52 protein-coding genes and 2 tRNA genes are annotated in these 57,367 nt (G+C 63.5%); 37 read left to right on the top strand and 17 right to left on the bottom strand.

All coding sequences use genetic code 11. From position 1 onward, the window contains the following. Positions 1-18 precede the first annotated feature (18 nt). Positions 19-417 carry a DUF2802 domain-containing protein gene (locus tag RO069_RS02135; protein WP_328185090.1) on the top strand — a complete coding sequence of 133 codons (399 nt, stop codon included), beginning with the start codon at positions 19-21 and terminating at the stop codon, positions 415-417. A 22-nt stretch (positions 418-439) separates the two neighbouring features. On the opposite strand, the gene RO069_RS02130 is transcribed toward RO069_RS02135, so the two are convergent. Both RO069_RS02130 and fliK read right to left on the bottom strand, forming a co-directional pair. Then, positions 440-745, bottom strand: a complete 306-nt coding sequence (locus RO069_RS02130; protein ID WP_328185014.1) for an EscU/YscU/HrcU family type III secretion system export apparatus switch protein — start codon at positions 743-745, stop codon at positions 440-442. Between the two features lie 13 nt (positions 746-758). Further along, entirely contained in the window at positions 759-2,147 is a 1,389-nt protein-coding gene (fliK, locus tag RO069_RS02125; RefSeq protein ID WP_328185012.1) for a flagellar hook-length control protein FliK, read from the bottom strand. 169 nt (positions 2,148-2,316) lie between these two features. Between fliK and ccmA the strand changes: the two genes are divergently transcribed. The 9 genes from ccmA to ccmI all read left to right on the top strand — a co-directional run bounded on the left by ccmA (position 2,317) and on the right by ccmI (position 9,734). Next, positions 2,317-3,015, top strand: a complete 699-nt coding sequence (gene ccmA / locus RO069_RS02120) for a cytochrome c biogenesis heme-transporting ATPase CcmA (protein WP_328185010.1) — start codon at positions 2,317-2,319, stop codon at positions 3,013-3,015. 64 nt (positions 3,016-3,079) lie between these two features. Next, a complete protein-coding gene (ccmB, locus tag RO069_RS02115; protein ID WP_328185088.1) occupies positions 3,080-3,742 on the top strand; it encodes a heme exporter protein CcmB in 663 nt (220 codons plus the stop codon). 35 nt (positions 3,743-3,777) lie between these two features. After that, entirely contained in the window at positions 3,778-4,545 is a 768-nt protein-coding gene (locus RO069_RS02110; protein ID WP_328185008.1) for a heme ABC transporter permease, read from the top strand. 4 nt (positions 4,546-4,549) lie between these two features. Continuing rightward, on the top strand, positions 4,550-4,813 hold the full coding sequence (gene ccmD, locus RO069_RS02105) for a heme exporter protein CcmD (protein ID WP_328185006.1): 264 nt from the start codon (positions 4,550-4,552) through the stop codon (positions 4,811-4,813). Then, positions 4,810-5,274, top strand: coding sequence for a cytochrome c maturation protein CcmE (ccmE, locus tag RO069_RS02100; RefSeq protein ID WP_328185005.1), 465 nt, complete (start codon positions 4,810-4,812; stop codon positions 5,272-5,274). The genes ccmD and ccmE overlap by 4 nt, the downstream gene beginning before the upstream one ends. A 41-nt stretch (positions 5,275-5,315) precedes the next feature. Next, on the top strand, positions 5,316-7,352 hold the full coding sequence (locus RO069_RS02095) for a heme lyase CcmF/NrfE family subunit (RefSeq protein ID WP_328185003.1): 2,037 nt from the start codon (positions 5,316-5,318) through the stop codon (positions 7,350-7,352). After that, a complete protein-coding gene (locus tag RO069_RS02090) occupies positions 7,349-7,888 on the top strand; it encodes a DsbE family thiol:disulfide interchange protein (protein WP_328185002.1) in 540 nt (179 codons plus the stop codon). Before RO069_RS02095 ends, RO069_RS02090 begins: the two co-directional genes overlap by 4 nt. Further along, positions 7,885-8,373, top strand: a complete 489-nt coding sequence (locus tag RO069_RS02085; protein ID WP_328185001.1) for a cytochrome c-type biogenesis protein — start codon at positions 7,885-7,887, stop codon at positions 8,371-8,373. Before RO069_RS02090 ends, RO069_RS02085 begins: the two co-directional genes overlap by 4 nt. A 44-nt stretch (positions 8,374-8,417) precedes the next feature. After that, entirely contained in the window at positions 8,418-9,734 is a 1,317-nt protein-coding gene (gene ccmI / locus RO069_RS02080) for a c-type cytochrome biogenesis protein CcmI (protein WP_328185000.1), read from the top strand. Between the two features lie 13 nt (positions 9,735-9,747). Here ccmI and RO069_RS02075 read toward each other — a convergent pair whose 3' ends face one another. The 6 genes from RO069_RS02075 to RO069_RS02050 are packed head-to-tail and all read right to left on the bottom strand — an operon-like array spanning position 9,748 to position 16,363. Further along, a complete protein-coding gene (locus RO069_RS02075) occupies positions 9,748-11,139 on the bottom strand; it encodes a protein BatD (protein WP_328184998.1) in 1,392 nt (463 codons plus the stop codon). Beyond that, a complete protein-coding gene (locus RO069_RS02070) occupies positions 11,133-12,956 on the bottom strand; it encodes a VWA domain-containing protein (RefSeq protein ID WP_328184997.1) in 1,824 nt (607 codons plus the stop codon). The genes RO069_RS02075 and RO069_RS02070 overlap by 7 nt, the downstream gene beginning before the upstream one ends. Continuing rightward, positions 12,953-13,987, bottom strand: coding sequence for a VWA domain-containing protein (locus RO069_RS02065; protein ID WP_328184995.1), 1,035 nt, complete (start codon positions 13,985-13,987; stop codon positions 12,953-12,955). Before RO069_RS02065 ends, RO069_RS02070 begins: the two co-directional genes overlap by 4 nt. Further along, the gene (locus RO069_RS02060) at positions 13,981-14,439 is read right to left on the bottom strand and encodes a DUF4381 domain-containing protein (protein WP_328184993.1); all 459 of its coding nucleotides are present in this window, start codon (positions 14,437-14,439) and stop codon (positions 13,981-13,983) included. The genes RO069_RS02065 and RO069_RS02060 overlap by 7 nt, the downstream gene beginning before the upstream one ends. Continuing rightward, positions 14,436-15,383, bottom strand: coding sequence for a DUF58 domain-containing protein (locus tag RO069_RS02055; RefSeq protein WP_328184992.1), 948 nt, complete (start codon positions 15,381-15,383; stop codon positions 14,436-14,438). Before RO069_RS02055 ends, RO069_RS02060 begins: the two co-directional genes overlap by 4 nt. A 14-nt stretch (positions 15,384-15,397) precedes the next feature. Beyond that, complete coding sequence (locus RO069_RS02050) at positions 15,398-16,363, bottom strand: AAA family ATPase (RefSeq protein WP_328184990.1); 966 nt, start codon at positions 16,361-16,363, stop codon at positions 15,398-15,400. Positions 16,364-16,522: 159 nt separating this feature from the next. Here RO069_RS02050 and RO069_RS02045 point away from each other — a divergent pair, with 159 nt between their 5' ends. The 4 genes from RO069_RS02045 (at position 16,523) to RO069_RS02030 (ending at position 24,442) form a co-directional block, all read left to right on the top strand. Next, positions 16,523-21,400 (top strand): NAD-glutamate dehydrogenase, encoded by a 4,878-nt coding sequence (locus tag RO069_RS02045; RefSeq protein ID WP_328184988.1) that lies wholly within the window; start codon positions 16,523-16,525, stop codon positions 21,398-21,400. 128 nt (positions 21,401-21,528) lie between these two features. After that, positions 21,529-22,209 carry a carbonate dehydratase gene (can, locus tag RO069_RS02040; RefSeq protein WP_328184987.1) on the top strand — a complete coding sequence of 227 codons (681 nt, stop codon included), beginning with the start codon at positions 21,529-21,531 and terminating at the stop codon, positions 22,207-22,209. Beyond that, positions 22,206-23,258 (top strand): class I SAM-dependent methyltransferase, encoded by a 1,053-nt coding sequence (locus tag RO069_RS02035; protein WP_328184985.1) that lies wholly within the window; start codon positions 22,206-22,208, stop codon positions 23,256-23,258. Before can ends, RO069_RS02035 begins: the two co-directional genes overlap by 4 nt. Continuing rightward, complete coding sequence (locus RO069_RS02030; protein ID WP_328184983.1) at positions 23,255-24,442, top strand: class I SAM-dependent methyltransferase; 1,188 nt, start codon at positions 23,255-23,257, stop codon at positions 24,440-24,442. The genes RO069_RS02035 and RO069_RS02030 overlap by 4 nt, the downstream gene beginning before the upstream one ends. On the opposite strand, the gene RO069_RS02025 is transcribed toward RO069_RS02030, so the two are convergent. Beyond that, the gene (locus RO069_RS02025; protein ID WP_328184982.1) at positions 24,439-25,050 is read right to left on the bottom strand and encodes a riboflavin synthase subunit alpha; all 612 of its coding nucleotides are present in this window, start codon (positions 25,048-25,050) and stop codon (positions 24,439-24,441) included. The genes RO069_RS02030 and RO069_RS02025 overlap by 4 nt on opposite strands. Before the next feature lie 195 nt (positions 25,051-25,245). On the opposite strand from RO069_RS02025, the gene RO069_RS02020 reads away from it, so the two are divergent. From RO069_RS02020 to RO069_RS02000, 5 genes are all read left to right on the top strand, one after another. Then, positions 25,246-26,256 carry a hypothetical protein gene (locus RO069_RS02020; protein ID WP_328184981.1) on the top strand — a complete coding sequence of 337 codons (1,011 nt, stop codon included), beginning with the start codon at positions 25,246-25,248 and terminating at the stop codon, positions 26,254-26,256. Between the two features lie 55 nt (positions 26,257-26,311). Next, a complete protein-coding gene (locus RO069_RS02015; protein WP_328184979.1) occupies positions 26,312-26,989 on the top strand; it encodes a TetR/AcrR family transcriptional regulator in 678 nt (225 codons plus the stop codon). Between the two features lie 220 nt (positions 26,990-27,209). Then, positions 27,210-27,680: a L,D-transpeptidase gene (locus tag RO069_RS02010; RefSeq protein WP_328185087.1), complete on the top strand. Its 471-nt coding sequence runs from the start codon at positions 27,210-27,212 to the stop codon at positions 27,678-27,680. 34 nt (positions 27,681-27,714) lie between these two features. Next, positions 27,715-28,971, top strand: coding sequence for a mechanosensitive ion channel family protein (locus RO069_RS02005; protein WP_328184977.1), 1,257 nt, complete (start codon positions 27,715-27,717; stop codon positions 28,969-28,971). After that, complete coding sequence (locus RO069_RS02000; protein ID WP_328184975.1) at positions 28,968-29,756, top strand: S-methyl-5'-thioinosine phosphorylase; 789 nt, start codon at positions 28,968-28,970, stop codon at positions 29,754-29,756. The genes RO069_RS02005 and RO069_RS02000 overlap by 4 nt, the downstream gene beginning before the upstream one ends. Before the next feature lie 43 nt (positions 29,757-29,799). Here the strand turns inward: RO069_RS02000 and RO069_RS01995 are convergent, their stop codons facing one another. Both RO069_RS01995 and mfd read right to left on the bottom strand, forming a co-directional pair. Further along, a complete protein-coding gene (locus tag RO069_RS01995; RefSeq protein ID WP_328184974.1) occupies positions 29,800-30,537 on the bottom strand; it encodes a CsiV family protein in 738 nt (245 codons plus the stop codon). Positions 30,538-30,676: 139 nt separating this feature from the next. Next, positions 30,677-34,183 carry a transcription-repair coupling factor gene (gene mfd, locus RO069_RS01990; protein WP_328184973.1) on the bottom strand — a complete coding sequence of 1,169 codons (3,507 nt, stop codon included), beginning with the start codon at positions 34,181-34,183 and terminating at the stop codon, positions 30,677-30,679. A gap of 274 nt (positions 34,184-34,457) precedes the next feature. On the opposite strand from mfd, the gene RO069_RS01985 reads away from it, so the two are divergent. The 10 genes from RO069_RS01985 to sthA all read left to right on the top strand — a co-directional run bounded on the left by RO069_RS01985 (position 34,458) and on the right by sthA (position 45,030). Then, the gene (locus RO069_RS01985) at positions 34,458-35,954 is read left to right on the top strand and encodes a glyceraldehyde-3-phosphate dehydrogenase (protein ID WP_328184972.1); all 1,497 of its coding nucleotides are present in this window, start codon (positions 34,458-34,460) and stop codon (positions 35,952-35,954) included. 357 nt (positions 35,955-36,311) lie between these two features. Next, positions 36,312-37,658 carry a Na(+)-translocating NADH-quinone reductase subunit A gene (locus tag RO069_RS01980; protein ID WP_328184970.1) on the top strand — a complete coding sequence of 449 codons (1,347 nt, stop codon included), beginning with the start codon at positions 36,312-36,314 and terminating at the stop codon, positions 37,656-37,658. Positions 37,659-37,661: 3 nt separating this feature from the next. Beyond that, positions 37,662-38,870 carry an NADH:ubiquinone reductase (Na(+)-transporting) subunit B gene (locus tag RO069_RS01975; protein ID WP_328184968.1) on the top strand — a complete coding sequence of 403 codons (1,209 nt, stop codon included), beginning with the start codon at positions 37,662-37,664 and terminating at the stop codon, positions 38,868-38,870. Next, a complete protein-coding gene (locus RO069_RS01970) occupies positions 38,863-39,666 on the top strand; it encodes a Na(+)-translocating NADH-quinone reductase subunit C (protein ID WP_328184967.1) in 804 nt (267 codons plus the stop codon). The genes RO069_RS01975 and RO069_RS01970 overlap by 8 nt, the downstream gene beginning before the upstream one ends. 2 nt (positions 39,667-39,668) lie before the next feature. Further along, positions 39,669-40,334 (top strand): NADH:ubiquinone reductase (Na(+)-transporting) subunit D, encoded by a 666-nt coding sequence (locus tag RO069_RS01965; protein ID WP_328184965.1) that lies wholly within the window; start codon positions 39,669-39,671, stop codon positions 40,332-40,334. Further along, entirely contained in the window at positions 40,334-40,942 is a 609-nt protein-coding gene (gene nqrE, locus RO069_RS01960) for an NADH:ubiquinone reductase (Na(+)-transporting) subunit E (protein ID WP_328184964.1), read from the top strand. Before RO069_RS01965 ends, nqrE begins: the two co-directional genes overlap by 1 nt. 37 nt (positions 40,943-40,979) lie before the next feature. After that, on the top strand, positions 40,980-42,206 hold the full coding sequence (gene nqrF / locus RO069_RS01955; protein ID WP_328184962.1) for an NADH:ubiquinone reductase (Na(+)-transporting) subunit F: 1,227 nt from the start codon (positions 40,980-40,982) through the stop codon (positions 42,204-42,206). 21 nt (positions 42,207-42,227) lie between these two features. After that, on the top strand, positions 42,228-43,265 hold the full coding sequence (locus RO069_RS01950; RefSeq protein ID WP_328184961.1) for an FAD:protein FMN transferase: 1,038 nt from the start codon (positions 42,228-42,230) through the stop codon (positions 43,263-43,265). A gap of 12 nt (positions 43,266-43,277) precedes the next feature. Further along, on the top strand, positions 43,278-43,532 hold the full coding sequence (gene nqrM / locus RO069_RS01945; protein ID WP_328184959.1) for a (Na+)-NQR maturation NqrM: 255 nt from the start codon (positions 43,278-43,280) through the stop codon (positions 43,530-43,532). Between the two features lie 106 nt (positions 43,533-43,638). After that, the gene (gene sthA, locus RO069_RS01940; RefSeq protein ID WP_328184957.1) at positions 43,639-45,030 is read left to right on the top strand and encodes a Si-specific NAD(P)(+) transhydrogenase; all 1,392 of its coding nucleotides are present in this window, start codon (positions 43,639-43,641) and stop codon (positions 45,028-45,030) included. Positions 45,031-45,090: 60 nt separating this feature from the next. Here the strand turns inward: sthA and RO069_RS01935 are convergent, their stop codons facing one another. The 5 genes from RO069_RS01935 to dusA form a co-directional block, all read right to left on the bottom strand. Next, a complete protein-coding gene (locus tag RO069_RS01935; RefSeq protein WP_328184956.1) occupies positions 45,091-45,882 on the bottom strand; it encodes a glycerophosphodiester phosphodiesterase in 792 nt (263 codons plus the stop codon). Beyond that, on the bottom strand, positions 45,879-47,006 hold the full coding sequence (locus tag RO069_RS01930; RefSeq protein WP_328184955.1) for a 3-deoxy-7-phosphoheptulonate synthase: 1,128 nt from the start codon (positions 47,004-47,006) through the stop codon (positions 45,879-45,881). Before RO069_RS01930 ends, RO069_RS01935 begins: the two co-directional genes overlap by 4 nt. Before the next feature lie 21 nt (positions 47,007-47,027). Further along, positions 47,028-47,483 (bottom strand): tellurite resistance TerB family protein, encoded by a 456-nt coding sequence (locus tag RO069_RS01925; RefSeq protein ID WP_328184953.1) that lies wholly within the window; start codon positions 47,481-47,483, stop codon positions 47,028-47,030. A gap of 18 nt (positions 47,484-47,501) precedes the next feature. After that, on the bottom strand, positions 47,502-48,467 hold the full coding sequence (gene tal, locus RO069_RS01920; protein WP_328184951.1) for a transaldolase: 966 nt from the start codon (positions 48,465-48,467) through the stop codon (positions 47,502-47,504). Positions 48,468-48,579: 112 nt separating this feature from the next. Continuing rightward, entirely contained in the window at positions 48,580-49,596 is a 1,017-nt protein-coding gene (gene dusA / locus RO069_RS01915; protein WP_328184949.1) for a tRNA dihydrouridine(20/20a) synthase DusA, read from the bottom strand. Positions 49,597-49,771: 175 nt separating this feature from the next. Between dusA and potA the strand changes: the two genes are divergently transcribed. Genes potA through RO069_RS01890 form a run of 5 tightly spaced genes read left to right on the top strand, consistent with a single transcriptional unit; the run spans position 49,772 to position 54,533 of the window. After that, positions 49,772-50,893, top strand: a complete 1,122-nt coding sequence (gene potA, locus RO069_RS01910) for a spermidine/putrescine ABC transporter ATP-binding protein PotA (RefSeq protein WP_328184948.1) — start codon at positions 49,772-49,774, stop codon at positions 50,891-50,893. After that, the gene (potB, locus tag RO069_RS01905) at positions 50,886-51,746 is read left to right on the top strand and encodes a spermidine/putrescine ABC transporter permease PotB (RefSeq protein ID WP_328184947.1); all 861 of its coding nucleotides are present in this window, start codon (positions 50,886-50,888) and stop codon (positions 51,744-51,746) included. Before potA ends, potB begins: the two co-directional genes overlap by 8 nt. Further along, on the top strand, positions 51,743-52,513 hold the full coding sequence (potC, locus tag RO069_RS01900) for a spermidine/putrescine ABC transporter permease PotC (RefSeq protein ID WP_328184946.1): 771 nt from the start codon (positions 51,743-51,745) through the stop codon (positions 52,511-52,513). Before potB ends, potC begins: the two co-directional genes overlap by 4 nt. Next, entirely contained in the window at positions 52,510-53,553 is a 1,044-nt protein-coding gene (locus tag RO069_RS01895) for an extracellular solute-binding protein (RefSeq protein WP_328184945.1), read from the top strand. The genes potC and RO069_RS01895 overlap by 4 nt, the downstream gene beginning before the upstream one ends. Before the next feature lie 56 nt (positions 53,554-53,609). Further along, positions 53,610-54,533, top strand: coding sequence for an AEC family transporter (locus RO069_RS01890; RefSeq protein WP_328184944.1), 924 nt, complete (start codon positions 53,610-53,612; stop codon positions 54,531-54,533). Here RO069_RS01890 and RO069_RS01885 read toward each other — a convergent pair. Next, positions 54,504-55,445, bottom strand: coding sequence for a zinc ABC transporter substrate-binding protein (locus RO069_RS01885; RefSeq protein WP_328184943.1), 942 nt, complete (start codon positions 55,443-55,445; stop codon positions 54,504-54,506). The two genes, RO069_RS01890 and RO069_RS01885, sit on opposite strands and share 30 nt — an antisense overlap. A 166-nt stretch (positions 55,446-55,611) precedes the next feature. Here RO069_RS01885 and gltX point away from each other — a divergent pair, with 166 nt between their 5' ends. The 3 genes from gltX to RO069_RS01870 all read left to right on the top strand — a co-directional run bounded on the left by gltX (position 55,612) and on the right by RO069_RS01870 (position 57,367). After that, the gene (gene gltX / locus RO069_RS01880; protein WP_328184942.1) at positions 55,612-57,096 is read left to right on the top strand and encodes a glutamate--tRNA ligase; all 1,485 of its coding nucleotides are present in this window, start codon (positions 55,612-55,614) and stop codon (positions 57,094-57,096) included. A 112-nt stretch (positions 57,097-57,208) separates the two neighbouring features. Then, a tRNA-Ala gene (locus tag RO069_RS01875) sits at positions 57,209-57,284 on the top strand. A gap of 7 nt (positions 57,285-57,291) precedes the next feature. Further along, a tRNA-Glu gene (locus RO069_RS01870) sits at positions 57,292-57,367 on the top strand.

Raw genomic sequence — 57,367 nt, 5'->3', positions numbered from 1 at the left:
ACCGAGGACCGAGTGATGATGACCACCGACTGGACCCAACTGGCCCCCTGGGCCCTGACCCTTGTTGCCTTTGTTCTGCTGGCTGTTCAGGGGCTGGTTAACAGCCGCCGGATCGACCGCGTACGCCGGCAGCTGCGGGACAACACCGAAAACCTGGTGCGTGAACTGCACGCCACCAGCAGCGGCAGTGCCGGCGTCGGCAACCGGGTGATCGCCTGTGAGCGCCAGCTCCACGAACTGCGGTCACTGTTCGATGAAATGCGCCAGAACGACCCGTTGCGGGTTTCCTACGATGAAGCCTCCCGCCTGGTGGACCTGGGCGCCGATGTGGATGACCTGATGAATACCTGCGGTATTTCCCGTCCCGAGGCGGAACTGGTCTCCGCGCTGCGACGTCGTCAGCAGCGGGCCGCCTGACACGGTTGTCCGAAATCCGCCTTCACGGGGATTCCGGTCTGTCCTGGCCGGCATCCTGCGGGGTCCGGCCCTGCAGGTGGAAGGCAAAGGCCAGTATCTCCGCGATGACCCGGTAGAGGGTTTCGGGAATCTCCTCGTCCAGATCCAGTCGCGCCAGAATGCCCGCCAGCTCGGCGTTCTCGTAGAGGGGCACCTCGTGCTCCCGGGCGATACGGATAATCTCTTCCGCCACCTCGTCCAGGCCACTGGCGGCGACGGTGGGTGCCCTCTGGCCGTCATACTTGAGGGCGACCGCGGTCTCACGACCGCTGCTGCGCTGTTCCGTCATCGTTGCTCCTCCTTCATGCCCGGGTGTCCAGCAGCCGGTGTTCCAGCCGGGTGGCGGCCGCCGGTGGCTGACCCCTGCGGCATTCCAGTTCCGTTACCTCCAGCCCCAGGTCCGTCAGCCGGGTGCGCAGGTCCCCCAGTTCCTGGTTGACCTGTCGCACGGTGGCCTGGCGCTCCGCCCAGACCCGGGCGGACAGGGCCTGCTGTCGCAGGGCCACATCGAAGAACACCTTGCCGGCATCGTCCAGGTCCATGGCCAGGTTCAGCCGCCATTCAGCAACGCCGGCGCGTCGCTTCTCCTGTTTTTCCTGCTGCTCGGGCTGGTTGTAGTCGATCCGCAACTGGGCGGTCTTCACCTCTCCGCCGGGGGCCAGCCAGGGCAGGTCGGTGACCAGTGTATTGACCTGTGGGGCACCCTCCGCACCACTGCGGGTGGTCAGCAACTGGCTGTGGAGCTGGTTGACCGTGATCCGGTTCAGCATGCCCGCCAGCAGGCGCAGCATCTGGCCGGGGGAAGCCGGTTCCCGGCCCTCGCCAGTCGCCAGGGGAATGGTGGTCGGCGCCGGGAACTGGAGGGGCGAGGTGACCAGTTCGTGGCTTGGCATCGGTGAGAAGCGGGTGAACTGGTCGCTGCCCAGGTTCTGGTGCTGCAACAGGGTCAGGGCCAGCCGGCCGAGGGCCAGCTTGAGGTCCGTGGGAGCGGCGTCCAGGGTGCCCCGGGCCAGGCGGGCCTCGGTCATCACGCCGCTGTTGATCAGCCATTGTTTTACCCCTTCGGCATCAAGCCCGGGTGTGCCTGAAGGTGACAGGCCCGTGAGGGGGGCAAGTGATGCCTGGGAGATCGACGTTGCCGGCAGTGGCCGGAACGTCAGCCCCGTGGTTTCCGTGGAAGCACGGGGCAACAGCTTCGCTATGGCCTGCAGGGCCTCCCGCACGGTGGCGGGCACGGGTTGGCTGGCCCCGGGCTGGGTGCTGGCGCCCGGGGCCGCCCTCATACCGGCGGACAGGGTAGCCAACAGCTGGCTCAGGCCGCTGTCCAGGTGTTGTTGCCAGGGCAGGTGGCGGATCAGGGCCTGGCCCAGACGGGTTTCCGCCGTGGCTGGCAGCTTGTCCAGCAGGGTCAGCGACGAGCCCTCCCGCATCAGCCTGAGCAGATCCCCCACCTTCAGTTCCGGCCGGTCCCCCGGCAGGTTGACCGTCAGTTTCTGGCCGCGCACTTCCAGCACGGCCTGATCCAGGCCCCGCTGGGACAGGAGTTCCGCCACCCGTGCGACCACCGCCTGGCGGTTTTCCAGTTGCAGGTTCTGCAGTTGCCGCAGCGGATCGGGCTGCCCCGTCCCGGCGTTGCCGGCAGGCGGTTTGGGGGGCTGGGTATTGACCGGGTTACCGTCGGGTAATTTCATGGGTTTTGTGCTATACGACTCGTCGTTTTGAGGTCAGGCAAGAGTAATCAACGGTCCGTTTCGTTATAATAGCGCCCGCTTCGGGAATTCTCCCGGAAGATACCGGTGATACCGGTTTGATGTATTTCCCGGGGTGGCCGCTGCCACCCCCTGGCAACCCGGGGCCCTGATGACTGAGCCGCTGCCACAGGCTGATCATTTGCTCAAGGCCGAGCGTCTGGAATGTGAACGGGACGGTCGTACCCTGTTCCGTGACCTGAGTTTTTCCATAGTGCCGGGTACGCTCACCCGTGTCGAGGGTCCCAACGGTTCGGGCAAGACCACCCTGCTGCGCATACTGGCCGGTCTCAACGACAACTGGAGCGGGCAGATCTTCTGGCGCGGGCAGCCACGGCACCGGCACTGGGACACGGTGCGCCGCAATATCCTCTACCTGGGGCACCGGCCAGGCATCAAGGGGGTGCTGACGCCCATGGAAAACCTGCAGGCGCTGGTGGCGGGGCGGCAGGCCGTGAGTCGGGATACCCTGGCCCAGGCACTGGCCCAGGTCGGGCTTGCCCCCTGGACCCATGTGCCCTGTGAGCACCTGTCCGCCGGCCAGAAGCGGCGGGTTGCGCTGGCACGCCTGCTGTTCGCGGACGAACCGGTGTGGTTGCTGGACGAGGCCTTTACGGCCCTGGATGTGGACGCCGTGGCCGCCGTGGAACGGCTGCTGGCGGACCGGGTGCGGGATGGTGGGGCGGTGGTCATGACCACCCATCATCAGCCGGCCCTGGAAGACATGGCCCGGATCCGTCTGGGGCAGGCCATGGAGCGTGATCAGGCCGGGGCACCGGACGATAACCGTACGGAGGTGTCAGGTGGGTAGCCGGCAACCCCTGGGGGTCCCGATACAGGACCCGGTGACGTCGTCGCCGGGGGTAGGGCGGGCCATGGCGGCCCTGATCCGCCGTGACCTGCGGCTCAGCATCCGCCAGAAACAGGACCTGCTGAATCCGCTGCTGTTCTTTGTCATGGTGGTGGCCCTGTTCCCCCTCGGGGTGAGTCCCGAGGCGTCGTTCCTCAGTGAGGCCGGCGCCGGCATCCTCTGGGTGGGGGCGCTGCTGGCCACCATGCTGTCGCTGGACCACCTGTTCCGCTTCGATTTCGAGGACGGAACCCTGGAACAGATTGCGCTGCAGCCCCAGCCGCTGTTCCTGCTGGTACTGGCGAAGACCCTGGCCCACTGGCTGGTGACCGGGCTGCCGCTGGTGGTGCTGACGCCGCTGTTGGGGATGATGTTGTTCCTGGACGGGAACTCTGTTGCGGTTTTGTGTCTAACGCTGCTGATCGGCACACCGGTACTGAGCCTGATCGGCTCGGTGGGGGCGGCATTGACGGTGGGTTTGCGGGCCGGGGGCGTGCTCTTGTCCCTGCTGGTGATCCCTCTGTATATTCCGGTGCTCATCTTCGGCACCGGTACGGTGATGGCGGCGGGTAGCGGGGCTGACGTGTCCGGGCACCTGGCCTTGATGGCAGCGATGCTGGTGCTGGCCACCATGCTGGCACCACTGGCCGCAGCGGCGGCCCTGAAGATCAGTTTATCGACGTCCTAGGGCGTCAACAGGTTTTGAGTCAGGGGATACACCCGATGTGGCAATTTTTTCACAAACTGGGCTCGCCGAAGTGGTTCTACGGCATTGCCGGCCGTTTCATGCCCTGGCTGCTGGCCGTCGGGCTGCTCCTGTCGCTGGCCGGCATCATCTGGGGGCTGGGGTTCGCGCCCGCGGAGCGTTACCAGGCAAACAGCTATCGCATTATCTATATCCATGTGCCCACGGCGTTCCTGGCCCAGTCCGTCTACATGATGATAGCGGTTGCCGGCGTGATCACCCTGGTCTGGAAGATGAAGCTGGCGGATGTGTTTGTGCGCGCGGCGGCGCCGGTGGGCGTGGTGCTGACGCTGCTGGCCCTGTTTACCGGCGCGGTCTGGGGCAAGCCCACCTGGGGCGCCTACTGGGTCTGGGATGCGCGGCTGACCTCCATGCTGATCCTGCTGTTCCTCTACATTGGTATCATCGGTCTCGGTTTTGCCTACTCGGACGAGAAGGCGGCCGCGAAGGCGGTAGCGGTGCTGTCCATTGTCGGTGTGGTGAATATTCCCATCATCAAGTACTCGGTGGAGTGGTGGAACACCCTGCACCAGCCGGCCACCTTCAAACTGACGGAAAAGCCTGCCATGGTGCCCGAGATGTGGGTGCCGCTACTGATGGTGGTGCTGGGCACCTACCTGCTGTTTGGCTGGATAGCCTTCTATCGCATGCAGACGGAAATCCTGCGGCGGGAGCACCGTACCCGTTGGGTGCGTGACCTGGTTCAGGCCGGTGGCCAGTCGCAACTGAAATCGGGAGGAGCCTGACCGCATGGCATTCGAATCCTTCAGTGACTTTATTGCCATGGGCGACCATGGGCTCTATGTCTGGACATGCTACGGTGTGTTTTTTCTGCTATGCGGATTGCTGGCATGGATGTCTGTGTTCGAGCGCCGTCAGGTGGTTCGTGCCCAACGTTTCCAGCAGCAGTTCCAGTCCTCGCCGCAGGGTGCGGCAGACTCTGGAAACCAGGCAGGCGAAGCCAGCTTCCAGCGAATCCAAACGTCCCACAATGAGCCAGCCAGCAAGCCATGAATCCTGCACGTAAACGAAAGCTCAGCATCATCCTGTTCCTGTTGGCCGGCGTATCGGTGGCCGTGGGCCTGACCACCTACGCCTTTCGCCAGAACATCAACCTGTTCTATGACCCGACCCAGATTTCCGAGGGCGAAGCCCCGGTGGATGTGCGGATTCGTGCCGGCGGCATGGTGGAGGAGGGGTCCGTGGTCCGTGACCCCGACAGCCTGAAGGTGGAGTTCCGGGTGACCGACTACAGCTCCACGGTGACGGTGCGGTACGAGGGCATCCTGCCGGACCTGTTCCGGGAGGGGCAGGGCGTGGTGGCCACCGGGCACCTGAACGAGGACCGGGTCTTTGTGGCCGAGCAGGTCCTGGCCAAGCACGATGAGCAGTACATGCCACCCGAGGTCAGCAAGGCCCTGGAGCGATCGTCCGCCCGGGCCGAGAAAGAGGGCCGGGAGATGCCCGAGTACTGATCCGCTGCACCACCCATAAGAACGTCTGAAGAGAGACCGACATGTTTCCGGAACTTGGACAAGTCACCCTGATCATCGCGCTGTTGCTTTCAGTTTTGCTGGCGGTGATTCCCCTGTACGGTTCGCTGACCGCCCGCGACAGCCTGCAGGCCTTTGCCAGGCCCCTGGCGGCGGGGCAGTTCGTGTTCATTGCCATTGCCTTCGGCATTCTCACCCGGGCGTTCCTGACCGACGATTTCTCGGTGGCTTACGTGGCCAACCAGAGCAACAGCCTGATGCCCTGGTACTACAAGTTCAGCGCGGTGTGGGGCGGTCACGAGGGGTCGCTGCTGCTGTGGATCCTGATGCTCAGCGGCTGGACCCTGGCGGTGGCCACCTTCAGCCGCCGGCTGCCATCGGTGATGGTGTCCCAGGTGCTGTCGGTGATGGGCATGGTGGCCATCGGTTTCCTGCTGTTCATCCTGATGACCTCCAACCCGTTTGACCGGATCCTGCCCAACGTGCCGGCGGACGGCGCGGACCTGAATCCGCTGCTGCAGGACTTCGGCCTGATTGTTCATCCGCCCATGCTCTACATGGGCTACGTGGGCTTCTCGGTGGCCTTTGCCTTCGCCATCGCGGCGCTGATCAACGGCCGCCTGGATGCCGCCTGGGCCCGCTGGTCCCGGCCCTGGACCTCTGTCGCCTGGGGTTTCCTGACCATCGGTATTGCTTTGGGCAGCTGGTGGGCCTACTACGAGCTTGGCTGGGGTGGCTGGTGGTTCTGGGACCCGGTGGAGAACGCCTCCCTGCTGCCCTGGATCTCCGGCACCGCGCTGATGCATTCCCTGGCGGTGACCGAGAAACGCGGGGTGTTCAAGAGCTGGACCGTGCTGCTGGCCATCCTCACCTTCGCCCTGAGCCTGCTGGGGGCCTTCCTGGTGCGGTCGGGGGTCATTACCTCGGTGCACTCGTTTGCGTCGGACCCGACCCGGGGTGCATTCCTGCTGGGTCTGCTGGCGGTCACCGTGATTGCCAGCCTGACCCTCTACGCTTTCCGGGCGCCGGTGGTGCACACACGGGCAAAGTTCGGGCCCCTGTCCCGGGAAGTGTTCCTGCTGATGAACAACGTGCTGCTGATGGCGGCCATGCTGCTGGTGCTGGTGGGCACCATCTTCCCGCTGATTGCCGACTACTTCGAGCTGGGCAACATCTCCATCGGCGAGCCGTTCTTCAACCTGACCTTCAGCCCCATTGCCGTGGTGGTGGGCATTCTGCTGGGTATCGGTATCTTCTCCCGCTGGAAGAAGACCGACGACCAGTACCTGGCCCGCAAGCTGATCCTGCCCTCCATCGGCGGCCTGGCCATTGCGGTTGCGGTGGTGCTGTCCATGGGGACCTACGATTCTCCCGGCATTACCGGGTTCTGGGACGATCTCCAGTTATGGGCCTTCTTTGGCATCTTCTCCGCCGCCTGGTGTGCCGTGGCCACGGCGCAGGATCTGTGGACCAAGTCGTCGTCGCGGTACGGTCGATTGCACGGGCTGCGCCGCCAGTCCCGCAGCTTCTACGGCATGGTGTTCGGCCACCTGGGCCTGGCCATGGTGATTGCCGGTGCCACCGTGGTGAACAATTTCGGCATTGAGCGCAATGTCCGCATGAGTCCCGGCGATGTCGCCCAGGTTGGTGACTACCAGTTCATGTTCGCATCCGTCGGCGAACGGGAGGGCCCCAACTTTACCGCCCTGGTGTCGCGATTCGACATCAGCCGCGATGGCGAGCCGGTGGCCACCCTGTATCCCGAGCGTCGTCGCTATGTGGTCCAGCGCAATGTGATGACCGAGGCCGGCATCGACGGCGGCTTCCTGCGGGACATCTTTGTGGCCCTGGCGGAACCCGTGTCCAGCAATGCCTGGGCGGTCCGGTTGCAGTACAAGCCGCTGGTCCGCTGGACCTGGCTGGGTGCCCTGGTGATGGCCATTGGCGGCTTCCTGGCGATTTCCGACAAGCGTTACCGCATCAAGGATACCGCCACCGAACGCAAGAAGGCGTCCACGGGCCAGGCGCCCCAGGGCAGGCCAGCGGAGGCCGGCGCATGAAACGGGCGTTGATGTTCCTGCCGGTGCTGGTGGCGGTGGCGTTTGGTCTTTTCCTCTATTCAGGGCTGGGTAAGGACCCCCAGGAGCTGGACTCCGCGCTGATCGGCAAGCCGGTACCGGCGTTTGAGCTGCAGGATCTGGAGAACCCGGGCCGTACCCTGACGCCATCGGTGTTCCAGGGGCAGGTGTCGCTGCTGAACGTCTGGGGCACTTGGTGTCCTGCCTGCCGCGATGAGCACGAGGACCTGGTGTGGCTGGCGGAGGAGAAGGGCATTCCCATTATCGGCCTGAACTACAAGGACAACCGTGATGCCGCCGTGCGCTGGCTGCGGGACCTGGGCAACCCTTATCAGCTCACGCTGTTCGATCCCCAGGGCAGTTTCGGTTTTGACCTCGGGGTATACGGTGCACCGGAAACCTACATCATCGACAAGCAGGGTATTGTCCGGTATCGCCACGTGGGGGTCGTGAATCCCCAGGTGTGGGAAGAGGAACTGGAACCCGTCGTCCGCCGGTACCAGGAGGAGGGATCATGAAACCGCTGCTGACCTGGCTGTTGCTGGTACTGATGACGCCCATGGCACTGGCCCAGTCCGATGGTGAACCGGCTGGTGGGCAGGACATGTACCCACTGGAGACACCGGACCAGCAGGAGCAGTTTCAGCAGTTGCTGAACGAGCTCCGCTGCCCCAAGTGCCAGAACCAGAACATTGCCGACTCCGACGCACCCATCGCGGAGGACATGCGCAACGAGGTCTACCGCATGGTGAAGGAGGGCGCCGATGAGCAGACGGTCGTGGATGCCATGATCGAGCGCTTCGGCGAGTTCGTTCACTACAAGCCCGCCTTTGATGCCCGCACCGCGTTACTGTGGCTGCTGCCGGCCATCGTGGTGGCCATCGGCCTGATCGTGATCGTGCTGATCGTGCGGCGTTCCGGTCGTCAGGGTGCCGAAAGCGGGCCCGGATTGACCGATGAAGAGCGCCGACAGGCGGATGACCTGTTACGGCGGGATTCATGACCATGCACCCACGCCATTCCGCACCCAACTGAACGACTGTTTCTATGACCCAAACCTTCTGGATTACCACGGCGGTACTTGTTGGCCTGGCCTTCCTGTTTATCCTTTATCCGCTGGTGTTCGGCCGCCCCGGGCGCCGTATCAACGCTGACATCCGTAACCAGAACCTGCTGGCCTACCGGACCCGGCTGACGGAGCTGGAGGAGGAGTACCAGCAGGGCATTATCGATGAGGAAAATTTCCGCATGCTCCGGGACGAGCTGGCCGGGGCCATGCTGGACGATGTCGGCGACGGGCCGTCCCCGAAGGACGCCAGCGCCCCGAAGGAAGTCCGGGCAGAAGACCTGCGCATGGATCATCGTCGTCGCAGTACCTGGGCGGTGGTGGTATTGGCGGTGGTGCTGTTGCCGGCCGGTGTCGTGCTGCTCTACGGGGAATGGGGCGCCCTGGGCAAGGTGGAACAGTACCAGGCCATGAAGGAGCTCCAGGAAAGCACCGGTGGCGACCGCATGGCCCAGATGGACCAGCTCACAAGGCAGCTTTCCGAACGCCTGGCACAGGAACCGGATAATCCCGACGGCTGGGCCATGCTGGGCCGCAGTTACATGCGCATGGAGCGCTACCCGGAGGCCGCCCGGGCGTTTGAGCGTCTGGCGGAAGTGGTGCCGGATGACAACGCCAGGGCAACGGCCTGGGGCCTGTCGGCCCAGGCCTGGTTCTTTGACAGCCAGGGGGCCCTGACCGATGAGGTGAATCGCGCCATGGACCGGGCCCGGGAATTCAACCCCAATGAGGTGAACACCCTGGGACTGCTAGGCATCCATGCCTTTGAGCGGGAGGATTACGAGGCGGCCATCGAACACTGGGAGACCATCATTGAGGTGGCCCCCGACCACCCGCAGATCGCTTCCATCCGCGAGGGGGTCAGCCGCGCCTATCAGCGGCTCGGCATGGATGTGCCGGACCGTGTGCAGGCGGAGCAGCCGGCCAGTGACGGGCTGTCCGACCGCGGGGTGAACGTCCGGGTGGAACTGGACGAGGCGTTTGCCGGTGAGATATCACCGGACACCACGCTGTTTGTCTACGCCCGCACACCGGATAGGCAATCCGCGCCCCTGGCGGTTGCCCGGCTGCGGGCCGGCGAACTGCCGCTTAACCTGCGCCTGGACGACCGGCTGGCCATGGCGCCCCAGTTCCGGATTTCGGGGGCCGATGAGGTGGTGATTGCGGCGCGTATCAGCCCGTCGGGTGCCGCCAAACCCCAGCCCGGCGACTACCAGGGTATCCGTGAGGAACCGGTACCCGTGGTCAGCGGTGACAGCGAGCCGGTGCTGCTGACCATCGACGAACAGCTTCACTGACGTTCGTCCCCGGTCAGGGGTTCAGCCCATCCGGGTAGAGGTCCGGCAGTGCCTGCCGGTTACCATGGCTTCCGCTGGACTGGCTGTTCCGCCAGCTCGTGCGCGCCGCCTTCAGGGCGCTGACCAGTGCCTGGCCGTCAGGCATCTCGCCGCCCCCGTCACGGAACAGCGATTCCCGCCACCGGTTCACCAGTGACGACAGTTGAGGGTCGGACAGGATGGCCAGGGCGGCATCGCTGGTGTGGCAATCCCGGCCCGCCAGCGCACTCACCCATGCCGGGAGCCCGTTAAAGAACCGGGAATCCTGCTCCCGGGCCTGGTCACAGAGCTGTTGGAAGCGCTCCTTCTCCCCCTTTTCCACGATTGGAGTCGTCACGGTGGCGGCTTGCCAGCGGCGATGGTGCAGCCACCAGGCCGCCAGGGTCGTGACCCACCCCAGTGCCAGCAGGGCGACCAGCACCGGCCAGACCCAGTGCCTGGTCAGCGGTGCGGACTCTGGCTCCGATGACGGCGGAGCCGTCTCCTCCGACGCCGGCTCGGCGGGGGCGCCCTGGGCTTCCTGGCCGGATCCCGGGGTTGCCGCCAGTTTGATGGTGCGGGCAGGCAGCACCGCGACCCTTTCCCGGTCCTCGTTGACATCCCACCAGGGAATACGGACTTCCGGCAGGGTGATGTCACCGCCTTCACCGGATACGGGAACCAGTGCCACGGTCTGCTGCAGCTCGCCGAGAACGCCATCGGTGGTGGCGGAGGATTCCCGCTGCTCGGGCTCCGGGTAACTTCTCAGTGCATCGGGATACCGGACATCCAGCGACGGCAGGGTGGTGGCGGGCAGCCCCCGGGCGGTCAGGGTCAGGGTTCGTGTGAGGTTGTCGCCCGGCGCCACCGGCCCCGTCCGTTCCAGGCCCTCGGCGCTGATGGAAAGGTCCGAGGCCGGCAGCCAGGTGTCGCCGCTGAACTGCGCCGGTACGTCCTTGACGTTTACCGGGAACAGCACCGCGGAATCCGATATCCGGTAGTGGTGTCCCCGGGGATGCCGGGCGGTGCCCTGGAAGTCCAGGGGCGGCAACTGCAGGCGCCCGGGTTTCTGGGGAAAGATCACATAGTCCCGCTCGACCACACGGTAGCTTTCGCCGTCCACCCGTTCCCGGTACTGTTTCTGTTCTCCCAGCTTCTCAATCACCGCATCCGGGTGTTCCGGGTCGGTCAGTTGTCCCTGGATCACCTGGTTGGTGTAGTAGAGCTTGACGGTGAGGCGCAGCTCCTGCTGGACGTAGACTTCATCCGCACTGGCGGACAGCTCGATATAGGCCTCTTCCCGGGGCTGCTGGGCCAGTGCCTGCAGAGGCAGAAGCGCCAGCAGGGCCAGCAGGATTCGCCATGACCGGTGGGATGCAATTACCATGGTGTGTCGTTCTCGTCCGGTTGAATGTTGCGGCTACGGGACTGTTGCATGAACTTGCGGCGCAGCAGGCCGCCGGGGTTGTCCGGAATCCGGCGCAGCCATTGTTGCTGGGACTGGGTCAGCGCATCGGCGTCGCCCTGTTCCGACGGCTCTGTCTGGCCCTCGGCCACCCCGGCCTGTTCGCGACGACCGTTTTCCGCCTCTCCCGGTTGTTGCCCGCTCCGGGAGGCTTCCTCTGCCGGATCCTGCTGCGGGTCGGAATGGTCCTCCATGGGATCCTGGCCAGCCTGTTGTCCCTGCTGGCTGCCGGAGCCCTGCCCGCCGGGCTGGTCCTGTGAACCGTCCTGCTGGCCGGCCTGCTCACCGGGAGGCGGCTGGTTCCGATCGCCGGGCTGGGACTCCTGGCCCTGTTGCGGCTGGCCGGATTGGTCAGACTGCTGTTGATCCTGTTGTTTCTGCTGTTCCAGGTACTGGCGAATGAGGTCCCGGTTGTGGCGGGCGGCGTCATGGTCCGGGGCCTGCTTCAGGGCTTCCTCCCAGGCCGACAGGGCGGCTTCCGGCTTGCCGGCCCGGACCAGGGCGTTGCCCCGGTTGTAGTGGGCGTCGGCGGACTGGCCGTTGGCGAAGGCATCGGCCGCGCTCTCATACTGGCGGTCCCGGTACAGGGCAGTACCGCGCCACTGGGGATCATCCAGGCGCAGGGCGGCACTGGCGGGATCTTCCCCGATAAGCTCGGGCGCCCGCTGTTCCGGCGTCTGCCAGAGATCGTTCCACTCCAGTGCCCGGGCCGGTCCGGATGGCATCCAGGTCAGCCCCAGGGCGACCAAAGCCAGCGCGCCGCGTCGCCAGCCCACCAGGGCCAGTGGCAGTGCCAGCCACAGCAGCCAGTAACCGTCGTCCTGGCGGCGGGTGGTGCTGCGTTCCTCCCGGGCCTCCTGCCATTCATCGTGGTCCTGTGCCCGCAACTGTAGCCGGGCGATGTCCCGGTCCGACGTGGTCATGTGCAGCGCCCTACCACCGCTGGCCCGGGCCGTGGACTCCAGCTCCGGCAGGGTGGCCCTGGCAATCACCACCTGTTCGCCGTCACGGAGGAACCCCCGTTCCGGCACGGGAACGGGGGCACCGCTTTCCGTGCCCACCAGCAGGCCATCCAGTTCCCAGCCGGTGGTGTTCAACTGGTCCCGGATGGCTGCACCGTAGCGGGGGTTGAGACCGTCGGTGATCAACAGGATGCGGCCCCGCCCGGGTGCCCCCTGGTCCAGCAGTTCCACCGCCCGGGCCACCCCCAGGTCGGCCCGGTTCCCCGGGGCCGGCATGATGATCGGGTCCACGGCGGACAGCAGGCCCTCCACGGTACGGCGGTCATCGGTCAGGGGTGTGACCACATGGCCGTCGGCGGCGTAGACCACCAGGCCGGTGTAGGCGCCCTCCCGGGCCGCCAGCAGGTCACGGATCTTGCGTTTGGCCCGGGTCAGCCGGTCCGGCTTCACGTCGGTGGCAAGCATGGACAGCGACAGGTCCAGCACCACCACCAGGGAATCATCCTGCTGCTGCAGGGGCGATGGCGCGGTGCGGAAGGAAGGCCCCGCCAGGGCGATGGCCGCCACCGTGAGCAGCAGCGGCGCCAGCAGCCGTTGCCCCCTGCCGGGCCCCGTGGCGCCGGCCCCACCCGGCAACAGTGGTTTCAGCAGGGCAGGGGGGATGACCTGGTGCCACCGGGTATGGCCCTGTCCCAGGGAACGGAGCAGGTAGTAGAGCAGGGGCACCGCCAGCAACAGCAGCAGCCACAGGGGGCGCAGGAACTGGAAATCGCTCATGCCGTGGGCCCTCCACCCCGGTTGAACAGTGACAGCAAGGCGCGCCCCCTGGCCAGGCTCAGTCCGCCGAGCCACAGCGCCAGGGCGGCACCCGCCGGCCAGGCATAGAGTTCGGTGACCGGGCGCCAGGACTTGCCCTCCAGTTCCAGGGGCTCCAGCCGGTCGATTTCCTGGTAGATACCCTGCAACTCCTCGATGTTACGGGCCCGGAAGTAGTGGCCGCCGGTGTCGCCGGCAATGTCCTGCAGCAGTGCCTCGTCCAGGTTGCTGGAAGGGTTGACCCGGCGACTGCCGAACAGGCCCCGCTGGATGGTTGATTCCGACCCGATACCGATGGTGTGGATGCGCACGTTACTGTCGGCGGCGATCTCGGTGGCTTTCTCCGGTGTCAGGTTGCCGGCGGTGTTGGCGCCGTCGGTCAGCAGCACCAGTACCCGGTGTTCCTGGGGACGGTCCCGCAGCCGTTTTACCGCCAGGCCAATGGCATCGCCAATGGCGGTGGCCCGTCCAGCCATCCCGAGCCCGGCTTCGGACAGCAGGGTGCGCAGGGTGTCATGGTCAAACGTGAGCGGGGCCTGGATATAGGGTTCCGAGCCGAACAGCAGCAGGCCCAGCCGGTCACCCTCCCGCTGACGGATAAAGTCATCCATCACTACCTTCAGCGCCTCCAGCCGGTTCAGGGGACGGCCCTGGAGGATCATGTCACGCTCCTCCATGCTGGGGGAGATATCCACCGCCAGCATCAGGTCGCGCCCGGTAATGGGCACATGGGTGGCCTCGCCCACATGCTGGGGGCGGGCCAGGGCGATGACCAGCAATGCCCAGGCAACGGCCAGTACCACCGTGAGCCAGGGGCGCCGGTCCGCACCCTGTGGGCTGACGCCGGGCAGGCCCCGCAGCCGGGACTGGAAGGGCAGGATCGGGGCCGCCACCGTGTCTGTGGCGGTGGCCCGGGGGCTCGGTGCCAGCCGTTTCAGCAGCCAGGGCAGGGGCAGCAGTACCAGCAGCCAGGGCCAGGCCAGGTTCACCATGACTGCCTCCGGATCCAGTATTCCGCCAGTTGTCGGGCGTCGCCGGGCCCCAGGTCGCTGGTGGGCCGGTAGCTGGCCACCACCAGTTGCTGCCAGGGCCGCTCCGGGTCACCGGAGGTCAGTGCCAGGAAACGGCTCCAGTCATCGCCGCTGAGGCCGGCGGGGTTGTCATGGGGGTAACGGGCCAGGGCGGTTTCCTTGAGCAGGCGGTTGAGGCCGGCGTACCAGTCGGGGCCCGGCTGCTCCGGCGCCGGGTAGCCCGCCAGCCGGGCCAGGGCAGCCCGTTTCGGGGCCTGGCGGCGGTGACGGCGCCAGGCCAGGAAGGCCACCACCGCAATGGTTGCCAGCAGCAGGGCCGCCAGCACCCACCAGCCCGGCGCCGGGGGCCAGAAGCCGGCAGGAGGGGGCGTGTGGATATCCCTGAGCTGTTCCAGGACATTGTCGGGTATCACAGCAGGCGTCCTCCCGATGAGGTCAGCCCGTGCATCAGGGCCACCGGGTCCTCCCCGGTAGCCAGGGTCAGCAGGTTGGTGCCGGTCTGCCGGAACAGGCTTTCCAGGGCGCTGTACCGCGACTGGGAGGCTTCCCACCAGGCCCGCTGCAGGGCCCGGTCGTCACCGTCGAACCAGAGTGTGCCGTCAGCACCCCCCACGGCGTAGTCGCCATGACCGGGCAGGTGGTCATCCAGGGGGTCGGTCACCAGCACGGCGGTGACCTGGTTGTGCATGGCCAGTCCCGCCAGCAGGGAGCGGGTGTCACCGTCCGCCCCCTGGAAATCGCTGATCACGAACAGCCGGCTGCCGGTATGGGCGATGCGGCGGGCCTCGGTCAGGGCGTCGTTGAGGCCATCGCTGCCGGGCTCCGGCGTGGTGGCCGGCTGGTGTCGCTGGTGGGCGGACAGGGCATTGAGCAGTTGCATGACCGAGCGCCGGCGCCGGGAGGGCCGGATAATCTCGGTTGTCTCGCCACCAAACACGATGCCCCCGGCCTGGTCCCCGGAGCCGTGGGCAACCCAGGCCAGCAGGGCCGACAGCTCGGCGGCGCGTACCTGCTTGTAGGACCCTTCACTGGCAAAGAACAGCCCGGGGCCAAGGTCGCACAGGATCAACACGGGGCGTTCCCGCTCCTCCTCGTAGACCCGGGTGTGGGGTTCCTGCCGCCGGGCCGTGACCCGCCAGTCAATGCGGCGCACGTCATCGCCGGGCTGGTAGGGGCGGACCTCGGCCAGGGACATGCCCCGGCCCCGCATCACCGAATGGTGGCCTCCGCGCCTCTGCCGCAGGGCACGTCGGGCCGAGGGCATCTGCAGGGTGCGGGCCTGGGCCTGCAACAGCAGCAGGTGCCGGAGGTCGGCGGTGACCCGGTGATGGTGGTGGGTGGCGGCGTTGCTGAACATGCTGACTCCCGGGTTCAGGCGGTGACCGGCACCCGCTCCAGCAGGCGGTTGACCACGTCGTCGGGGGTGATGCCGCCGGCTTCGGCGTCGAAGGTGAGTATCAGGCGGTGCCGCAATACATCCGGGGCAATGGCGCGGACATCGTCCGGGGTCACGTAGTCGCGGCCATCCAGCCACGCCAGGGCACGGCTGCAGCGGTCCAGGGCGATGGTGCCCCGGGGGCTGACGCCAAAGGCCAGCCAGCGGGCCAGGTCGTCGTCCAGGGCGAGGGGGTCCCGGGTTGCCAGCACCAGTGCCAGCAGGTAGTCCTCCACGGCATCGGCCATGAACACGCCGCTCACCGACTGGCGGGCCTGGTGGACCTGCTCCGCGGTAACCGGTTCTCCCGCGCTGGTGGTGCCCTCCCTGGCTTCCTGTCGGGCCAGGCGGAGGATCTCCCGCTCCGCGGAGGTTTCCGGGTAGCCGATCATCACATGCATCAGGAAACGGTCTAGCTGGGCCTCCGGCAGTGGATAGGTGCCTTCCTGCTCGATGGGGTTCTGGGTGGCCATGACCATGAACGGTGCCGGTAGTGGGAAGGTACGCATGCCCACGCTCACCTGGCGTTCGCCCATGGCTTCCAGCAGGGCCGACTGGACCTTGGCCGGCGCCCGGTTGATCTCGTCCGCCAGCACCAGGTTGTGGAACACCGGCCCCCGCTGGAATTCGAACTGGCCGGTCTCCGGGCGGTAGATTTCACTGCCGGTGACATCCGACGGCAACAGATCCGGTGTGAACTGTATGCGATGGAAATCGCCACTGAGGTTGTCCGCCAGCGCCTTGATGGCCGTGGTCTTGGCCAGGCCGGGCGCGCCTTCCACCAGCAGGTGGCCGTCCGCCAGGAGGGCGATCAGCAGGCGTTCCACCAGGGCATGCTGGCCGATAATGCGCTGCGAAAGGCGATCCCTGAGATCGCCAAAGGTCTGTTGCAGGGAGGACATCGGGCTGACTACTCCGAAGGTTGTATTGTCTCGGTTATAACTTACGAATTTTTTGCGAATTTACAGCAAATTATCAAGGGTTTGACTATGCTGGAGTTACCATTCGTTCACATCCGTGCCTGCGTGCCGCGGCAGGCACCCGGACTGCAGAGGTGATTGATGAATACCCTGACCGTCACCAGCAAGGATCAGTTCCTTGAGCAACTGGACACGGAGTTTTTCCGCAAGCTGTCGAAGAAGGAAGCGGAACGGATCAGTCGCTTTTCCCGCCATTACCTCCTGCACCTGCCCCTGGAAGAACTGCTTGAGCGTGAGTTCCACGATACCTACGGGGCGGTGATGGCGGCCTGGCAGTACCTGCAGAAGCGGGCGGCGGACCAGACACCGGTATCCGTCTTCAATCCGGACCTGGAGAGTGACGGCTGGCAGTCCACCCATACGGTCATCTTTATCCTGCACCCGGATATCCCGTTCCTGATCGACTCGGTGCGCATTGCCATCAACAGCCGCAATATCGGCACCCATACCATCCATCACTCCATCATGACCGTGGAGCGTGACGGCAGGGGGGCGCTCAAATCCCTGGACGGACCGGAAGCGTCGGAGGATGGCAGCAATATCGAAGCCTTTATTGTGCTGGAAATCGACCGCCATAGCGACCAGGAGGACCTGGCGTCCCTGGAAAACCTGCTGCAGGACGTCCTCCACGAAGTGCGCATCGTGGTGTCGGACTTCGGCGCCATGAAACAGAAGGCCGAGGAAATCGCCGGCGAGCTGGACAGTTCCCCCGCCGACATCACCCCGGACGACGTGGACGAAGCGCGGGCCTTCGTGGACTGGCTGATGGACGACCATTTCACCTTCCTCGGCTACGACGAGTACGATTTCGTCACCGACAAGAAGGGTACCAATGTCTGCCGGGTGCCGGATTCGGAACTGGGTATCCTGCGGGTCAACAACGAGCGGCGGGAGAAGGTGGCCCTGCGGCAGTTGCCACGTCGCACCCGGCGCCAGATGACCCGTACCGACGAGCTGTTCATCTTTGCCAAGTCGGCCCAGCGTTCCCGGGTGCACCGGCCCGCCTACCCGGACTACATCGCCGTCAAGAAGTTCAACAGCAAAGGGGAAGTGGTGGGCGAGCGCCGCTTCCTGGGGCTCTATACCTCCCGTGCCTACAGCGATCGCCCGGAAAGCATTCCGTTGCTGCGCCGCAAGGTCCGTGAGGTGCTGGAACGCTCCGGCTTCATGCAGGACGACTACGCCGGCAAGGAGCTGGAGCAGATCCTCACCGTCTACCCCCGGGACGAGCTGTTTCAGGTAGAGCTGGATGAGCTGTACCAGACCGCCCTGGACATCCTCTACATCCAGGAGCGTCGCCAGATCCGCCTGTTCATGCGGGAGGATGTGTACGGCCAGTTCGTGACATGCCTGGCATTCTTCCCCCGGGATATCTACAACACCGAACTCCGTCTCAAGGTGGAGCGGGTCCTCTGCGACCGGCTGGAGGCGGAGGACATCAGCTTCATCACCCATTTCTCGGAGTCGGTGCTGGCCCGGGTCCAGTTCACCATCCGGGTGCCTCAGCAGGGCAGCCGGCGGCTGCCGGTGAAGGAACTCCAGGAGCGGGTTATCGAGCTGGCCCAGTCCTGGCGCGACGGCCTGGCGGAGGCCCTGCACGAAACCTGGGGCGAGGAGCGGGGCAACGAGCTGCTGCAGAGCTACGCATCGGCGTTCCCGGCCAGCTACCAGGACATGTTCTCTCCCCGGCGCGCCGCCATCGACCTGGAGCACATCTGCTCGGTGGCCGACGGCCGCCCCCTGGCCATGAGCTTCTACCGGGCACTGGAGGAAGAGGAGAGTACCGTCCACTTCAAGCTGTTCAATCCCACTGATCAGCTGCCCCTGTCCGATGTCATGCCGATCTTCGAGAACCTGGGCTTCCGGGTGATCGGCGAACACCCGTTCGAGATTGTGGACCATGACGGTCGCGTGGTCTGGATCCACGATTTCTCGCTCCAGGCCCGGTCCGGGGCGGTGGTGGATATCCACCGTATCCGGCCCATCTTCGAGGAACTGTTCCAGCGGGTCTGGTTCGGCGAGGCGGAAAACGACGCTTTCAACAAGCTGCTTCTGTCCGCCTACCTGGGCTGGCGGGATATCGCCATCCTGCGCACCTATGCCCGCTATATGCGCCAGATCCGCTTCAGCAACAGCCAGAGCTTTATCGCCAACACACTGGTCAGCCATGTGAACCTGACCGCGCTGCTGTTGCAGACCTTCGACACCCGCTTCAACCCGGCCCGGCAGCAGAGCGAGGCCAAGAGCCAGGCCGCCCAGCAGAGACTGGAGCTGGAGTTCAACGCCGGCCTGGACGAGGTGGACAACCTCAGTGAGGACCGGGTCCTGCGGCTGTTCCTGGAGCTGATCCATGCCACCCTGCGTACCAACTATTACCAGCTGAACGGCGATGGCAGCCCCAAGTCCTATATCAGTGTAAAACTGGATCCGGCGGCCATTCCCGATATGCCGCTGCCACTGCCAATGTTCGAAATTTTCGTGTATTCGCCCCGGGTCGAGGGTGTGCACCTGCGCGGTGGCAAGGTGGCCCGTGGTGGCCTGCGCTGGTCGGACCGTTTTGAGGACTACCGCACCGAGATCCTGGGGCTGGTCAAGGCGCAGCAGGTCAAGAACGCGGTGATCGTGCCGGTGGGGGCCAAGGGCGGCTTTGTCGCCAAGCGGCTGCCGGAACCGTCCGATCGTGAGGCCTTCCAGGCGGAGGGCATAGAAGCCTACAAGACCTTTATCCGCGGGTTGCTGGACATCACCGACAACCTGATTGATGCCAGCATCGAGCCGCCCCGGGATGTGGTTCGCCATGACGGTGATGACCATTATCTGGTGGTGGCGGCGGACAAGGGCACGGCTACCTTCTCCGACATTGCCAATGGACTGGCGGAGGAATACCGCTTCTGGATGGGGGATGCCTTCGCCTCCGGCGGCAGCCACGGCTATGACCACAAGAAGATGGGCATCACCGCCCGTGGTGCCTGGGTGTCGGTGGAACGCCACTTCCGCGAGATGGGCATCAACCCCGCCGAGGACACCTTTTCGGTGATCGGTATTGGCGATATGGGTGGCGACGTCTTCGGCAACGGCCTGCTGCAGTCGGACAAGGCCCGGCTGGTGGCCGCCTTCAACCATATGGACATCTTCGTGGACCCGGAACCGGATCCCGGGAAGAGTTTCGCCGAGCGCAAGCGCCTGTTCGAGATGCCCCGGTCCGCCTGGTCGGATTACGACGAGACACTGATCTCCGAAGGCGGCGGGGTGTTCAGTCGTAGCGCCAAGTCGATTCCGGTGAGCGCCCAGATGAAGAAACTGCTGGGCATCAAGTCGGACCGGGTGCCGCCAAACATGCTGATCTCCCACATCCTCAAGGCCCAGGCGGACCTGTTGTGGATCGGTGGCATCGGCACCTACGTCAAGTCCACGCGGGAATCCAACAGCGAAGTGGGCGACAAGGCCAACGACAACCTGCGTATCGACGGCAAGGAGTTGCGTTGCCGGATCGTAGGTGAGGGCGGTAACCTCGGCATGACTCAACTCGGACGTATCGAGTTTGCGTTGAATGGCGGTCGCCTGAATACCGATTTCATCGATAACTCCGGCGGGGTGGATTGCTCCGACCATGAAGTGAACATGAAGATCCTCCTCAACCGCATCGTGGCTGCCGGCGACCTCACCGAGAAACAGCGCAACCGCATGCTTGAGGACATGACCGAGGAAGTGGCGGCCCTGGTGCTGAAGAACAACTACCGCCAGACCCAGGCCCTGACCGTGGCCAACGAGGGAGCCATCACCCGGATCGAGGAATACCGCCGGCTGATGAACGCCTTCGAGGCGGCCGGCAAGCTCAACCGGGAACTGGAGTTCCTGCCGGACGAGGAAGCGCTGGAAGAGCGCAAGATGGACGGCAAGGCCCTGACCCGGCCGGAACTGTCGGTGCTGATCGCCTATGTCAAAGGGGATCTCAAACAGGTCCTGATCGACAGTGATCTGCCGGACGACCCGTTACTGGTCTCCGAGATGCACAAGGTGTTCCCGAAGCCGATGGTGGAGAAGTTCCCCCGGGAGCTGGAGGACCACCAGTTACGCCGGGAGATCATCGCCACCCAGATTGCCAATGACATGATCAACCACATGGGCATCACCTTCGTGGAGCGGCTGAACCAGTCCACCGGCGCCGATGCCCCGGCCATCGCCCTGGCCTGGATCATCGCCCGGGACGTGTTCCGGCTGGATACCTGGTGGGGCCGGATCGAGGAACTGGACTATAAAGTACCGGCCTCGCTGCAGATCAGCCTGATGAACGACCTGATGCGACTGATCCGTCGTGCCGTGCGCTGGCTGCTGCGCAACCGCCGCAGTGAGCTCAATATCCAGACCCACCTGGACCGGTTTACCGACAGCATCAGCCGCATCTCCGCCAACCTGGCCGACTATCTGGGCGCCGGGGTCGAGAAGGAATGGCGAAGCCAGAACGAGAAGCTGCAGAAGCAGGGTGTTCCCGAAGACCTGGCGGCGGTGGTGTCCGGCAGTTCCTACCTCTATTCCGCCCTGGGCATCATCGAGGTCCACGAGTCCGCCGGCGTGCCCCTCAAGACCGTGGCCAACCTTTACTACACCCTGGGTGAACGCCTGGACCTGAACTGGTTTGCGGGGGCCATCGCCGACCTCAAGCCCACCTCCCACTGGCAGGCCCTGGCCCGGGAGAGCTTCCGGGAGGACCTGGACTGGCAGCAGCGGGCCCTGACCACCGGGGTGCTGAGGATGGCGGAGGACTACAAGCAGGTGGACGCCTGTGTGGAAACCTGGATGAGCCAGCACGAGGTCATGGTCCGGCGCTGGAAGACCATGCTCGCGGAGCTGAAAAGCTCCCGGCAGCCCGAGTACGCCATGTTCTCGGTCGCCCTGAGGGAACTGCTGGACCTGGCCCAGAGCAGCATCCACGCGCCCCTGTCGGAAACCATGGAGTGATTGACGGCCCTGGACGGGCGGCCGTGGCAGGACGGTCGGTCCGCTTTCCGGGACCAAGGGGGTATTGCGATTCACCGGCAAATACCGTTCAATCTTGTCCGCAACCAGTCTGAACGGAGACCGAAGGCATGAAAGCACTGGAAGATCTGCTGAAAAGCAACCAGGCATGGGCGGACAGCATCAAGCAGGAGGACCCGGACTTTTTTCATCGCCTGTCCAACCAGCAGGCACCGGAATACCTGTGGATAGGCTGCGCCGACAGCCGGGTACCCGCCAACCAGATTGTTGACCTGATGCCGGGTGAGCTGTTTGTTCACCGAAACGTGGCCAACGTGGTGGTCCATACCGATTTCAACTGCCTGTCGGTGCTTCAGTTCGCCATTGAGGTGCTCAAGGTCAAGCATGTACTGGTGGTGGGGCACTATAACTGCGGTGGCGTCCGGGCGGCACTCAAGAACGAGGGATTTGGCCTGATCGGCAACTGGCTGCGCCACGTGCAGGACGTGCGCGACAAGTACCAGGAGGTGCTGGACCAGCAGCCGTCGGAACAGGACCAGGTGGACCGCCTGTGCGAACTGAACGTGGTGGAGCAGGTGGAGCATGTGTGCCAGAACAGCATCGTGCAGGACGCCTGGAAACGGGGGCAGCCGCTCACCGTGCACGGCTTTATCTACGATGTGGCCGACGGCCTGCTGCGGGACCTGGGGCTCAGCATCAGCAGCGAGGCGGACCAGGCGTCCATCAAGGAGCGTAGTATCGGGGAACTGATCGGCCAGCCGGTTCGTTCCGCCCGCCGTGCCGATCCATGAGCGAAGCCTCCAGCGGCCTCAACGCCATTGCGGCGCTTGAGCGCAACGCCGACCTGATGACCGGACGGGTGGGCCTGATTGGCCTGCCCGTACCACACCTTCCCGCCGGACTGGAGACCGCTGACGCGCCGACGCTGGTGGTCACCGAGCATGCCGGCCTGGCGGACGCCCTGGCCGGTTCCGACCGTTGCCGGGTCAGTTTCGGTTACGACCTGCCCGATGAGCTGGCCCAGCCCCTGGATACCCTGGTGCTGTTTGTTCCCAAGGCCCGTCAGACGCTGGACATGCAACTGGCCATGGCTCGCGCTCTGCTGGTGGACGGTGGCCGGCTGGTGCTGGTGGGCGAGAAGCGGGAAGGCATTGCCGGCGCCGCCCGGCAGCTACAGGCCCTGGCGCCGGACGCCCACAAGGTGGACAGTGCCCGGCACTGCCAGGTCTGGGTGGCCAGCGTGACCGGGGTGGCAGGGACTTTTGACCCACTGGCCTGGCTGCAGTGGCATGAACTGGAGGCGGCGGACACCCGGCTGGTGGTGGCGAACATGCCCGGCATCTTCAGCGATGGCCACCTGGACGAAGGCACCGCACGGCTGCTGGAAAACCTGGCGGAAATGCCCGTTGCCGGACCGGTACTGGATTTCGCCTGTGGCTCCGGGGTGATCGGCGCCTGGTTGCAGGCCCGCCATCCCGGCCTGGGGCCGGTGGATGCCGTGGATGTCCAGGCCCAGGCGGTGATATGTGCCCGGCAGACCTACCAGCGTAACGGTGCCCGGGGCGAGATCATCGCCAGCGATGGCCTGCCCGCAGACCTGGGCCGTTACCGGACCATCGTGACCAACCCCCCGTTCCATTCCGGTGTGCGCACCGATACCTCCATGACCGAGCGGTTCCTGCGGGATGCCCGGCGTCACCTCCTGCCCGGCGGCGAGATGCGACTGGTGGCCAACCGTTTCCTGCCCTACCAGCCCCTGCTGGAACAGTGTGTCGGACCCTGCCAGACCCTGTTCGAGGACCGGCGGTTCGCGGTCTACCAGGCCCGGGTGTCGTCTTGAACCAGGCCGATCATAGCTCCGGTTTTATCGTTGACGACCGGGTCCTCAACCTGCGGCGCCCCCATGGTGGTGGCCGGGACCTGAGGGCCTGGGACGCGGCCGATGAACAACTGGTGGCCGAGGCCCGTCAGCGGCTCAGGCCCGGTGACCGGGTGGCGGTGGTGGACGACGGTTTTGGCGCCCTGGCCCTGGGGCTGGCGGATTTCGCGCCCACGGTCATCGCGGACAGCGCCGCGCTGGCGGAGGCCCTTGACCGCAATGCGGCCGCCAATAACCTGACTGTGCCGCCAATCCGGAGCTGGCTGGACGAGCCGGGCCTTGGTGAGGCATCGGTGGAAGATTCCGGCCCCTTCGATGCCGTGGTGCTGAAGGTGCCTCGCCAGCTTGATTACCTGGACTTCCTGCTGCGGTGGGCCAACCGGGTCCTGCGTCCGGACGGTTGGTTGCTGACCGGGGGGATGATCAAGCACCTGCCGGACCAGGCCGCGGGGCTGTACCGGGAACGGGTCACCACCGAGACGGTGTTCCCGGCCCGCAAAAAGGCCCGCATGGTGCTGTGTCGTCCCGGCACCGACGGGCTGGATGGCTGGGACGGACTCTGGAAGGGCTACACCACACCGGGGTCCGGGCTGTCGATCCGGGCCTTGCCGGCGGTCTTCGCCCGGGAACGGCTGGATATCGGTACCCGGGAGTTGCTGCCGCTGATCGCGGACGCGGTCGCTCCGCTGCCGGCCGGGGGCAGGGTGCTGGACCTGGCCTGTGGCAACGGCGTGCTGGGGCTGGAGGTCCTGTCCGCCAGGCCTGACCTGTCGGTGACCTTTGCGGATATTTCCTCCCAGGCGGTCCTCAGTGCCAGTGGCAATGCCCGGGCATTGGGAGTGGCCGGGGAGCAATGTCGCCTGGTCCATGCCGATGGCGTGCCGGCGGATGCCGGTCGGTTCCAGCGTATCCTGCTGAACCCGCCGTTCCATGAGGGGGGTGTGGTGGGCGATCACATCGCCCTGCGCCTGTTCGCGGAGGCGGCGCAATGCCTGGATGAGGGGGGCGAGCTGCTGATGGTGGGTAACCGGCACCTGGGCTACCATCGCAGCCTGCGTTCGGTCTTCGGCGATATCCGGCAGTTGCGGGCATCGCCGAAATTTGTGGTTTTCCGGGCGTCTGATCCCCTGGCGAAACACCGTTAGCGCGGCTTGTCGTATCCCATCCGGGCCAGGGTATCCACAATCGTCTGGGTCTGGCTGTCCACCTCGATGTTCACTTCATCACCCACCTGCACATCGGCAAAGGTGGTGGCACGCAGGGTTTCCGGTATCAGATGCACATTAAAGTGTCCGTCCTCCACATCGCCGATGGTCAGGCTGGCGCCGTTAACCGCGATGTAGCCCTTGGCGAAGAGATACTTCCGCCAGGCCTCCGGCACCTCGAAGGTGAGGGTGCAGTTGTTTTCCGGTTGCTCCCGGCCCACCACGCGGGCGGTGGTGTGGACATGCCCGGACAGCAGGTGGCCGCCGATCTCGTCGCCGATGCGGGCCGCCCGTTCGAAATTGACCCGGCTGCCCGGGGTGAGCCGGCCCAGGGTGGTGAGTTGCAGGGTTTCCTGCATGGCATCGAACCAGAGCCGGTTGCCTTCCTGGGCGGTGACGGTCATGCAGGTGCCATCGATGGAGACGGAGGCGCCAATGGTCACGCCATCCACGGTTCCCTCGGGGAAGTCGATGGCGAAGGTGGTCAGCCCGGGACGGGCGTCCAAGGACTCAATGGTGGCGATGCCCTGAACAATGCCGGTAAACATGGTTGCACCTCGTAACAATTCAAAGGCAGCAAGTGTATCCCGACCGATGTAACCTATCAAAGGTAATGAGTCATCGGACAGGGCGCCAGGGTTGTGCCTTCCGGCGGTCTCCTAAAGTAACCGGTACAGCGGGCGATAACCGAGGGTAGGGGACGGTGCAGACCTGGCCGTTCCAGGCACACACCGGCGGCAGCTATGGCAGAAACCCGAGCGAGACACAGCGATACCACCAGGGCCCAGGGCGGGCCGGTACTGCATCCCGGACGTCCGGCGGACCCCGGGCAGGTGACGTCCGGGGTGCCGGCGGATCAGGCCAGTACCGCTCCTGATGAGCCTGGTGTCGGGGAAACCGGCGATCATCCGCCAGCGGCAAGCGGTGAAGCGACCGTCGATGAACCAGAGGCCGGGTCGGGCGATGACGAATCCACTGACGCGTCCGGGGCCGACGAAGCGGAACGCCTGTTTGCGGAATCCCGCCAGCGTCGGTTGCGCCGGTTGTTGCGGCAGTGCGAACGCATCAACCTGATGGACTTCAATATCCTGTCCCTGGCGGGCTGGCCCGACAATTATACCCTAAATGCCGCCCGGCGCCGCCGCGACAGCTGGTTGCTCAGCGCCACCATTGCCGCCCTGGTGTTCCTGAGTGGCATGACCGGCTTCGTGCCGGCCTGGATCGCTGGCGGTGGTTTTGGGGCCTTCGTGGTGATCCTGCTGATGGGGGTACCGTTTGTAAGGCGGCTGTACAGCTCGAAATCCTCCTATCTGGACCTGATCCTCTACCGCCAGCAGCTCCTGCGGGACGCCCGCAAGCACATTGCCCACCTGGAAGGCGAGCTGGGGCTGATCTGGCAGTGCAACGAACTGTCCGAGTTCAATCCGACGCTATCGTCACCCCGGTTCAGTACCCTCAAGCACCTGTCCGAGCAGCGGCGCCTGGCGGGTTCCCTGTCCAAGCGGGAGCATATCCGCCTGTACCTGATCTTCATGCTGGAAGCCGAGAAGGCCTACGAGCGGATGCAGAACGTCTACTTCGAGGAACACCAGAAAGCCATCGACCGGGGCTGGCAGTCCGTGGCCCGTGCGGTGACTGAGCCGGAAGGCCGGCAGGAGGTTGCCGACGTAGAGGCGGAGAACTCCGGGAAGACCCGGAAACCGGATCGCGACGCAGACCGCAGGAAGGACCCTGACAAGGCCGCCAATGCTTGACAGATTTCCGTTTTAAACGTATGTTTGAAACAATCGTTTTTCAGGGGAAGGTGTTGTGGCCCAGTCAGATACAGTGGACCGGATTCTTGATGCGGCGGAAGAGCTGTTCGCCGAGCGGGGGTTTGCCGAAACCTCGCTCAGGATGATCACCAGCAAGGCCGGGGTCAACCTGGCGGCCGTAAACTATCACTTTGGCTCCAAGAATTCCCTGATACAGTCGGTATTTGCGCGTTTTCTCACACCTTTCTCGGCCACCCTGGAAGCGGAGTTCGACGAGCTGGAGGCACGCCCCGGCGACCGTTCGCCTTCGGTGGAGGAGATCCTCGGAGCCCTGACCGGCAGCGCCGTGCGCATGCCCCAGCGTAATGACCGGGGCATATCCATCTTCATGCGCCTGCTGGGGCTGGCCTATACCCAGTCCCAGGGGCATCTGCGCGCCTTTCTGGAGGATGAGTACCGGGGCGTGTTCACCCGTTTCATGGGCCTGCTCAAGCAGGCGACCCCGGAACTCAGCTCCGTGGACCGCTACTGGCGGATCCAGTTCATGCTGGGAGCCACCGCTTTCACCATGTCGTCCAGTGACGCCCTCCGGGATATCCTCCAGGCCAAGAAAGGGGTGGAAACCCCGATCCAGGAAATCGCCGCCCGCCTGATTCCGTTCCTGGCGGCGGGCATGCAGGCGAAGGACCTGATGCTGGTGCCCCGCCCCGAGGCCAGTGTGACCACAGGTTAATTCCACCCTGACACTGCCTGACGCAGCGTTTTTCCACGGCACACCCGACCGGGTGTGCCAGCGTTCCACCGCCATGCCATAACCCGACAGGGTCAGCATTGCGTCCCTGGCTGTTGCCTCTGTCCACCGGGTTCGCTACCTTTGCTGCTCCAATACCCGACGCAGGAGCACAGGATTGTCGGACGATTCTCATTCCACAGACCGTGGGCCCGCCATCGTCATTGATCTGCGGCAGCAGACCCTGGACTGGTATGGTGCCGATGGCGAACACCGGCGCTGGCCGGTGTCCACGGCCCTCAATGGTCCCGGTGAAGCCGAGCATTCCGGCTGTACGCCCCGGGGGCGGCACTACGTGCGGGCACTGATCGGTCAGGGGCAGCCGGAAGCCACGGTATTCGTGGGCCGTCGCCCCACCGGCGAAACCTGGTCGGCGGAACTCTCCCGCCAGCAGCCGGAGAGGGACTGGATCCTCAGTCGCATCATCTGGCTGTGCGGGCTGGAATCCGGCTTTAATCGCGGCCCCGGTGTCGATACCTTCCGGCGTTATATCTACATCCACGGCACCCCGGATTCCGAGCCCATGGGCGAAGCCCGTTCCCACGGCTGTATCCGCATGCGAAACCGGGATGTGATCGATCTGTTCGACCGGCTGAGCCCCGGTGTGCCGGTAGCCATCCGGCCCTACCCGTAACCCTGATTCAACCGTTGTAAAGGAGAGCGATCCCGTGGATGAAACGCCAGAGGTGATAAGCAGCTGGGTCGAAAACTGGAACCTGCTGTCCCAGAGCTGGCGGGTGGCTATTGTGGTGTTCGGGCTGGTCTTCGCCACGGCGGCGGTGGCTTTCCTGATCAGCCGGGTCATCGTGATGCTGGAGCGGCGGTTCGAGAAGACCGACAATCTCTGGGACGACGCCGTGCTTCATGCCCTGCGGAGGCCCGCCATCGGCTTCGTCTGGCTGCAGGGCGTGTTCTGGGCCGCCGAGGTGGCCCGTGCCTACTCCGATGCCGAGATCTTCTCGGCCAACAGTAAGCTGCTGGAACTGGGCTTTATCTGGATACTGGTCTGGACCCTCTTCGGGGTGATCAAGCAGGCGGAACAGATCCTGATCTCGCCCATGAAGATGAAACAGCCGATGGATTACACCACGGTGAACGCCATCAGCAAGCTGTTGCGGGCGGTGGTGGCCATTACGGCGGTGCTGACCGTCATGCAGTCCCTGGGCTACAGCATTTCGGGGGTACTGGCGTTCGGCGGTGTCGGTGGCATTGCCGTGGGCTTTGCCGCCAAGGACCTGCTGGCGAATTTCTTCGGCGGCTTCATCATCCACCTGGACCGGCCCTTCAAGGTGGGTGACTGGGTGCGGTCCCCGGACCGGGAAATCGAAGGCACCGTGGAAAGCATAGGCTGGCGGCTGACCACCATCCGCACCTTTGACCAGCGTCCGCTCTATGTGCCCAACGCGGCCTTCACCCAGATTGCGGTGGAGAATCCGTCCCGCATGCGCAACCGCCGGATCTTCGAGACCATCGGCATCCGTTATGCGGATGTCCGCGAGATGAGCGATATCGTGAACGACATCCGCGCCATGCTGGAGAACCACGAGGAAATCGACACCCGGCAGACGCTGATCGTCAACTTCCTGGCGTTCAACAGCTCCTCCCTGGACATCATGGTCTACACCTTCACCAAGACCACCCAGTGGGTGAAGTTTCACGAGATCAAGCAGGACGTGCTGCTGAAGATCAGTGACATCATTGAATCCTATGGCGCCGAGGTGGCCTTCCCCACTCGCACCCTGCATGTGGCGGACAGCTTGCGCCTGGAGCGTGACCAGTCCGGGGCCGAAGGCGAGCAGCCTGACAGCGACGAGGGTAGCGGCGGCGGTGCCCGTTCAGAAGGCAGGGCTGCGGATCGGGGCGCGGTGAGACAGCCCCGTGGATCGGGCCAGACCACCACCCAGGGCGACGAGGCTGAAGAATGAGCGGATTACCGGAACCCACGGCCATGGGTCAGGACATCGCCATTATTGGTGGCACCGGCCTGACGGAACTGGACGGCTTCACAGTCACCGGCGAATACCGGGTGGATACCCCCTGGGGAATGCCGTCCGGGCCGGTACTGAAGGGGGTGTTCAGGGGCCAGCCGGTGCTGTTCCTGGCCCGCCACGGGCATCCCCACCGCATACCGCCGCACCAGGTGAATTATCGGGCCAACCTGTGGGCGCTGCGGGAGGCCGGCGCCGCCCGGGTTATTGGTGTCAATGCGGTTGGCGGTATCACCCCGGCCATGGGGCCAGCCCGGATCGCCGTTCCCCACCAGTTGATCGATTACACCTGGGGGCGGGGGCACACCTTTTTCGAACAGGTGGGGGATGCTCCGCTGGAGGGCGTGACCCATATCGATTTCACCTATCCCTACAACGAGTCCCTGCGGCAGGCCCTGCTGACGGCGGCTGCTCGTCGACAGGTGATGGTGGTCGACCATGGGGTCTACGGGGCCACCCAGGGGCCCCGGCTGGAAACCCCGGCTGAGATTGCCAGGCTGGAGCGGGACGGCTGTGACCTGGTGGGTATGACCGGCATGCCGGAAGCGGCGCTGGCGGCGGAGCTGGGGCTGCCCTACGCCTGCCTGGCGCTGTCGGTCAACTGGGCCGCCGGCAAGTCCGACCACATCATCACCATGGAAGAGATCGGTCAGGCGCTGGAGGAGGGGATGTCCGGGGTGAAGGCCATCCTGGAAGAGGTGATTCCCGACCTTCGGGGCTAGGGCACCGGGAGCGCGAGGTACGCTCCCGGTCTATTCCCGGCGGTCAGTCGAGCGGGCGGAAATACACCAGCACGCCGATGGTGGGAGAGTCCAGGAAGTGTATTTCCTTGCTGCGCATGCGGCGGACTTCGTTGATCCAGGTGATCAGTTCCTTGCCCCGGGTGCCATCCATGACGGGCATGGCGGTGGCCGGTGAGGTGCCCACGCCCTGGGGCTCCGCTTCGGTATCGCCCTGGTCGCTGTTGCCCTCGCTGCGGTCGTCCGTCTCGCCACCCCTGGTGTCTTCCACGGCGGCGCCGTCGGCTGCCCGCCAGTGGTTGAGCTGAACGTCCACCAGCAGGTAGCGGCGCCGGTTTATCTCAATGGTGCCCTCGACCGCCCGGTGGCCGGCGCGTTCCAGCATCTCGCCCACTTCGATGCGCATGGGGTCGCCGTTGTAGTTGGGCGGGAAGCGCTGGATCCAGCCGGTTTTCATCAGTACCCGGTATTTGCCACTGTTCTCCAGGCGGCTGGCAGCGGTGTTCAGGGTCAGGTTGTTGGTGGTGCGGATATCGGAATTGACGTTCCCGAGGTCATCCACCACCCAGAGGCGCTTGCTGGCGTCCTGCTGCCCCGGATGCTTGTCTGCCATCTGTTCCCGCAGGACCGGGTCCGCCAGTCGCTCCAGTATCACGATTTCGGCGCGATAGGAGTTGTCCGCCTGGGCGGGGGCCGCCAGGGCCATGAGCAGAGCCAGGGCCGAAAGCAGCCTGGTGGCAGTTATGAAGGCCGGTTTGTACAAAGGTGTTCTCCTGATCCGTTTGTCGAAACCAACAGCGGCCCCGTCCCGGGGATGCCATTTTCCTGGTGTGTCCCCGGTGCCGGCGCGACAGTCGTCGCCAGCTCGGGAACCTCCTGTTTTCCGGGGCAGACAGGTCTGGTTAGGCGGCCAGTTCCTTCAGCACCGATGAAATGGCGTCGAGTTTACCATCGGTTGTGTCGTCTTTCAGCCGTACGCTGAAGGTATTGGCACCTTCCAGTCGATAGGCGTCCGGCGCCTGCTGTACCTTCTGCACCAGTTTCAGCGGATCCACGGTGGTGTTGTTGCCGAATTCCAGCTTCAGCCACTCGCGGCCGGCGTCCACCTTGACCACGCCCAGGCCTTCCGCCCCGATGCGCAGGCTGGTCTGGCGCACCAGGTTCTTGGCTGGATCGGGCAGCAGGCCGAAGCGGTCGATCATTTCCACCTGCAACTCCTTCAGTTCGTCCTCGCTCTTCACGCTGGCAAGTCGCTTGTAGAGCATCAGCCGGTTGTGGACATCCGGCAGGTAGTCGTCGGGAATCAGCGCCGGGATGCGCAGGTTCATTTCGGTGCCGTGGCTCAGGGGCAGGTCGGCGTTGGGGGTGCGGCCGTCGCGGATGGCCTGTACCGCCTCGTCCAGCAGTTGCATGTAGAGGGTGAAGCCGATGGTCTCGATCTGGCCGCTCTGCTCCTCCCCCAACAGCTCGCCGGCGCCGCGGATCTCCAGGTCGTGGGTGGCCAGCATGAAGCCGGCGCCCAGGTCCTGGGCTTCCGCGATGGCGTCCAGCCGCTTGCGGGCATCGGCTGTCATGGCCTTGGGAGGCGGTGTCAGCAGGTAGGCATAGGCCTGGTGGTGGGAGCGCCCGACCCGGCCACGAAGCTGGTGCAACTGGGCCAGGCCGAACTTGTCCGCCCGCTCGATCACAATGGTGTTGGCGCTGGGAATGTCGATGCCGGTTTCGATGATGGTGGTGCACACCAGCACGTTGAAGCGCTTGTGGTAGAAGTCCGACATGATCTGTTCCAGCTCGCGCTCGCGCATCTGGCCGTGGGCCACGCCGACGCGGGCTTCCGGAATCAGGTTGCGCAGGTCCTCGGCGGTTTTCTGGATGGTGGCCACGTCATTGTGCAGGAAGTACACCTGGCCACCCCGGAGGATTTCCCGCAGGATGGCCTCCTTCACCATGGCGGTGTCCTTCTGGCGGACAAAGGTCTTCACCGACAGGCGCCGCGCCGGTGGCGTGGCGATAATGGACAGATCCCGCAGGTGGCCCATGGCCATGTTCAGGGTGCGGGGGATGGGCGTGGCGGTGAGGGTCAGCATGTCCACCTCGGCCCGCAGCGCCTTGAATTTCTCCTTCTGGCCGACGCCGAAGCGGTGCTCCTCATCGATGATCACCAGGCCCAGGTTCTTGAAGCGGATGTCCCCCTGCAACAGCTTGTGGGTACCGATAACGATATCCGCCTTGCCTTCCTCTATTCTGTCAATGGCCTTGCGGGTTTCCCCGGTGCTGCGGAACCGTGACAGCAATTCAATGGTGACCGGGGTGTCCGAGAACCGGTCCCGGAAGGATTCGTAGTGCTGCTGGGCCAGCAGGGTGGTGGGCACCAGCACCGCCACCTGCTTGCCGGACCAGGTGGCGATAAAGGCCGCCCGCATGGCCACTTCCGTCTTGCCGAAGCCCACATCGCCACACACCAGGCGGTCCATGGGCCGCTCCCCGGTCATGTCCTCGATCACCCGTTCGATGGCGGCCTGCTGGTCCGGGGTTTCCTCGAAGGGGAAGCCGGCGGCGAAGTGGCGGTAGGCTTCCTTCGGGTCGTCAAACTGGAAGCCCTTGCGTGCCTCCCGCCGGGCATAGACGTCAAGCAGTTCCGCGGCGGTGTCGCGGATCTTCTCCATGGCCTTCTGCTTGGCGTTGCTCCAGCGGTCGGTGCCCAGCTTGTGCAGGGGGGCGTGTTCGGTGTCGGAGCCGGTGTAGCGGCTGATCAGGTGCAGGCTGGCCACGGGTACGTAGAGCTTGGAGCCGCCGGCGTACTCCAGGGTCAGGAACTCGGTGGCGTCGCCGTCCACGGTGATGGTTTCCAGACCCTGGTAGCGACCGACGCCATGGTCGATATGAACCACCGGCGAACCCACCCTGAGTTCTGATAGATCGCGATAGCCGGAATCATCCACCTCGGTGGGCTTGTCACGGCGACGGCGCTGGAGCACCCGTTCGCCGAACAGCAGGGTCTCGGTGATCAGGGCCACGCCTTCCCGGCACAGGAGCAGGCCCGGTTCCAGGGGGGCGACCGTGATCGCCAGGTTCACATCGGAGGCGAGGAAGGCGTGCCAGTCGTCCACCGGCTCCACCTTCAGGCGATTTTCCGCCAGGTTGTCCTTCAGGGCCTCCCGGCGCCCGGAGGATTCCGCGCAGATCAGTACCCGGCCGTCGAATTCACCGATGAACTGGCGTAGCCGCGAGGCCGGGTCGCTGGCCCGTCCGTCCATGGCGACATTGGGCAGCGGCTCCGCCCCCAGGGAGGTGATGCCCTGGCCGGAGCGGGTGGTTTCCCCCGCCACCAGGGTGACCCGGGGGCGCTGGCGTATCAGGCCGAACAGTTCATCGGTCTTCAGGAACAGCTCGCCCGGCGGCAGGATCGGCCGCATCCGGTCGTGCCGTCGTTCCTCATAACGGCTGGCGGTGTCCTGCTGGAACAGGTCCACCGCATCGTTCAGGCCGTCTGCGGTAAATACCAGCGTCTCCCCGGGCAGGTAGTCGAATAGGGTGGCGGTATGATCGAAGAACAGGGGCAGGTAATACTCGATGCCCGCCGGGGTGATGCCCTGGGTTACGTCCTGGTAGACCGGTGCGTTGCGGTCGGCGTGGGGGAAGAACTCGAACCAGCGGTTGCGGAACCCGGAGCGGGCGTCCTTGCTCCAGGGGAATTCGTAGGCAGGCAGCAGCTCGATCCGGTCGATGCGGTCCAGGGAGCGCTGGGTCTCCGGGTCGAAGGTGCGCAGGGTCTCGATCTCGTTGTCGAACAGGTCGATCCGGTAGGGCTGGGTGGCGCCCATGGGGAAGATGTCGACAATGGCGCCACGGACCGCGTACTCCCCGTGCTCGTAGACATTCTCGGTGTGGCGGTAGCCGGCAGCTTCCAGTTGCAGGCGCCATTGCTCCGGCTGCAGGTCCTGGCCGGTTTCCAGCAGCAGGGTGTTGCCCTGCAGGTAGTCCACCGGGGGCAGCCGGTGCATCAGGGTCCGGGCCGGCACGATCAGGATGCCGCGCCGGGTCCTGGGCAGGCGATGCAGGGTACGGATACGCCGGGAGATGATGTCCTGGTGCGGCGAGAACAGGTCGTAGGGCAGGGTCTCCCAGTCCGGTAGCGACAGCAGTTCGAGGCCGTCATCGGTAATGGCCTCCGCCTCCTCTTCCGGGGGCAGGCCCAGGTAGAAGCGTACCGCCTGCTCCAGCCGGATGGCCTCATCGGTGCTGCGGGTGATCACCAGGGTCAGGCCGTCCGTCCGCCGTGCCGTCTCACTGATGGCCAGGGCATCGGCGCTGCCGTGCAACTGGTCCCAGATGCGATGGTCCGCCGCCTGACTGGGAGGCGCGGGGATGAAGTCTGACGTGGCGGTATGCTTGGTACCCGGTTTCATCGGGGGGATCAGCTCCTGCGATTGTGCTGGTCGGCGACGGTCGGATCATGAACGGAACGTAAGTTCTGAAGCCCATCGTGGGGTGGCGACCGTTCTGAGAAGGAGGGTATTCTATCGGTGACAGCCTGAACTGTCATGACAGTATGGTGAACAGGGCCTGGCAGGGCCGGGCGAGGGATTGCCGTCGCGTTTTTCGAGTAGGAGTTGTCCACAGGCTCCTTAAATTGGATAATACGCACCCATTTTTTCGAGTGCCAACTGCAGAGGTTCAAGCGTGAGTCACGAACAGATCAACCAGCACCTGTCCAACTGGACCGAGCGGGAGTCCACCGCTGAAGCCATGATTCCCCTGATCGGCCGGCTGTACCGCAAGAATAACGTGGTGACATCCGTCTACGGTCGTTCAATCATCAACCAGTCGGTCATTGGTATCATCCGGGCGCATCGCTTTGTCCGGCAGGTTGAAGACAGCGAGCTGTCCGTGCACGACACCCTGCCGCTTCTGGAGGTCATGGACGGACTGGAGCTGGGCCAGGCTCACGTGGATATCGGCAAGCTGGCGGTGAAATTCAAGGCCGAAGGCAATGGCCGCTCCCTGGAAGATTTCGTGCGTGACGAGATCGGTCCTGTGGTTGGTCAGTACCGCGCCGAGTCCGAGAAGAATGCGGTTGAGGAAACCAAGGACGTCGTACTCTATGGTTTCGGTCGTATCGGTCGCCTGCTGGCCCGTATCCTGATCGAGAAAGCCGGGGGCGGTAACAACCTGCGCCTGCGTGCCATTGTGGTGCGCCAGGGCGGTGCCGACAATGACCTGGAGAAACGCGCCAGCCTGCTGCGCCGGGATTCCGTTCATGGTCCGTTCAACGGCACTATTACCGTGGATGAGGAAAATTCCGCCCTGATCGCCAACGGCAACTTCATCAAGGTGATCTACTCCGATGGCCCGGATAAGGTGGACTACACCGAGTACGGCATCAATAACGCGGTCATCATCGACAACACCGGCAAGTGGCGTGACGAGGAGGGCCTGGGCCTGCACCTGAAGTCCAAGGGCGCCAGCCGGGTGATCCTGACCGCGCCGGGCAAGGGTGACATCAAGAACATCGTCTATGGCATCAACAACGACACCATTACCGATGACGACCGGATCCTGTCGGCGGCTTCCTGTACCACTAATGCCATTACTCCGGTTCTGAAGGCCGTTCATGACGAATTCAGCATCGTTGATGGCCATGTTGAAACCGTTCATTCCTATACCAACGATCAGAACCTGATCGACAACTACCACAAGGGCAGTCGCCGTGGTCGCAGTGCTCCGCTGAACATGGTGCTGACCGAGACCGGGGCCGCCAAGGCGGTGGCCAAGGCCCTGCCGGAGCTCAAGGGCAAGCTCAGCGGTAACGCCATCCGGGTGCCCACCCCCAACGTCTCCATGGCCATCCTTCACCTGAACCTGGAGAAGGACGTCACCGTTGAGAGTGCCAACGAGTACCTGCGGGAGATGGCCCTGCATTCCGAGTTGCAGAAGCAGATCGACTTCGTCAACTCGCCGGAAGTGGTGTCCTCCGACTTTGTTGGTTCCCGCCACGCCGGTGTGGTGGACGCCCAGGCCACCATTGCCAACGGCAAGCGCCTGATCCTCTACGTCTGGTACGACAATGAATTCGGTTACAGTGCCCAGGTTATCCGCTGCGTCAACCAGATGGCGGGCGTGACCTACCCGATCTTCCCGAAGCGTTCCCGGGAATGGGCCAGGGCCCTGGCCGACTGATTCAGGCGTCGTCTGACCCGAAACCCCGGCGGCCACAGGCTTCCGGGGTTTTTTATTACCTATCAGCCACTTTCATGCATCTCATAGGCCTGTTCGTTACGACTAACATCTGGCTAGCCTGCTAAGGTTACCGGTGGAAATAGGTTCTCTTAATCTCTATAATTGGCGCGATTTTGGGTACGTCTGGCACCCGCTTCTCATCGCTTTCCTGAAAACTGACCGCAACCACGTGCAATGGGGCACGGTCATCAGCCTTTATCCGGGCTGCGCAAGCTTCGCTTGAAATGTCGGGGAACTGGGCCGCTGGGGTCGGGCGTGATCAATCCTTTAACAGTTCCTGATGAACGGACGAGGCTAATGATCAACATCAAAAAAGGCCTGGATCTTCCCATCAGCGGCGCTCCTGAACAGACCATCTCAGAAGGAAAGCCGGTACGCCATGTCGCGCTGATCGGCTTTGATTACAACGGCATGAAGCCGACGATGGAAGTGAAAGAGGGGGACCGCGTCAAGCGCGGGTCGCTGCTGTTTACGGACAAGAAGACCGAAGGCGTTCGCTATACCGCACCGGCTGCCGGTGTGGTCAAAGAGATTAACCGCGGTGAGCGGCGGGTGTTCCAGTCACTCGTCATCGAAATCGATGGTGATGAGGCGGAAACCTTTGCACGTTACAGTGGGGCTGATCTGGCTTCCCTGGAACGCCAGCAGGTGGTGGACAACCTGGTGGAATCCGGTCTGTGGACCGCTTTCCGTACCCGGCCCTTCAGCAAGGTGCCGGCCATCGACTCCGCCCCCAATTCCATTTTTGTCTCGGTGATGGACACCAATCCGCTGTCGGCGGACCCCGTGGTGATCATCAGGGAGCAGGGCGAGGCCTTCAGTAAGGGCCTGCAGATCCTGAGCAAGCTGACCAACGGCAAGGTGTTCGTGACCGGCCGGCCCGGTTCCGACGTGCCGGTGCCCCAGTCCGATGCCATCCAGGTGGAACAGTTCGACGGCGTCCATCCGGCGGGCAACGTGGGTACCCATATCCATTACCTGGATCCCGTTTCCCTGGGCAAGACGGTCTGGAGCATCGGCTACCAGGACGTGATCGATATCGCCCGCCTGTTCGAGACCGGCGAGCTGCCGGTGGATCGCGTGGTGGCTATTGGTGGCCCGAAGGCCACCCACCCCCGTCTGGTCCGCACCCGTATTGGTGCCAGTCTGGACGAGCTGTTGAAGGACGAAATCACCACCGACTGTGACGTTCGGGCCATCTCCGGATCCGTGTTCGGTGGTCGTCGTGGCACCGGGCCCTGTGCCTACCTGGGGCGTTATGCCAACCAGATATCCGTGCTGGAGGAGGGCAACAAGCGCCAGTTCATGGGCTGGCTGTCCCCCGGTGCCAACAAGTTCTCGATCATGAACATCTACCTGTCGAAGCTGGTCGGTGGCAAGAAGTTCGACTTTACCACCACCACCAACGGCAGCGAGCGGGCGATGGTCCCGGTGGGTGTCTACGAGAAGGTCATGCCCCTGGATATCCTGCCGACGCAGTTGCTGCGCACGCTGATCGTGGGTGACACCGAAATGGCACAGAAGCTGGGTGCGCTGGAGCTGGACGAAGAGGATCTGGCGCTGTGCACCTTCGTGTGTCCGGGTAAATACGAGTACGGTCCGATTCTCCGTGAGAACCTGACCCGAATCGAGATCGAGGGCTAACCGATGGCAATCCGACAGTTTCTCGATAACATCGAGCATCACTTCGAAAAGGGTGGCAAGTACGAGCGCTGGTATGCCCTGTACGAGGCGGTAGACACCATTTTCTATTCGCCGGCCAGTGTGACGTCCACCACCTCCCATGTGCGCGATGGCATTGACCTCAAGCGCATCATGATCACGGTATGGCTGTGCACCTTCCCGGCCATGTTCTTCGGCATGTGGAACATTGGCTTCCAGGCCAACAACTTCCTGGCGGCCAATCCGGATGCCATGGTGGCCGACGGTGGCCTGCGGGCGGCCTTCATCCAGGCGCTGGCGGTGACCGGCTCGGGTGCCGGCATCTGGGACAACTTTGTCTATGGCATGGCGTACTTCATTCCCATCTACTTCGTCACCTTCGCGGTTGGCGGTTTCTGGGAAGTGCTGTTCGCCACCGTCCGTCGTCATGAGGTGAACGAGGGTTTCTTCGTGACCTCCGTGCTGTTCGCACTGATCTGTCCACCCACTATCCCGCTCTGGCAGGTGGCCCTGGGCATCACCTTTGGTGTGGTGATCGGCAAGGAAGTGTTTGGCGGTACCGGCAAAAACTTCCTGAACCCGGCCCTGACCGGTCGTGCGTTCCTGTACTTCGCCTACCCGGCGCAGATCTCCGGTGACACCGTATGGACCGCCATTGACGGATTCAGCGGCGCCACCGCCCTGAGCTGGGCGGCGTCCGGCGGCCTGGAGGCCCTGGAGCAGAACATCGGCTGGATGAATGCCTTCATGGGGAACATCCAGGGTTCCATGGGTGAAACCTCCACCCTGGCGATCCTGATTGGCGGCTTTATCCTGCTGGGCATGAAGATCGCCTCCTGGCGCATCGTCGGTGGCGTGATGATCGGCATGATTGCCACCGCGCTATTGTTCAACGTCATCGGTTCCGACACCAATCCCTTCTTTGGCGTTGGCCCGGAATGGCACCTGGTGATGGGCGGCTTTGCCTTTGGCATGATGTTCATGGCCACGGATCCGGTATCCGCCGCCATGACCGACACCGGCCGCTGGTGCTTCGGCATCCTGGTAGGGGTAATGACCGTGCTTATCCGTGTGGTTAACCCGGCGTTCCCGGAAGGCATCATGCTGGCCATCCTGTTCGCCAACCTGTTCGCACCGCTGATGGATCACTACGTGGTTCAGGCCAACATCAAACGGAGGCTTGCCCGTGGCTAAACCCAAAGATACTGTCTCCAGAACCCTGTTGGTGGCGCTGGTACTGAGCATCGCGTTCTCGGTTGTCGTGTCCACCGCTGCCGTGATGCTGCGTCCGGCACAGATCCAGAACCAGAACCTGGACATCAAGACCAACATCCTGGCCGCGGCTGGTATGCTGGAACCGGGGACCAGCGTGGACGAGATCGAAGAGCAGTTCGCCCGTTTCGAGGTGCGACTGGTCGACCTGGACACCGGCAGGTATGTGGAACCGTCCGCCGTGGGTGTCGAAGACCCCATGAAGTACGACATGTACAAGGCCGCTTCAGACCCCGAGATGTCCACCAACATCCCGTCCAGTGAAGACAAGGCCGGCATCAAGCGCCGTCCCAATGTCGCCAAGATCTATACCCTGAGTGAAAATGGCGAACTCACCCGTGTGGTGCTGCCCATCCACGGTTACGGTCTGTGGTCCACGCTCTATGGTTTCGTATCACTGGAAGGCGACCTGAACACCATCGAAGGCCTGGGGTTCTATGCCCACGCGGAAACCCCCGGCCTGGGTGGCGAAGTGGATAACCCCCGCTGGAAGCAGCAGTGGGTCGGCAAGGAACTGTATGGTGAGGATATGTCCGAGCCGCAGATCCAGCTCGTCAAGGGCGGGGTCAGTTCCGATGCCCAAGACCGGGAGCACAAGGTCGATGCACTGTCCGGGGCAACCCTGACCAGCCGTGGCGTCCAGCAACTGGTGAACTACTGGATGGGCGACCGCGGATTCGCGCCGTTCCTGCAAAAACTTCGTGAAGGGGAGGTCTGATCATGGCAGACGCTTCAGCCAAACAGGTTCTCTTCGAACCGATCTTCAGTAACAACCCCATCGCGCTGCAGATCCTCGGTATCTGCTCCGCGCTGGCGGTGACCACCAGCCTGAGCGTGACCATCGTCATGTGCCTGGCGGTTATTGCGGTTACCGGCTTTTCCAACCTGGCGGTATCGCTGGTTCGCACGCAGATTCCGGGCAGTATCCGGATCATCGTGCAGATGACCATCATTGCCTCCCTGGTTATCGTGGTGGACCAGATCCTCAAGGCCTACGCCTATGAGATTTCCAAACAGCTGTCGGTGTTTGTGGGTCTGATCATCACCAACTGCATCGTGATGGGCCGCGCGGAAGGCTTCGCCATGAACAACCCGCCGCTGCTGAGTTTCCTGGACGGTATCGGTAACGGTCTCGGGTACTCGGTGATGCTGCTGTTCGTGGCCTTCTTCCGGGAGCTGATCGGCGCCGGCTCACTGTTCGGCTTCACCCTGCTGCCGACGGTGAACGAAGGCGGCTGGTATGTGCCCAACGGCCTGTTGCTGCTGCCGCCGAGTGCCTTCTTCATCATTGGTCTGGCGATCTGGGGCCTGCGTGCCTGGAAGCCGGAGCAGGTTGAGGAGCCGGAGTACAAGATGTCCCGCCACACCGCCAAGGAGGCCTTCTGATGGAGCACTATATCAGTCTGATTCTGAAGGCCATCTTCGTTGAAAACATGGCACTGGCCTTCTTCCTGGGGATGTGTACCTTCCTGGCCATTTCCAAGAAGATTGAGGCCGCCGTGGGTCTGGGTATTGCCGTGGTGGTGGTACTGACCGTCACCGTGCCGGTGAACAACCTGCTGTATAACACCATCCTGCGTGAAGGGGCCCTGGAGTGGGCGGGTCTGCCCAACGTGGACCTGAGCTTCCTGGGCCTGCTGACGTACATCGGGGTGATCGCCGCCATCGTACAGATTATGGAAATGGTGCTGGACAAGTACATTCCGGCCCTCTATGCCGCGCTGGGTGTATTCCTGCCGCTGATTACGGTGAACTGCGCCATCCTGGGTGCGTCGCTGTTCATGGTGGAGCGGGACTACACCTTTGGCGAGAGCCTGGTGTACGGCTTTGGTGCCGGCGTGGGCTGGGCCCTGGCCATTGTCGCCCTGGCCGGCATCCGTGAGAAGCTGAAGTACAGCGACGTTCCCGAGGGCCTGCGTGGCCTGGGCATCACCTTCATTACGGTGGGTCTGATGTCCCTGGGCTTCATGTCCTTCTCCGGCATTTCCCTGTAAACAACCCGGTGATTCGGTTTAACGAAAAGGCGAGACCATGAATACAGAAATTATTCTCGGCGTGGTCATGTTCACCGTTATCGTTCTGGCGCTGGTGGCGATCATCCTCGCCGCCCGCTCCAAGCTGGTAAGCACCGGTGATGTGACCATTGAGATCAACGATGACCCCGAGCACACCCTGAAGACCAGTGCCGGCGGCAAGCTGCTGGGCACCCTGGCCAACAGCGGTATCTTCCTGTCCTCCGCCTGTGGCGGCGGCGGGACCTGTGCCCAGTGCAAGTGCAAGGTATTCGACGGCGGCGGCGCCATGCTGCCCACCGAGAAGACCCACTTCACGCCCCGGGAAGAGAAGGAAGGCTGGCGCCTCTCCTGCCAGGTACCGGTGAAGCAGGACATGAAGATCGAGGTGCCGGAAGAGTTCTTCGGCGTGAAGAAGTGGGAGTGCGAGGTGGTGTCCAACCACAACGTGGCCACCTTCATCAAGGAACTGGTACTGAAACTGCCGGAAGGCGAGGAAGTGGACTTCCGCGCCGGCGGTTACGTCCAACTGGAATGCCCGCCCTACGAAATTCCGTTCAAGGATTTCGTGATCGAGGAGGAATTCCACGAGGACTGGGACAAGCACGATATCTGGCGCTACAAGGCCATTAACAAGGAAGAGACCATCCGCGCCTACTCCATGGCCAACTATCCGGAAGAGAAGGGGGTTCTCAAGTTCAACATCCGGATCGCCACGCCGCCTCCCGGGACCGACCATCCGCCGGGCATCATGTCGTCCTACGTGTTCAACCTGAAACCGGGCGACAAGGTCACCGTGATGGGGCCATTCGGGGAGTTCTTTGCCAAGAAGACCGACGCCGAAATGGTGTTTATCGGGGGTGGTGCCGGCATGGCGCCCATGCGCTCCCATATCTTCGACCAGCTCAAGCGCCTCAAGAGCGATCGCAAGATCAGCTTCTGGTACGGTGCCCGGAGTGTCCGCGAGATGTTCTACGTGGAAGACTTCGACATGCTGCAGCGTGAGAATGACAACTTCGAGTGGCATGTGGCCCTGTCGGACGCGCTGCCCGAGGACAACTGGGAAGGCCCCACCGGGTTTATCCACAACGTGCTGTACGACAACTACCTGAAGGACCACCCGGCTCCGGAAGATTGTGAGTACTACATGTGTGGGCCTCCCATCATGAACGCCTCCTGCATCAAGATGCTGAAGGATCTTGGTGTGGAAGACGAGAACATCATGCTGGACGACTTCGGGGGTTAAAAGACACTGATGACATCCAGCGTGTCCCGACCCGTCAGGGTGACCCTGGTCAGCATCCTCTGGGTGCTGGCCGTGGCCGCTCTGGCGGGTTGTTCGTTTGAGTCCGAGGAAAAGGTCTGGGAAATCTCCGGCCCCATCTTCGGCACCCAGTACCATATTAACGTCGTATTGACCGACGACAGGGAAACCCTTGAAGATCTGTCGCAAGGTATCGAGGCAACCCTTGAATCGGTGGATGCGGCCATGTCCACCTGGCGGGACGATTCGGAACTGAGCCGCTTCAACCAGTTGGAGGACCAGGGCGACTGGACCCCGGTATCCGGCGAGCTGTTCGAGGTGCTGGAAGCCGCCCAGACGGTGGCGGATGAATCCGGCGGTGCCTTTGACATTACCATCGGACCGGTGGTGAATCTGTGGGGCTTTGGCCCGGAGGCGCGCCCCGAGGAAATACCGGACGACGCGGAACTGGAAGAGCGCCTGTCACGGACCGGATTCCGCTTTCTGGAACTGGATCCGGTGAAACAGGCTATCCGCGCGGAACAGCCGCAGTACCTGGATCTGTCCGGTATCGCCAAGGGCTATGGTGTTGACGCCGTTGCCCGTTACCTGGAAAAGCAGGGTATTGACCGGTACCTGGTGGAAATCGGCGGTGAGGTCCGGGTCAACGGGCGCAAGCCGGACGGCTCCGCCTGGCGGCTGGCGGTGGAACAACCGGTGGAGAATGCCCGCCGGATCAACCGGGTGATCGCCATGGACCGGAATGGCATGGCCACCTCCGGCGACTATCGTAACTATTACGAATCGGACGGTCAGCGCTATTCCCATACCATAGACCCGGCTACCGGGCGTCCGGTGGGCCATCGGCTGGCCTCGGTCACGGTGATTGCGGAATCGTCGATGATGGCCGATGCCTGGGCCACGGCCTTTACCGTGATAGGCTATGAAGAGGGCTACCGTCTGGCCCTGCGGAAAAACCTGGCGGTGTATTTTATCGTGCGCGAAGGGGAGGGGTTCAAGACCTACCATACCCCCGCCTTCGCCACCTATCTGATTGAGTGACAGGAGGTAGTCATGGGCACCTTTCTACTGGCACTGCTGATCGTTGGTCTGCTGGTGGCGGCCATGTCCGTCGGCGTGATCTTCGGACGCAAGCCCATTTCCGGCACCTGCGGCGGCCTTGGTGCGGCGGGTATTACCGGGCCCTGCGAAATCTGTGGGGGTGACACCAGCAAGTGCGAGGAAAACACCGGGTCCGCCGATGCGGATACCAGGGACCTTGCCTATGATGCCACGCAGGCCGCCCGGGGTAGCCGCCGCCCGTCCTGAGCGCGAGTCGTCGAAAACAGACAACAACTTCATGCCCTGGCCGCGAAGCGTGAGCCTTGCCGTCGGGGCTTCCCTCTTGACCACGCGATAAGGAGTGACAGTCCTGATGGCAGAACATCATTATGACGTTGTGGTGATCGGCGCCGGCCCTTCCGGCGAAGGCGCCGCCATGAATGCCACCAAGCACGGCAAGCGCGTCGCAATCATCGAAGACAAGCCCAACGTCGGCGGCAACTGCACCCATTGGGGCACCATCCCGTCCAAAGCCCTCAGACACTCCGTCAAGCAGATCATCACCTTCAACACCAACCAGATGTTCCGGGATATTGGCGAGCCCCGCTGGTTCTCATTCCCCCGGGTGTTGCAGAATGCCCAGACGGTGATCGACAAGCAGGTCAAGCTGCGCACCCAGTTCTATGCCCGAAACCGCGTGGACCTGATCAATGGCCGTGCCTTCTTCCTGGACGGGAACCGGCTGGAAGTGCGGGGCAACAAGACGGCGGAAGTCCTCAACTTCAAGCAGGCGGTGATTGCCACCGGCTCCCGGCCCTATATGCCGCCCGATGTGAACTTCCGCCATCGCCGCATCTACAACAGCGATACCATCCTCAACCTGTCCCACACGCCCCGTACACTGATCATCTATGGCGCCGGTGTTATCGGGTCGGAATATGCCTCCATCTTCGCGGGCCTGGGGGTCAAGGTAGACCTGATCAATCCGGGCAACCGACTGTTGTCGTTCCTTGATGACGAGATCTCCGATGCCCTCAGCTACCACCTGCGTAACAACGGTGTGCTGGTGCGTCACAATGAGGAATACGAGTCCGTGGACGGCGACGATCATGGCGTGGTGCTGTCCCTCAAGTCCGGCAAGAAGATCCGCGCCGATGCCTTCCTGTGGTGTAATGGCCGGGCGGGCAACACCGACAGTCTTGGGCTGGAGAACCTGGAACTGGAGCCCAACAGCCGTGGCCAGCTACAGGTGGATGAGCATTACCGGACGGCGGTTCCCAACATCTACGCGGCGGGGGATGTTATCGGCTGGCCGAGCCTGGCCAGTGCCGCCTATGACCAGGGCCGTTCAGTGTCCTCGGACATCGTGCAGGATGAGTATTTCCGCTTCGTCTCCGATGTGCCCACGGGTATCTACACCATCCCGGAAATCAGTTCGGTGGGCCCCACCGAGCGGGAGCTGACGGAAAGCAAGGTGCCCTACGACGTGGGGCAGGCGTTCTTCAAGGACCTGGCCCGGGCCCAGATCACCGGCGAGAAGGTGGGCATGCTGAAGATCCTGTTCCACCGGGAAACCCGGGAAATCCTGGCGATCCACTGCTTTGGTGACCAGGCCGCGGAAATCGTGCACATCGGCCAGGCCATCATGAACCAGGAAGGGGAGGCCAACTCCCTGAACTATTTCATCAACACCACGTTCAACTACCCCACCATGGCGGAAGCCTACCGGGTGGCGGCCCTCAACGGTCTTAACCGTATCTTCTAGGAATCTGCCGGCTGGATGTGCGGTCACCCTTACCGGGGGTGACCCTTGCCAGGAGCGGGTTTATACCGCCGCGCCCTGACCCCGGGACGGGTCGTGTTCCGGCTCGGACGACGATGACGGTAACCGCACCCTGCGGTTATCGAAATAGATCCGGGTGCTGGTGGGGAAGTCGGTGATAATGCTGTTTACCCCCATGTCCTCCATCAGCAGCATGTCGTGGATACGGTTGACGGTCCACACCGACACCTGCATGTCGAGGCGCTGGGCCTGCCTGACCATGTCCCGGGAACAGATTCGCCAGCTGGGCACCAGGTAGCTGCACCCCAGGCGTTTTGCCGTGGCTACGGGTCTGGGGAAACGACGGCTGGCGACATAGCCGGTGTGGATCTTCCGGTTGCGACGCTTGATCTCCTGCAGGAACCAGGCATCGGAGGAGGTGACCACCACCATTTCGAACAGCTGGCGTTTCTGGATCAGCTCGGTGAGCCGGTTGCACAGGATGTTGAGACGGCTGCGGGCATCGGGTTTGACCTCCAGCTGGTAGTGGTGGACATCCGGGCAGGCATCCAGTACCTGTTCCAGCGAGGGAATACCCGTTGGTTCGGGCCAGGGGGTGGTCTGGTGGCGGGCGTCCATGGCAGCGAGCTGGGCCGCGGTGTGGCTGGCAACCTTGCCCGCCTGGCCGGTGGTCCGGTCAAGGGTCATATCATGGATAACCACCGGCACTCCGTCCGAGGATAGCTGGACGTCCAGTTCAAAGTGCCGAATGCCGTGGCGGTAGGCGGTCTCGAATCCCGGCAGTGTGTTCTCCGGGGCCTCCCCCCGTGCACCGCGATGACCGTAGATGATCATGTTGCTGACGTTACTCCCGTCTTTCCGTAAAGGGCCTGGCGTTTCTTCCAGAGCTGGTGGCACTGGCTGACATCTTCAAGGTAGGCGGGCAACTCCTCCATCAGTAGTGCCTGGGGCCCGTCCACCAGGGCTTTTTCCGGCCTCGGGTGGAAGTCCACCAGCACCATGTTGGCGCCGGCCACCACGCCCTGGGCGGTGGCGTGCATGACATCGGGGATGCCGTCCGGCGCCGTGTCACGGCTGCCCACGGAGTGTGACGGATCGATACACACCGGCATGCGGGTCAGCCGCTTCACCGTGGGCACATGGGCAAAATCCACCATGTTCCGATGCGGATTGCCGGCCTCGGTCTTCATGCCCCGCAGGCAGAAGACCACATTGGCGTTGCCCTCGCTGGCCAGGTACTCGGCGGCGTTCAGGGACTCGTTCAGGGTGATGCCGAAGCCCCGCTTGAGCAGCACCGGGTAGGTCTTCTGGCGACCGATGGCCTTGAGCAGCTCGAAGTTCTGGGTATTGCGGGTACCCACCTGGAGCATGACGCCGGTTGGCCGTCCGAGCTTTTCCAGGCATTCATCGATTTCCTCGATGTGGCTTTCATGGGTGATTTCCATGGCGACCACCCGGATATCGTGCTTGCCGGCGGTCTCGAACACCCAGGGCAGGCAGCTCTTGCCGTGGCCCTGGAAGGAATAGGGGTTGGTGCGGGGCTTGTAGGCGCCCATGCGGGTACAGTGCTGGCCCTGTTCGCTCAGGGTCCGCATCATGATTTCCACGTGCTCCCGGGTATCCACGGCGCACAGGCCGGCAAACACGTTCAGGTTGTCCTGGCTGAACGTCACGCCGTTATAGGTGAAGCCGGACTGGCGCCGGTCGTCCCGGTGCCGGCCGAGGATGCGATAGTCGTCGGAGATGCGGATCACCCGTTCCACGGCGGGCAGGGCTTCGATCTCATCCTTGTCCAGGCTTTTGGTATCGCCCAGCAGATAGAGTTCGGTAAGCCGCTGGGTGGCACCCACGACTTCGTGCACCTTGACGGCGACACCGGGCAGATTCTCCAGGAAGTGGAGTGTCTGGCGATAGTCGTCACTGTCCAGTGGTGTATCCGGATGGAGAATGGCGAGCATGACGTCCCTCCTGGGATCGTGTCAGTGGGATTGTTCGGCCCGGTGCCGTGCCTGCATGTATTCCCGGTGATTGAGGTGCAGCAGGTCCGCCATGCGACGGATCAGGTGCTCCTCATACTTGTCGATGCGGTCATCGGCCAGGGCCACCCGCCAGATGCTTTCCAGCACGGCCTGCTTCGACGCCTGGCTGAGCTGTTCGTTGAGTACGCCGGTGAATTCGTATATCGAGGTGGAGTCATCGGCGTGGTTGAGGGCATCGTCCAGTATCGACCGGGCTTCCTCCCGGGTGACCTGGTGTACGCGAACGGCGCAGTCCACGATGGTGGCCAGTTCCCGTTGGTCTTCATCGTTGTCGATCCGGGACAGCTGGACCATCAGTGCGGTGGCAGCGACGGCCAGCTGGTGGCTGTCCGGGTCGGGGGAGCCGCCGGCCTTTCCGGTGTCCGGAAACAGCATCTGGCGAAGGCGGTCTATCATCGTTGCGCTTCCTTCTGGTCAGGCCACACTGGCCAATCGGCTGACCCGTTTCTCCAGTTCAATCTGGTCGGCAGCAAAGCGGCGGATGCCCTCGGCCAGCTTCTCGGTAGCCATGGCGTCTTCGTTGGACTCCCAGCGGAACAGACGCTCGTCCATGGCGACCGGGCGGTCCTGGCTGGTGGCGTTGTCCGGGGACAGCTTGCGAGGCAATTCGCCGGAGTCCTCCTTCAGCGCCTGCAGCAGGGCAGGGCTGATGGTCAGCCGGTCGCAGCCGGCCAGTTGCTCGATTTCCCCCATGTTACGGAAACTGGCGCCCATCACCACCGTGTCGTAACTATGGGCCTTATAGTAATGGTAGATCCGGGATACCGACTGCACACCAGGGTCTTCCTCCGGTGCAAAGGCGTCCCGGTCGCTGTGGGCCAGGTGCCAGTCGAGGATGCGCCCGACGAACGGGGAGATCAGGAAGGCACCGGCATCGGCGCAGGCGGCTGCCTGTACGAAGGAGAACAGCAGGGTCAGGTTGCAGTGGATGCCTTCCTTCTCCAGCTGCTCGGCGGCGCGGATGCCTTCCCAGGTGGAGGCGATCTTGATCAGCACACGGCTGGTATCCACGCCCGCCTGGTCGTACAGCTCAATCAGCCGCCGGGCCTTGTGCACGGTGGCGGCGGTATCAAAGGAGAGTCGGGCGTCCACTTCCGTGGAGACCACGCCGGGAATCAGGTCGAGGATCTTCCGGCCCGCCTGTACCGCCAGGTGATCGGTTGCCCAGGCCAGTTGCTCCCGGTCGCTGCCGCCCTGGCGACTGGCGTAATCCACGGCCTCGTCCAGCATCGGACGGTAGGCATCCGAGGCGGCAGCCTTCAGCAGCAGGGAGGGGTTGGTGGTGGCATCCTCCGGGCGCCATTCGGCAATGGCTTCCAGGTCACCGGTATCGGCCACCACGGTGGTCATGGATTTCAGTTGTTCAAGCTTGCTGGTCATGGGTCCTGTTCCTTGTGTCTTTCTGTAGGCGTCCTGGCGCGGGTGAGGTGACATACCGATACGATAACCGGCTGTCAGGACGGGAACAAGACAGCAGAGGCTTACGGGGCTGTCAGGTGGTGGCTTCGGCCATCGGTTCGCGGACCGGTTCACGGACCTTGGACAGGGCATCCAGTACCACCTCGATACCGCTGCCGGGCCGGTGGGCGTTCTCGCTGATATGGCGCCGGAACTGCCGTCCGCCGGGCTGGCCATGGAACAGGCCCATGATATGCCGGGTGATATGGGTCAGGTAAACGCCCCGGTCCAGTTCCTCCTGGATGAACGGCAGCATGGCGCGCAGGGCGTCATGGCGGGACGCGACCGGGTCGGCCTCACCAAAGAACTCACTGTCCACGCCAGCCAGCAGCCACGGGTTGTGGTAGGCCTCGCGGCCCAGCATGACACCGTCGGTGTGGTTGAGGTGTTCATGGCATTCATCGAACGTCTTGATGCCGCCGTTGATAATGATCTCCAGCTCCGGGTAGCGGGCCTTGAGGTCGTACACCCAGGGGTACTTGAGCGGCGGAATGTCCCGGTTCTCCTTCGGGCTCAGTCCGTCCAGCACGGCAATGCGGGCATGGACGATAAAGGTCCGGCAGCCGGCCTCCGCCACGGTTTCGATAAAGTGGCACAGGTCGTCCCAGGATTCCCGCCCATCGATGCCGATACGGTGCTTGACGGTCACCGGCAGGGAGGTGGCCGCGATCATTGCCCGCACACCTTCAGCCACTTTCTCCGGATGGCCCATCAGGCAGGCGCCGATCATATTGTTCTGCACCCGGTCGCTGGGGCAGCCCACATTCAGGTTCACCTCGTCGAAGCCAAACTGCTCTGCCAGGCGGGCACAATGGGCCAGTTCCTCAGGGTTGCTGCCACCCAGTTGCAGGGCCAGGGGATACTCCCCGGCATTGTGACGCAGGAACCGTGCGGTATCCCCGTGAATCAGCGCCCCGGTGGTGACCATTTCCGTATACAGCAGCGCCCGGCGGCTGAGCAGTCGCGCCAGGTAGCGAAAATGGGGGGTGGTCCAGTCCATCATTGGCGCCACACTGAAGCGGCGGGACAGGGGAGTGCTGTTATGTACCATGAACCCGAAACGACTAGCCGATGAATGAAGGCGGCATTGTACCTTATAGACCCATCCGGTCTGTAGCGGAGTTCCGAAGACAATCTTTGCCGTTATCCGCCTGGAAAGCGCTTCACCCTTTGCTCATACCCCCATTTTCTGAAAAAATAGCCACCTCACCTTTTGGGCGCCGCTGATGACACAGAAGACGCTGCTTTCATTACGAAATCTTGGCAAAAGCTTCTCCGGCAAGACAGTACTGGATTCGCTGGATCTGGATATTGCCGACGGGGAGTTCATTACCCTGCTGGGACCTTCCGGCTGCGGCAAGACCACGCTCTTGCGGCTGCTGGCCGGCTTCGAGGTGCCGGATGCCGGACGGATTGAGCTGGCTGGGTCGGACATCACCGACCTGCCGCCGGAGCAGCGCCCCCTGAACACCGTGTTCCAGAACTACGCGCTGTTTCCCCATATGTCGGTATTCGACAATGTGGCCTATGGCCTGAAGATGGAGAAACGTCCGAAGGACGAAATCCGTCAGCGGGTGCGTGACGCCCTGGATATGGTCCAGCTCGGGGAGTATGCCAGCCGTAAGCCGCATCAGTTGTCCGGTGGCCAGCAGCAGCGAGTGGCCATTGCCCGGGCCGTGGTCAAGCGCCCGAAACTGCTGTTGCTGGATGAACCCCTGTCGGCCCTGGACTACAAGCTGCGTCGCACCATGCAGATTGAACTCAAGCGCCTGCAGCGGGAGCTGGGCATTACTTTCGTGTTCGTCACCCACGACCAGGAAGAGGCCCTGTCCATGTCGGACCGCGTGGTTGTGCTGATGGATGGGGTGGTGCAGCAAAAGGGAACGCCCCGGGAAATCTACGAACGTCCCGCCAACCTGTTCACGGCGCGGTTTGTGGGGGAAACCAACCTCTTCCCCGGCACCCTGGAGCAGGCGGACGGCGACCAGATCATGGTCAATGTCGCCGGTTACCGCCGCAGTATGGCCCGCCCCCGGTTTTCCCTGGAGACGGGGCAGTCCGTCCATGTCCTGCTGCGCCCCGAGGATATCCGGGTGCTGGAACCCGATGCCGATCACGGCTTTCCCGGCAAGGTGGTGGAGCGCAACTACAAGGGCAGCACCCTGGATTCGGTGATCCACCTGGAGGACGGCACGGAAGTGTTGGCCAGCGAGTTCTTCGATGAGGACGACCCCGCCTTCGACTACCGTCTCGGCGAACCGGTCCGTGTGAGCTGGGTGGAAGGCTGGGAATGGTTGCTGCCCATGGAAACGGCTGCCGTTGACGGGGACCCGGCGGCGGATGCTTAGGGGGCTGCGGCAACCCTTCCGTACCGGGGTGCTGGTGCTGGTCTGGTGCTGGTTGCTGGCCCTGGTGCTGGCGCCGAACCTGCTGGTGATTGCCGCCAGTTTCCTGACTCGGGACCCGGCGACCTTTCTTTCCCTGCCGGTGACGCTGGAGAACTATCGTGCCCTGGTGGACCCGCTGTACCTGGAAGTGTTCCTGCATTCCCTGTACATGGCGACGGTGACCACGCTGTTTTGCCTGTTGATCGGTTACCCCTTCGCCTGGGCACTGTCGCGGGTGGGCCGGGAGCGGCAGCTCCTGCTGATCTTCCTGCTGATCGTCCCCTTCTGGACCAACTCCCTCGTGCGGACCTACGCCCTGAAGCTGCTGATGGCCACCAATGGTCTGATCAATAACGGGCTGATGGCCCTGGGGCTGATCGACGAACCCCTGCGGATGCTGTACACCGAAGGCGCCGTCATCGTCGGACTGGTCTACCTGCTGCTGCCGTTCATGATCCTGCCCCTGTACTCGGTGTTCGATGACCTGCGCCGGGAACTGCTGATGGCCTCCCACGACCTGGGGGCGGGACGCTTCAGTACTTTCATCCACGTGGTGGTGCCGCTGACCCTGCCGGGGGTGCTGGCCGGAGTCATGCTGGTGCTGTTGCCGGCCATGGGACTGTTTTTCGTGCCGGACATCCTCGGTGGTTCCCGCAACCTGCTGGTGGGCAACGTCATCAAGAACCAGTTCCTGGATGCCCGGGACTGGCCCTTCGGCGCGGCGGCCGCGATTCTGCTGACCCTGGCCATGGCGCTGCTGCTGTTCACCCACCGGCTGAGCCAGCGGCGGCTGGGTGAGGAGAGTGACGTATGACTCGCTGGTTGCCCAGGGCCTACCTCACGCTGGTCTACCTGGCGCTGTATATCCCCATCGCGGTGCTGGTGGTGTTCTCGTTCAACGATGGTCGCACCGGGTACCGCTGGGGTGGCTTCAGCCTGCGCTGGTACGAGGCCCTGTTCAACAATAGCGCCATGATGCAGGCATTGTGGAATTCCCTCGGGCTGGCGGTATCCGCCGCTACCCTGTCCACGCTGATCGGGGCGCTGACGGCTTTGGCCCTGCACCGGTACCGTTTCCGGGGCAAGAAGGCCCTCAGGGGCATGTTGTTCGTGGTGATGATGTCGCCGGAAATCGTGCTCGCCATCTCGTTGCTTGCCCTTTTCCTGTTGGTGGGCATTGAGCTGGGCTACGTGTCCCTGTTGCTGGCCCATGTCACCTTCTGCCTGCCGTTCGTGGTGATCACCGTCATGGCGCGTCTGGCGGGGTTTGATGAGCGGCTGCCAGAGGCGGCCAGGGACCTGGGGGCCTCGGATTTCACCATGACACGGACGGTGCTGCTGCCGGTGATCATGCCGGCGCTGCTGGCGGGCTGGCTGCTGGGCTTTACCCTGAGCCTGGACGATGTGGTGGTGAGCACCTTCGTCAGCGGGCCGGGGTATGAAATCCTGCCGTTGCGCATCTACTCTATGGTGCGTGTCGGCCTGAAACCGGAAGTGAACGCGCTGGGCACACTGCTGCTGGTGTTTTCACTGCTGATGCTTGTGATGTCCCAATGGATTCTTGTGAGGAGCAAACGATGAAGAAACTGGTATTGGCTGGACTGACGACGGTCGCCCTGACCGGGTGCAGCGGTCAGGAAGAGGAGCAGGTGCTGAACCTGTACAACTGGTCCGAGTACATGCCCCAGGAAGTGCTTGATCGTTTTGAGGAAGAGACCGGCATCCAGGTGGTCTACACCACCTACGACAGCAACGAGGCCATGTATGCCCGTCTGAAGTTGCTGGATGACAGCAGCCAGTATGACCTGGCGGTGCCGTCCACCTACTACGTCAACAAGATGCGCAAGGAAGATCTGCTGATGGAGATCGACCACAGCCAGATCGAGGGCTTCGACAAGCTGGATCCGGAGCTGGTGGACCAGAGTTTCGATGAGGGCAACGCCTATTCGGTGCCCTATCTGTGGGGCACCACTGGCCTGGCCATCGACAGCAACGCGGTGGATCCGGCCGAGGTGAGTGGCTGGGCCGACCTGTGGGATGAGAAATATGACGGTCAGGTGATGCTGACCAACGACATGCGGGAGGTGTTCCATGTCGGGCTGAGCGTGCTGGGGTACTCCGGCAACACCCGGGATCCCCGGAAGATCGAGGAAGCCTACGAAAAGCTCAGCGAGCTCATGCCCGCCGTGCGCACCTTCAACTCCGACGCGCCGCGCATGCCCTACCTGGAAGGGGAGACCGATATCGGCATGATCTGGAACGGCGAGGCGGTGATGGGCAAGGACGACATGCCGTCACTGGAGTATATCTATCCGGAGGAGGGCGTTATTGTCTGGCTGGACAGCTTCGTCATTCCCAAGACCGCCGCCAACCCGGAAGCGGCCCACAAGTTCATCAGTTTCGTGCTGCAGCCGGAGATCTCCGCGCTGATCAGCGAGGAGATCGGGTACGCCACCCCCAACCTGGCGGCCCGCGACCTGTTGCCGGAAGCCGTGGCCAGCAATCGCGCCAGCTACCCCACCAGCGAGGACATGGAGAACGCGGAGTTCCAGGAGGACGTGGGCGACGACGCCATGCAGGTGTATAACCGTTATTGGGAGCAACTGAAGACTGGCGGGTAAAGTCCCGACCCGAAAAATGGTAGCATCCTCAGCTTCCATCTTTTGAGGAGCCGAAAATGTCAGTTGTGGTCCAGGCCCTGATACCGGTATTCGTGCTGATTGTTCTGGGGCACCTGTTCCGCCGCTGGCATTTTCCCGCCGACGGCTTCTGGATTCACGCCGAACGCTTTACCTATTACGCCCTGTTCCCGGCCATGCTCATCTACAAGCTGGGGCAGGCGCGCCTTCCCGCTTCCGCCTATGGTGAGATCCTGCTGCTTATTGCCGCCATGCTGGTGGCCATGACCCTGGTACTGGTGGTTATCCAGCTCATCTGGCGCTGGCCGGGGCCGGTGTATTCATCGGTGTTCCAGGGCGGCATCCGTTTCAACTCCTACGTGGGGCTGGCGGCCGCCGGCATGTTGCTGGGAGACGAGGGGCTGTCGCTGGTTGCCGTGGCGGTGGCGGTGAAGGTGCCGCTGCTGAACCTGCTGTGTATCCTGATGTTCTCGGTCACCTGTCGCCAGGGCCGGTTGCGGCTGGCACCGGTACTCAGGGCCATTGCCACCAATCCATTGATCATCGGGTCGGTGGTCGGCGTGGTCTGGAGTTTCTTCCGGGTGGGGTTCCATCCAATCCTGGCGGGCATCCTGGAACCACTCAGTAATCTGGCGTTGCCGCTGGGGCTGATGTGCGTGGGAGCGGGGCTGGAGTTGAAGGCCCTGCGTCATGCCTCGGCGCCTTTCCTGGTGTCGTCCGTGGCCAAGCTGGTGGTGTTCCCGGTGCTGACCCTGGGCCTTGCCCTGCTACTGGGGATGGATGGCACCATGGTGCAGGCGGCCATCCTGCTGGCGGCCCTGCCCACGGCAACCTCTTCCTATATCCTGGCCCGGCAACTGGGGGGTGATGCCCCCCTGATGGCCGCCATTATCAGCGGCCAGACCTTGCTGGGGATGGTCACCCTGCCTTTGTTACTCGGTTTTCTCTGGCAGGCAGTCTAGGACGGCGTCGGCCATACTCTGCTGGAAGTCGAGATAGCCCCGGGGCGTGGCCGGGATATCGCTGGCCAGCGGATCCCATACGCTGATGGGCAGCTCCACATCCCCCATCAGCGACTGCCACCACTGGCGGTCAAACTGGGGCTCGATCATCAGGCAGGCCTGCTCCGCCCGGTTCAGGCGATCCTGGACTTCCGCCAGGTGTCGGGCGCCGGGAGTGCGTTCAGGGCTCAGGGTCAGCACACCGGCAATGGCCAGGCCGTAGTGTTCCGCAAACCGTCCGAAGGCATCGTGATAGGTGAACAGGTCCAGTTCCCGGGCAAGCGCCAGTTGTTCGCGGATTGACGCCTCACGGGCCTCCAGGTCGCGGGTAAAGCCGGCGAGGTTGCGGTCGATGGTATTGGCATCCACCCCCTCCAGTTCCTTCAGGTGACCGGCGATAGTCTCCGCCATGGCCAGGGCCAGGGCAGGGTCCAGCCAGATATGGGGATCTTCACCGTCGCCGTGATCATGATGCCCGGATTCGTCGTGGTCTTGCCCGTGATCATGGTGGTCGTGTCCGTGGTCGGATTCATCCTCCGGGCCCAGGGCAACGGTACGGTCCCGGAAGTCGGGGCCGGACAGCAGGCGTGTCAGAAAGCTTTCCATGCCCGGGCCCACCCAGAACACGCGATCCGCGGATTCGAGCCGCTGCCGTTGCGAGGGGCGTAGCTGGTAGGTGTGGGGGCTGGAGCCGGCGGGCACCAGGGTGGTGACCTCCACCTCGCCGTCAGCCACCGCCCGGACCAGCAGTTCCAGTGGTTTCAGGGACGTGACCACCTGTGGCTGAGTGTCGGCGGCGGTGGATGGGCTGCTCCAGATCAGCAGCATGGTCAACAGGAGCAGGGCGGGGCGCGATAATGGTCGTGCGGGCATAGTGTTGCAGTTTCCGTTCTTGGTTAAATAAAACGTTATAATATAACAGATGATTCTGGCTGGGAAGTCATGTCGCCGGTTGCCGACGGGGCTCCATGGGATTTCAGCACAGGGTGGGTATAATGGCGCCTTTCCATTCATCCACTGCGTCAGGCAGGATCCATTAATGACTGTACGTACCCGAATTGCTCCTTCGCCCACCGGTGATCCCCATGTGGGCACGGCCTTTGTCGCCCTGTTCAACCTGTGTTTCGCCCGCCAGCACGGTGGCCAGTTTATCCTCCGCATCGAGGACACGGACCAGGCCCGCAGCACGGCGGAATCGGAGCAGGACATCCTGAACGCACTGCGTTGGCTGGGTCTGGAATGGGACGAAGGGCCAGATGTGGGCGGCCCCCACGGTCCTTACCGCCAGTCCGAACGCAAGGATTCCTACGCCAGCTATGCCATGGAGCTGGTGGAGAAGGGCCATGCCTTCTATTGTTTCCGCACCCCGGAAGAGCTGGAAGCTATCCGGGAAGAGCGCAAGGCACGGGGCGAAAATCCGGGCATCAAGGGCGACCTGGAATTGCCGGAAGAGGAAGTGAAGCGTCGCCTGGAAGCCGGCGAGCCCTATGTCATCCGCATGAAGGTGCCGGATGAGGGCGTCTGCGAGATCGATGACATGCTTCGAGGCACCATCGAGATCGACTGGGCCCAGGTGGACTGCCAGATCCTGCTGAAATCTGATGGCATGCCCACCTATCACCTGGCCAATGTGGTGGATGACCACCAGATGGCGATCACCCATGTCCTGCGGGGTGAGGAATGGATCAACTCGGCGCCCAAGCACAAGCTGCTGTACCAGTATTTCGGCTGGGACATGCCGGTATTGTGTCACCTGCCGCTGCTGCGCAACCCGGACAAGAGCAAACTGTCCAAGCGCAAGAACCCCACCTCCATCAACTTCTACGAGCGCATGGGCTTTCTGCCGGAGGCGGTGACCAACTACCTGGGACGCATGGGTTGGTCCATGCCTGACGAGCGGGAGAAGTTCACCCTGGAGGAGATGGTGGAGCACTTCGACATCAACCGCGTGTCCCTGGGCGGCCCGGTGTTCGATGTGGAGAAGCTGCGCTGGCTCAATGGTCTGTGGCTGCGGGAGGACGTGTCGGACGAGCAGTTTGTCGAACGCCTGCGCCAGTGGTGGTTCAACGAGGACGTCCTGCGGGCCCTGGTGCCCCATGTGAAGGGCAGGGCGGAGGTGTTCTCGGATGTGGCGCCCATGGCCTCGTTCATGTTCTCGGGCATGCTGGAGCTGTCCCCGGAGGACTTCGCCCACAACAAGCTGGAGGAGGCCCAGGTCAAGCGGGTGCTGCAGTTCGCCCTGTGGAAGCTGGAAGCCCAGCGGCACTGGAGCAAGGAGAACATCTTTGCCGACATCAAGGGCCTGGCCAAGGCCATGGAGCTGAAGATGGGCGACTTCATGTTCGCCATCTTCGTGGCCATTGCCGGTACGCCCAATTCCTGGTCGGTGATGGATTCCATGGCCCTGCTGGGCCCGGATATGACCCGGGCACGCCTGCGCCATGCCCTGAATGTGCTGGGTGGTTTTTCCAAGAAGGAAACCAAGCGGGTGGAGAAAGAGTACGCTGCGTTGATTGCAGAATGAACGATCTGGTGGCGTTTTGAACGTTCTGGACAGGGATGTTCAGAAAACTGAAAAAAATGTGTTTCAAGTGTTGACGCCCCCGGGGCGGATCCTTAATATACGCAGCCGTTGAGGGGCCATAGCTCAGCTGGGAGAGCGCAACACTGGCAGTGTTGAGGTCAGCGGTTCGATCCCGCTTGGCTCCACCAATTTCTAGTCCCCTTCGTCTAGTGGCCTAGGACTCCGCCCTTTCACGGCGGCAACAGGGGTTCGAACCCCCTAGGGGACGCCA

Origin of the sequence: Marinobacter sp. OP 3.4, from assembly GCF_036224885.1 — a bacterium.
Classification (GTDB): domain Bacteria; phylum Pseudomonadota; class Gammaproteobacteria; order Pseudomonadales; family Oleiphilaceae; genus Marinobacter.
Note: the sequence above shows the minus strand (reverse complement) of the source record. Positions and strands in the feature narration are given on the sequence as shown.

Coding starts and splice junctions, on each gene's coding strand:
- ccmE (WP_328185005.1), top strand. CDS start 4,810: ATGAATCCTGCACGTAAACGAAAGCTCAGCATCATCCTGTTCCTGTTG.
- RO069_RS01890 (WP_328184944.1), top strand. CDS start 53,610: ATGTCAGTTGTGGTCCAGGCCCTGATACCGGTATTCGTGCTGATTGTT.
- RO069_RS01980 (WP_328184970.1), top strand. CDS start 36,312: ATGATCAACATCAAAAAAGGCCTGGATCTTCCCATCAGCGGCGCTCCT.
- RO069_RS02070 (WP_328184997.1), bottom strand. CDS start 12,956: ATGAGCGATTTCCAGTTCCTGCGCCCCCTGTGGCTGCTGCTGTTGCTG.
- nqrF (WP_328184962.1), top strand. CDS start 40,980: ATGAATACAGAAATTATTCTCGGCGTGGTCATGTTCACCGTTATCGTT.
- mfd (WP_328184973.1), bottom strand. CDS start 34,183: ATGAAACCGGGTACCAAGCATACCGCCACGTCAGACTTCATCCCCGCG.
- RO069_RS02085 (WP_328185001.1), top strand. CDS start 7,885: ATGAAACCGCTGCTGACCTGGCTGTTGCTGGTACTGATGACGCCCATG.
- gltX (WP_328184942.1), top strand. CDS start 55,612: ATGACTGTACGTACCCGAATTGCTCCTTCGCCCACCGGTGATCCCCAT.
- RO069_RS01925 (WP_328184953.1), bottom strand. CDS start 47,483: ATGATAGACCGCCTTCGCCAGATGCTGTTTCCGGACACCGGAAAGGCC.
- RO069_RS02090 (WP_328185002.1), top strand. CDS start 7,349: ATGAAACGGGCGTTGATGTTCCTGCCGGTGCTGGTGGCGGTGGCGTTT.
- potC (WP_328184946.1), top strand. CDS start 51,743: ATGACTCGCTGGTTGCCCAGGGCCTACCTCACGCTGGTCTACCTGGCG.
- RO069_RS02020 (WP_328184981.1), top strand. CDS start 25,246: ATGGCAGAAACCCGAGCGAGACACAGCGATACCACCAGGGCCCAGGGC.
- RO069_RS02110 (WP_328185008.1), top strand. CDS start 3,778: ATGTGGCAATTTTTTCACAAACTGGGCTCGCCGAAGTGGTTCTACGGC.
- RO069_RS02045 (WP_328184988.1), top strand. CDS start 16,523: ATGAATACCCTGACCGTCACCAGCAAGGATCAGTTCCTTGAGCAACTG.
- RO069_RS02095 (WP_328185003.1), top strand. CDS start 5,316: ATGTTTCCGGAACTTGGACAAGTCACCCTGATCATCGCGCTGTTGCTT.
- RO069_RS02025 (WP_328184982.1), bottom strand. CDS start 25,050: ATGTTTACCGGCATTGTTCAGGGCATCGCCACCATTGAGTCCTTGGAC.
- tal (WP_328184951.1), bottom strand. CDS start 48,467: ATGACCAGCAAGCTTGAACAACTGAAATCCATGACCACCGTGGTGGCC.
- dusA (WP_328184949.1), bottom strand. CDS start 49,596: ATGGTACATAACAGCACTCCCCTGTCCCGCCGCTTCAGTGTGGCGCCA.
- RO069_RS02075 (WP_328184998.1), bottom strand. CDS start 11,139: ATGGTAATTGCATCCCACCGGTCATGGCGAATCCTGCTGGCCCTGCTG.
- RO069_RS02065 (WP_328184995.1), bottom strand. CDS start 13,987: ATGGTGAACCTGGCCTGGCCCTGGCTGCTGGTACTGCTGCCCCTGCCC.
- sthA (WP_328184957.1), top strand. CDS start 43,639: ATGGCAGAACATCATTATGACGTTGTGGTGATCGGCGCCGGCCCTTCC.
- RO069_RS01935 (WP_328184956.1), bottom strand. CDS start 45,882: ATGATCATCTACGGTCATCGCGGTGCACGGGGGGAGGCCCCGGAGAAC.
- can (WP_328184987.1), top strand. CDS start 21,529: ATGAAAGCACTGGAAGATCTGCTGAAAAGCAACCAGGCATGGGCGGAC.
- RO069_RS02035 (WP_328184985.1), top strand. CDS start 22,206: ATGAGCGAAGCCTCCAGCGGCCTCAACGCCATTGCGGCGCTTGAGCGC.
- RO069_RS01895 (WP_328184945.1), top strand. CDS start 52,510: ATGAAGAAACTGGTATTGGCTGGACTGACGACGGTCGCCCTGACCGGG.
- RO069_RS01930 (WP_328184955.1), bottom strand. CDS start 47,006: ATGCTCGCCATTCTCCATCCGGATACACCACTGGACAGTGACGACTAT.
- ccmI (WP_328185000.1), top strand. CDS start 8,418: ATGACCCAAACCTTCTGGATTACCACGGCGGTACTTGTTGGCCTGGCC.
- RO069_RS02050 (WP_328184990.1), bottom strand. CDS start 16,363: ATGTCCTCCCTGCAACAGACCTTTGGCGATCTCAGGGATCGCCTTTCG.
- RO069_RS02000 (WP_328184975.1), top strand. CDS start 28,968: ATGAGCGGATTACCGGAACCCACGGCCATGGGTCAGGACATCGCCATT.
- RO069_RS01965 (WP_328184965.1), top strand. CDS start 39,669: ATGGCAGACGCTTCAGCCAAACAGGTTCTCTTCGAACCGATCTTCAGT.
- RO069_RS01975 (WP_328184968.1), top strand. CDS start 37,662: ATGGCAATCCGACAGTTTCTCGATAACATCGAGCATCACTTCGAAAAG.
- potB (WP_328184947.1), top strand. CDS start 50,886: ATGCTTAGGGGGCTGCGGCAACCCTTCCGTACCGGGGTGCTGGTGCTG.
- RO069_RS02055 (WP_328184992.1), bottom strand. CDS start 15,383: ATGTTCAGCAACGCCGCCACCCACCACCATCACCGGGTCACCGCCGAC.
- nqrE (WP_328184964.1), top strand. CDS start 40,334: ATGGAGCACTATATCAGTCTGATTCTGAAGGCCATCTTCGTTGAAAAC.
- ccmA (WP_328185010.1), top strand. CDS start 2,317: ATGACTGAGCCGCTGCCACAGGCTGATCATTTGCTCAAGGCCGAGCGT.
- ccmB (WP_328185088.1), top strand. CDS start 3,080: ATGGCGGCCCTGATCCGCCGTGACCTGCGGCTCAGCATCCGCCAGAAA.
- fliK (WP_328185012.1), bottom strand. CDS start 2,147: ATGAAATTACCCGACGGTAACCCGGTCAATACCCAGCCCCCCAAACCG.
- nqrM (WP_328184959.1), top strand. CDS start 43,278: ATGGGCACCTTTCTACTGGCACTGCTGATCGTTGGTCTGCTGGTGGCG.
- RO069_RS02135 (WP_328185090.1), top strand. CDS start 19: ATGACCACCGACTGGACCCAACTGGCCCCCTGGGCCCTGACCCTTGTT.
- potA (WP_328184948.1), top strand. CDS start 49,772: ATGACACAGAAGACGCTGCTTTCATTACGAAATCTTGGCAAAAGCTTC.
- ccmD (WP_328185006.1), top strand. CDS start 4,550: ATGGCATTCGAATCCTTCAGTGACTTTATTGCCATGGGCGACCATGGG.
- RO069_RS01885 (WP_328184943.1), bottom strand. CDS start 55,445: ATGCCCGCACGACCATTATCGCGCCCCGCCCTGCTCCTGTTGACCATG.
- RO069_RS02130 (WP_328185014.1), bottom strand. CDS start 745: ATGACGGAACAGCGCAGCAGCGGTCGTGAGACCGCGGTCGCCCTCAAG.